This is a genomic window from Nocardia sp. NPDC055053 (assembly GCF_053608285.1).
In genome coordinates this window covers 130,470-186,726 of the sequence record NZ_JBSGVD010000003.1, presented here as the reverse complement: position 1 = coordinate 186,726, position 56,257 = coordinate 130,470, and the positions used below count along the sequence as shown (strand labels likewise).

Sequence of the window (56,257 nt, the reverse complement as noted above, 5' to 3'; positions counted from 1 at the left end):
AGGGCGATGTCGCGAGTGTTCGTCATGGCAATTCCATTCGCCGGTTGATAATTCGGTACCGAACTATATCGCGGCGAATAGAATCATGTCCATGGATGAACCGGATGTCGTCGACGCCATCGCCGCCCAGTGGCGGCGCGAACGCCCCGACCTCGACCTCGCCGCGATGGCGGTCTTCGGCAGGCTTGGCAGATTGATGACGGTAGCCATGGCCCGCATCGAAGCCGTGTTCACCGCACACGGCTTGCAGCGCGGCGAGTTCGATGTGCTTGCGGCACTACGCCGTTCGGGTGCACCCTTCGAACTCAACCCCTCGGTGCTCGCCGACACGCTGATGCTGTCCCGCGCGGGGATGACCGGCCGCATCGACCGCCTGGAAGCGGCGGGCCTGGTCCGCCGGATCGCCGATCAAGGTGACCGCAGAGCGGTCCTGGTCGCGCTGACCGGCGAGGGCCGCGAACTCGTCGATGTCGTCGTCGGCGCGCACACCGAGAACGAGACGGCGATGCTGTCCGTCCTCGACCCCGCCGATCGTGAGTCGCTCGATCGCATCGCCCGGATCCTGCTGCGGCGCCTCGGGGACTAGCCGATCCCGCCTTCTGCAACGTTCTGCGATGCCTATCCCGCCGACGGCAATCGGAGTGCAAGGGAATCGTCAAACCGGCGTGCGGAATCTTGCCCGGCGAACTCGCGACGTTGAGCCACCCCGCGACCCCGGTTCTCGACGGCGGCTACTACGTCGGTGCCGAACTCGCCGTCCCCGCCGGTCTGGTTCGCAATGCGCGCGCTCGCACGCGCCTGGCCGCGTGGTCCAACGGCCTGCTGGTGACCGCCTGAAAGAAGAAGGCCGACCACGGCACACAACACGCCGCATCGTTCCCGGAAGAACGGTGCGGCGGTTGCGGTTTCGGCGCTCAGTCGCGGCGGCGGACGGAGGCTTCGACGAGATCGAGGACAGCGGAGAGATTGTCGTCGGTGTGGCCCGAGGCGATGCGGGCGATGAGGCCGTCGAGGACCAGGTCCAGATAGCCGAGCAGGACGTCGGTGGGGACGTCGTCGCGCAGGGCGCCCGCGGCCTTGCGGCGCTCGAGGCGGGCCAGGGTGGCCGCGGTCAGTTCGGCGGAGCGCTGGGTCCAGCCGGCGCGGAACTCGGGGTCGGTGCGCACCCGGCGCGCGATCTCGAGACGGGTGCCCAGCCAGTTGAATTCCTCCGGGCGGGCGAGCATATCGCGCATGACCTGCACGATGCCCTGGTTGGCCGCGACCTCGGCCATGCGCTCGGCGTCGTCCTTGGCCAGGGCGAAGAACAGCGCGTCCTTGTCCCGGAAGTGGTGGAAGATCGCACCGCGGGACAGGCCGATGGCCTCTTCCAGACGGCGCACCGTGGCGCCGTCGTAGCCGTATTCGGCGAAGCAGCGCCGTGCGCCGTCGAGGATCTGGCTGCGGCGGGCGGCGAGGTGGTCGTCGCTGACCTTGGGCATGAGTCCTCCAACGGGAAATACACGGACCCCCGCCCCGGAACTCCGAGACGGGGGCTGTCGCAAGAAGGGCATCCGCTAGCGGATGCCCGTGTGGTGCAGCATCATTCGATACTGCACCACCGGACACCGAGGTGCTTAACCGCGGATCATGTTGCGCAGGACGTACTGCAGGATGCCGCCGTTGCGGTAGTAGTCGGCCTCACCGGGGGTGTCGATGCGGACGACCGCGTCGAACGTGGTGACCTTGCCGTCTTCCGCGGTGGCGGTGACCTTGACGGTCTTCGGGGTGACACCCTCGTTGAGGGCGGTGATGCCCTCGATGTCGAAGGTCTCGGTGCCGGTCAGGCCCAGCGACGCGGCCGACTGGCCGGCCGGGAACTGCAGCGGCACAACGCCCATGCCGATGAGGTTGGAGCGGTGGATACGCTCGAACGACTCGGTGATGACGGCCTTCACACCCAGCAGGCTGGTGCCCTTGGCAGCCCAGTCACGCGAGGAGCCCGAACCGTATTCCTTACCACCGAGCACGACCAGCGGGATGCCGGCGGCCTGGTAATTCTGCGAGGCGTCGTAGATGAACGCCTGCGGGCCACCGTCCTGGGTGAAGTCGCGGGTGTAACCACCCGAGACGTCGTCGAGGAGCTGGTTGCGCAGCCGGATGTTGGCGAAGGTGCCGCGGATCATCACCTCGTGGTTACCACGACGCGAGCCCAGCGAGTTGTAGTCCTTGCGGGCCACACCGTTGGCGTCGAGGTACTGCGCGGCGGGGGTGCCGGGCTTGATCGGGCCCGCCGGGGAGATGTGGTCGGTGGTGACCGAGTCGCCCAGCAGCGCAAGGACGCGGGCGCCCTTGATGTCGGTGACGGGGCTCGGGTCCATCGACATGCCGTCGAAGTACGGCGCCTTGCGGACGTAGGTCGACTTCTCGTCCCACGCGAAGGTGTCGCCCTCCGGGGTGGCCAGGCCCTGCCAGCGCGCGTCGCCGTCGAAGACGGTGGCGTAGGAGTTGCGGAACATGTCCTGGTTGATCGAGGACTTGATGGTGTCGTCGATCTCCTGCGCCGAAGGCCAGATGTCCTTCAGGAAGACGTCGTTGCCGTCGGTGTCCTGGCCGAGGGCGTCGGTCTCGAAGTCGAAGTCCATGGTGCCCGCGAGCGCGTAGGCGATGACCAGCGGCGGGGAGGCCAGGTAGTTCATCTTCACGTCGGGGGAGATACGACCCTCGAAGTTGCGGTTACCCGACAGCACGGCGGTGACCGAGAGGTCGTTGTCGTTGATCGCGGCCGAGATCTCCTCGGGCAGCGGGCCGGTGTTACCGATGCAGGTGGTGCAGCCGTAGCCGCCGACGAAGAAGCCCAGCTTCTCCAGGTACGGCCACAGGCCGGCCTTCTCGTAGTAGTCGGAGACGACCTGCGAACCCGGCGCCATGTTGGTCTTCACCCACGGCTTGGTCGACAGGCCCTTCTCCACCGCGTTGCGGGCGAGCAGGGCGGCGCCGAGCATGACCGACGGGTTGGAGGTGTTGGTGCAGGAGGTGATACCCGCGACCACGACGGCGCCGTGATCGAGGACGAAGTCACCACGCTCGGCCGAGCGAACCTCGACCGGCTTGGACGGACGGCCGTTGGCACCCTTGGCGGCCGAGTGGGCCGGGGTGTAGGTGTCGTCGGCGGCGTTCGCGGACACGGCGACCGAATCGGAAGCCGGGAAGGACTCGTCGTTCGCCTCGTCCAGCGCGGTCAGCTCACCCTCGCCGACGTAGTTGACGATGTCGGAGCGGAAGGCGCTCTTGGACTCGCTGAGCAGGATGCGATCCTGCGGGCGCTTCGGGCCTGCGATGGACGGCACGACGGTGCCGAGGTCCAGCTCCAGGTACTCCGAGTACGCGGGCTCGTTGTCGGCGTTGTGCCACATGCCCTGTTCCTTGGCGTACGCCTCGACGAGCGCGAGCTGCTCGTCGGTGCGGCCGGTCAGGCGCAGGTAGTTGATGGTCTCCTCGTCGATCGGGAAGATCGCCGCGGTGGAGCCGAACTCGGGGCTCATGTTGCCCAGGGTGGCGCGGTTGGCCAGCGGCACCTCGGACACACCGGCGCCGTAGAACTCGACGAACTTGCCGACGACGCCGTGCTTGCGCAGCATGTCGGTGACGGTCAGCACCACGTCGGTGGCGGTGACGCCCGGCTTGATCTCACCGGTCAGCTTGAAGCCGACGACGCGCGGGATCAGCATGGAGACCGGCTGGCCCAGCATCGCGGCCTCGGCCTCGATGCCACCGACGCCCCAGCCGAGCACACCAAGGCCGTTGACCATGGTGGTGTGCGAGTCGGTGCCGACACAGGTGTCGGGGTAGGCCTGGCCGTTGCGGACCATGACGGTCGGGGCCAGGTACTCGATGTTGACCTGGTGGACGATGCCCATGCCAGGGGGGACGACCTTGAAGTCGTCGAAGGCGCCCTGGCCCCAGCGCAGGAACTGGTAACGCTCGCCGTTGCGCTCGTACTCGAGCTCGACATTGCGCTCCAGCGCGTCGGCGCGGCCGAAGACGTCAAGGATCACCGAGTGGTCGATGACCATGTCGGCGGGGGAGAGCGGGTTGACCTTGCTCGGGTCGCCGCCGAGGGTGGTGACGGCCTCGCGCATGGTGGCGAGGTCGACGATGCAGGGCACGCCGGTGAAGTCCTGCATGATCACGCGCGCGGGGGTGAACTGGATCTCGACGCTCGGCTGCGCCGAGGGATCCCAGTTCGCGATCTCGCGGATGTGATCGGCGGTGATGTTGGCGCCGTCTTCGGTGCGCAGCAGGTTCTCCGCCAGCACCTTCAGGGCGTAGGGCAGCTTCTCGGTGCCGGGAACAGCCGAGAGACGGAAGATCTCGTAGGAGTTGCTTCCGACCTCGAGCGTGCCCTTGGCGCCGAAGGTATCAATCTTCGTCACGTCAGCTCCACTCATCTGTGAGGGTGTGCCGCCGGCGGGGCTGTGCCGGCGACTCGCGTCTTCGGAGGGGGTTCCGGCGCCGTGAGATGCCGGTTTCCTCGCCGTACGAGCCTAACAGTACGCTTGTCCTATGAAATACGCGGGGGCGGTTCGGCGTGCCGTGTGAGCGTGTCCGCGCGCGCCGTCGCGTACTGTGCCAGTCGAGCGAGTCGGGGAATGACGCAGTGACGCTCACCCTGCAGTGTTGGATGCCCGTCGCAACGTAGGCGACCGAGGCTCGACAGACCGGATGGAAGATGACCGTCTTGCACACCTTCGCGCCGATGGCCGCCGAACTCCCGCCGAATACCGTGCTGAGCAGTGTCCGGTCCGATCTCGCCGACAATCATGTCGCCGCCCCCAAGGGTGTGAACCAGGAGAAACTGGCGGCGATCGTCGCCGAGGCGCGATCCGAGGGGATCCCGCTGAGCGTCGTCGTTGTTCCAGGTAACCCCGGCCACGACTCGAGCCTACGTGACCTGGCCGCCGAGGTAGGCAAAAGCACCGACGGCACCGTCGCGGTCTTCAGCGACGACTGGGTCGGCACCCACAGCGACGGCATCAGCCGGGTCCGGCTGGAGTGGGCCGAGGACGTCGCCAAGTACAAGGGGAACCACCCCGAGGAGGCCGTGCAGGCCTTCGTCGACCGGCTGGAGCAGCCGGAGGGCGTGTCCTGGAGCGTGATCACCGCGGTGTTGCTGACGCTGACCGCCCTGGTGATCGCCGGGCTGTACTTCGTGAAGGCGCGCCGCGGTCCCGATGCCGACACGCAGGTTGCGCCGTCGGCCAGCCGCGCTGACGCGGGTTCTGCCAAGTAACTGGTTTCCCTTCAGCAACATTTCCAGACCGTCGGTCTGTTTTCTGTCGTGAAAGCCGTCCTCCGTAAGGCTATTTTCCGGCAATCCGCTAATTGCACCCCGTGTCGCTGTGGCAGATGGTTCCTTTGTGAACTATGTGTCGTACGGTTGCGGTGATCGCGATCGTGAATGCAGTGGTACAGGAGGCGTTGGTCGACTCTTGTGGTCGGTGAGTGGGCTGATGCGCCTGTGGCGTATGTCGAGTCGAGTCACTCGGAGGTGCCGTGCGCGGTGCGGGCAGGCAGGACGAACCAGGTCTATTGCGGGTAGCGGCAGGATTGCTGATGACGCTGGCCGTGCTCGCGGGCGCGGGGCAGGTCGCGGCGGTGCCACCGCCGCCGCCCAATCCCTCCGACGGTGCGATCGCCGGCGCGGGCGTGCAGGTCGAGGCGCAGGTGAGCGAGATCGGCGTCCTGATCAGCCGGGTCGCCGCGGCCGATCAGCAGTTACAGGCTCTCGACGATGCGCTCGCCGCCAAACGTGAGGCGGCCAACAAGGCGCTGGTCGACCTGCAGACCGCCAGGGACGCCGCCGCCGCCGCCGCGGCCGCGGTTTCCGACTCGCAAGCACTGCTCGCCGACGCGAGCGCGAATGTGGGCGTGGCCCGCCAGGACTTCGACCAGCTCGCCACCCACGCCTACAGCGCCGCCGACGCCGCCGAGCAGAAGAAGAACGCCGCCCAGACCGCGATCACCGTCGCCAAGACCGAATTCGACACCCAGGCCGCGGCCCGTGACACGCTCCGGCGCGACCGCGCGGCAGCCCAGTCCGCCATCGATGTCGCCCGCGCGACGGTGTCCGGGCCGCAGAGCCGGCGCGAGGTGTTCCTGGCCTTGGACGACCAGCGCAAGGCCGAACTGGCCGCACTGCTCGCCGCCGCCAACGCCGCGGCCGCCCGTGCCGCCGCCGACCGGGCCGCCCGTGACCGCGCCGCCAAGCTCGGCGACGGGCAGCGCCCGCACACCGAGCTCGAATCCACCCCGGCCGCACCACGCAAGAGCAAACCCAGACCGAAGAAACCACAGGTCACCGGGTCGGCCGCGATCGAGACGGTGATCGACCGGGCGATGTCGCAACTCGGCGTCACCTACGCCTGGGGTGGCGGCGACGAAGCCGGACCCACCCTCGGCATCCGCGACGGCGGCACCGGCGACGCGCACGGCGACTTCGACAAGATCGGCTTCGACTGCTCGGGCCTGATGCTCTACGCCTTCGCCGGCATCGGCGTCTCCCTGCCGCACTACAGCGGCTATCAATACAACGCGGGCACCCGCGTCGACGTCGAGGACCGCGAACGCGGCGACATGCTGTTCTGGGGACCGGGCGGCAGCCAGCACGTCGCGCTCTACCTGGGCAACGGGCAGATGATCGAGGCGCCCGAATCCGGTGATGTGGTGAAGATTTCGCCGGTCCGCGAGGACGGGATCATGCCGTACGCGGTCCGCATCGTCACCGGCTGAGATCGCCGCCGAATCGGTCGTGCCGACCCGAAGCCGACGCGTTTGGGCTACTTTGGGGCGTATAGGCGCAGGTCGGCATTGCTGCTGTGCGGCGGTGGACGCGGCGGGTACGCGGTGTCTGTCCAGCCGCCGAGACTACGAATTCGCGTCTGGACCCGGTCGGTTGCGGCACACCGGGGGATTCAATGGAATAGTTGGTGCCGCACGCACGAGACCAAAGCGAAAGCGGGGATGTTGGTGACTTCGACGGAAGGTGTGAGCGGGCCGAAGCTGGCGAAGGACGCCGGATCGGCAACGCCGAGCACCCTGGAGCGTGACGTCCAGACTCTCGAGAAGGCGATCTACGAGGTCAAACGGGTCATCGTCGGTCAGGACCGGCTCGTCGAGCGGTTGCTCGTCGGCGTGCTGTCGCGTGGTCACGTGCTGCTCGAGGGTGTGCCCGGCGTCGCGAAGACCCTCGCCGTGGAAACCTTCGCCAAGGTCGTCGGCGGCTCGTTCTCCCGGGTGCAGTTCACCCCGGACCTGGTGCCGACCGACCTCATCGGTACCCGGATCTATCGCCAGGGCCGCGAGGAGTTCGACACCGAGCTCGGTCCGGTCGTCGCCAACTTCGTGCTCGCCGACGAGATCAACCGCGCGCCCGCCAAGGTGCAGTCGGCACTGCTCGAGGTGATGGCCGAGCGCAAGCTGTCGATCGGCGGCAAGACCTACCCCATGCCCGATCCGTTCCTGGTCATGGCGACCCAGAACCCGATCGAGAGCGAGGGCGTCTACCCGCTGCCCGAGGCCCAGCGCGACCGCTTCCTGTTCAAGGTCGTCGTCGACTACCCCTCGGTCGAGGAAGAGCGCGAGATCATCTACCGGATGGGCGTGACCCCGCCGGAGCCCAAGCAGATCCTGGCGCCCGAGGACATCATCCGGCTGCAGAAGCTGGCCGCGAACGTCTTCGTGCACCACGCCCTGGTCGACTACGTCGTCCGCGTGATCACCGCGACCCGCACCCCCGCCGACTTCGGCATGGCCGATGTCGCCAGCTGGATCGCCTACGGCGCTTCCCCGCGTGCCAGCCTCGGCATCATCGCCGCCGCGCGCTCGGTGGCCCTGATCCGCGGCCGCGACTACGTGGTGCCGCAGGACGTCGTCGAGGTGATCCCGGACGTGCTGCGTCACCGCCTCGTGCTGTCCTACGACGCGCTCGCCGACGAGGTCACCCCCGAAGACGTCATCAAGCGGGTCCTGCAGACCGTCGGTCTGCCGCAGGTCGCGCCGCAGGCCGTCGGCGGCCAGGCCGCCCCGCAGCAGCCCGCGGTGCCGCAGCCGCCCGCCCAGCAACAGCCCGTCCCGCAGCCGGTGAACGGGCAGCAGTCCCAGCCCGCCGGCCACGTCGCGCCCCAGTGAGTGCGCCGGAACCCGTTGTCCGCGTGCCCCTGTCGTCGCACGCGCCGCCGTCGTTCCGTGCCGGTGAACTGACCGACCCGAAGCTGTCGGCCGCGCTCAAGACGCTCGAACTGACGGTGCGGCGCCGCCTCGACGGCGTCCTGCACGGCGACCATCAGGGACTCATCCCCGGACCGGGCTCGGAACCGGGCGAGGCGCGGCTGTACCAGCCGGGTGACGATGTGCGGCAGATGGATTGGTCGGTCACCGCCCGCACCACCCATCCGCACGTGCGGCAGATGATCGCCGACCGCGAGCTCGAGACCTGGCTCGTCGTCGACCTGTCGTCGAGCCTGGACTTCGGCACCGGCCGGGTACAGAAGCGCGATCTCGCCATCGCGGCGGCCGCGGCGATCACCCACCTCACCTCCGGTGGCGGCAACCGCATCGGCGCCGTGGTCGCGACGGGTCAGGATCTCGTGCGCATCCCGGCCCGCAGCGGCCGTCTGCACGCGCAGACCATGCTGCGCGGCATCGCGACCACCCCGCACGCCCGCGACGGCGTCCGTGGTGACCTGAAGGCCGGCATCGAATCGCTGCGCCGTCCACAGCGCAAACGCGGTCTGGCCGTGGTGATCAGCGACTTCCTCGGCGACGTCGACTGGCAGCGTTCCCTGCGCGCGATCTCGGCGCGCCACGACCTGCTCGCGGTGGAGGTGCTCGACCCGCTCGACGTCGCCCTGCCCGACGGCGGTGACGTGGTGCTGCACGATCCGGAATCCGGGCGCACCCGCGAGTTCAGCGTCACCCCGACGCTGCGGGCCGATTTCGCGGCCGCGGCCAAGGCCCAGCGTGAGCAGGTGCAGCTGGCGCTGCGCAACTGCGGCGCGCCGGTGCTGTCCCTGCAGACCGATCGGGACTGGATCGCCGACGTGGTCCGGTTCGTGTCCACCCGGCGCCACAGCTTCGGCGCCCCGAGCGGGCGGGTGCCTCGCCAGTGAGTATTTCGCATTTCACGGCCGTCGTCTGGCTCGGTTTCCTCGTCGTCGTCGCCCTGCTGGTGCTCGGCTATGTGCTGGTGCAGCGCGCCAGGCACAAGCGGATGCTGCAGTTCGGCAACATGTCCGTGCTCGAGCGGGTCGCCCCGTCGCGGCCGAGCCCGATGCGGCACGTGCCGATCGCGCTGATCCTGGTCGGGCTCGTGCTGCTGACCATCGCCGCCGCCGGTCCGACCGCCGTGCAGAAGGTGCCGCGCAACCGGGCCACCGTCGTGCTGGTGATGGACGTGTCGCTGTCGATGGAGGCCACCGACGTCGAACCGAACCGGCTGCAGGTCGCGCAGCGGGCCGGTAAGGAATTCGTCGACGGCCTGACCCCCGGCATCAACCTCGGTTTCGTCACCTTCGCGGGCACCGCGTCGGTGATGGTGTCGCCGACGACCAACCGCGAGGCCGTCAAGCACGCGATCGACAACATCAAGCTGGCCGAGCGCACCGCGACCGGCGAGGGCATCCTGACCGCCCTGCAGTCGATCGACACCCTGGCCGCCGTGCTCGGTGGCGCGGAGACCCCGCCGCCCGCGCGTGTGGTGCTGATGTCGGACGGCAAGCAGACCGTGCCCGACGACAAGGACGTGGACAACCCCCGGCACGGCTTCACCGCGGCCCGGCTGGCCAAGAACAAGAACATCCCGGTCTCGACCATCTCCTTCGGCACCGAATGGGGCACGGTCGAGATCCCGGATTCCGACGGCAAGGGTTCGCAGCGGGTGAAGGTGCCCGTCGACAACGCCTCGCTGCAGGAGATCGCCAAACTGTCCGGCGGTGAGTTCTATACGGCCTCCTCGCTCGCCGAACTGCGCGCCGTCTACGACACGCTCGAGGAACAGATCGGCTACGAGACCACCCGTGGCGACGCGAGCAGGCCGTGGCTGCTGCTCGGCATGCTGTTCATCGCGGCGGGCGTCGTGGTCAGTTTGCTCTATCGTCAACGCCTGCCCTAGCAGCCCCTGCCCCGCATTGTGAGTCGTCGCAGTGGCGCGACCCTGACGCGGGGCACACGAACCGGAACAGATAGGTTGGACCCTATGTCGAACGTCACATCCCGCTCGGTCCTGGTGACCGGCGGTAACCGCGGTATCGGTCTCGCGGTCGCCCAGCGCCTGCTCGCCGACGGCCACAAGGTCGCCGTCACGCACCGCGGATCGGGGGTGCCCGATGGCCTGTTCGGCGTGAAGTGCGATGTCACCGACAGTGAGTCGGTGGACCGTGCGTTCACCGAGGTCGAGGAGCACCAGGGACCGGTCGAGGTGCTGGTCGCGAACGCTGGCATCACCGACGACACGCTGCTGATGCGGATGACCGAGGAGCAGTTCGAGAAGGTCGTCGACGCCAACCTCACCGGCGCCTTCCGGGTCGCCAAGCGCGCCAACCGTGCCATGCTGCGCGCGAAGTGGGGCCGGATGGTCTTCCTCGGCTCGGTGGTCGGCATGATGGGCCAGGCCGGCCAGATCAACTACGCCTCGTCCAAGGCCGGTGTCATCGGTCTGGCCCGGTCGGTCACTCGCGAACTCGGCTCGCGCAACATCACCGCCAATGTCGTTGCGCCCGGCTTCATCGAAACCGATATGACCGCTGACCTGCCCGAAGACATGAAGGACATGGTCGAGAAGTACATTCCGCTGCGCCGGGTCGGCAAGCCCGAGGAGGTCGCGGCTGTGGTCAGCTTCCTCGCCTCCGAGGATTCCCGCTACGTCTCCGGTGCCGTCATCCCGGTCGACGGCGGCATGGGCATGGGTCACTGACCCGCTAACGGATCGCACCGCGCCGCCGACAAGGTAGCGGCAACCATACTGATCTCAGGGAGAACCGAAAACTCATGGGCGGACTGCTCGAAGGCAAGACCATCCTGGTCACCGGCATCATCACCGACTCGTCGATCGCGTTCAGCGCGGCGGCGGTCGCGCAGGAGCAGGGCGCGAAGGTGATCATCACCGGCATCCCGGAGCGGCTGCGGCTGATCGACCGCATCGCCAAGCGCCTGCCGCAGGAGGTGCCGCCTGCGATCCCGCTGGACGTCACCAACGAGGAGAACCTGGGCGCGCTGGCGGACGCCCTGCGCGAGCTGGCGCCCGAGGGCATCGACGGTGTGCTGCACTCGATCGCCTTCGCGCCCAAGACCCTGATGGGCCCGGAGGCGGTGCCGTTCCTGGAGGGCCCCGGCCCCGATGTGGCGAAGTCCTTCGAGATCTCCGCGTGGAGCTACGCCTCGCTGGCTCGCGCCGTGCTGCCCGTGATGAACGAGAACGGCTCCATCGTCGGCATGGACTTCGATCCGCGCGTGGCGATGCCGTACTACAACTGGATGGGTGTCTCCAAGGCCGCGCTGGAGTCGGTGAACCGGTACGTGGCCCGGGAAGTGGGCTACGCCAAGAAGATCCGCTCCAACCTGATCGCCGCTGGTCCGGTGAAGACCCTCGCGGCCAAGGCCATCGCCGGTACCGCCACCGACGACGCCAAGCAGCTGCGTCAGCTGGACGAGTACTGGGACGGTGCGTCGCCGATCGGCTGGGACGGCGCCGACGCGCGCGCCGTCGGCAAGTCGATCGTCGCGCTGCTCTCGGACTGGCTGCCCGCCACCACCGGCTCGATCATCTACGTCGACGGCGGCGCCAGCCACAACATGTGGTTCCCCGAGGGCTTCACCGCCAACTGATGACCGACGGCCTCCTGCTGCTGTCCTTCGGTGGCCCCGAGGGCCCCGAGGACGTGATCCCGTTTCTGGAGAACGTCACTCGGGGCCGCGGGGTACCGCGCGCGCGGCTCGACGAAGTCGCCCAGCACTACCTGCATTTCGGCGGCGTCTCGCCGATCAACGCGCTCAACCGCGACATCATCACCGCGATCGAGGCCGATCTCGCCGACGCCGGGCTCGACCTGCCGGTGTATTTCGGCAACCGCAACTGGCATCCCCAGGTGGAGGACACCGTCGCCAAGATGGCCGCCGACGGTGTCCGCTCGGCCTTGGTCTTCCCGACCTCGGCCTGGGGCGGCTACTCCGGCTGTCGCCAGTACGACGAGGACATCGCCCGCGCCCGCGCCGCGGTCGGGGCGGGCGCGCCCGAACTGGTGAAGCTGCGCCAGTACTTCGACCACCCGCTGCTGATCGGGTCCTTCGCCGACGCGATCACCGCTGCGGTACAACAGATTCCGGCCGACCGGCGTGACGCCGTGCGCCTGGTGTTCACCGCGCACTCCATCCCGGTCTCGGCCGACATCGCCGCGGGACCACCCGCCGACGGCGGTCGCCTCTACAGCAGGCAGGTCGCCGAGGCCGCCCGATTGTGCGCCGCCGCAACCGGTTTCACCGACTACGACGTGGTGTGGCAGTCCCGGTCCGGTCCGCCGCAGGTGCCGTGGCTGGAGCCCGACATCGTCGACCATCTGGATGTGCTGCACGGCAAGGGAATCGGCGCCGTCGTGGTCTGTCCGGTCGGCTTCGTCTCCGATCATCTCGAGGTGATCTGGGACCTGGACAACGAGGCATCGGCCAGGGCCGCCGAACTCGGCATGGCCTTCGCCCGCGCCGCGACGCCCGGCACCGACCCGCGCTTCGCCCGCATGGTCGTCGAGCTGATCCAGGAACGGGTCGCCGGGGGAGCGGTGCGTGAACTGGGCGAGGTTCCCGGTTACGGATGCACCGTCGACGGCGCCCTGTGCGCGCCCGGCTGCTGCGCGCCCCCGTCGCGCCCGGCCCGGCCATGAACACAACCGGATAAACATTCGCCGAGCTACCGGGGTGCCGGGAGTAGGCTTTTCCGGGACTGTGATCGACAGATCGGAGGCCTTCCGATGCGTTCGACAATGTCCCGTCGCGGACGGACGGCGGGTGTTCTCCTCGTCCTGGCCGCCACGACGCTGGGACTGAGCGGCTGCGGCGACGATTCCGGATACGACGCCGTCGGCCCGACTCCCACCGAACCCACCATCTCGCAGGCGTCGGTGGACGAACTCTGCGGGATCCTCGACGGCCAGAAGGGCACCTGGAAGGCCCTCGGCCCACTGGTCGCCCGGGTGGCGTTCACCGGCGCGATGAAACTGTGGACGGTGCGTGACCCGGTCGCCAACGCCGCGATCTCCTGGAACCGCGGCATCGTCGACACCGTCACCACCCGGACCTGCCCCGAGGTCCGCACCGCAACGCTGAAAGTCATCGACCAGCCCGATCTGAGGACCGCGATCGGCGGATTCTGAACCGGCGCTTGTCACTTCGCCCGCCCGCTGCGCTAGCATCGCCCGCAGACCTTCGACGGAAGGTGGACATTCGCGACGGGGGAGGCCCGATGAATCATGCCGAAATGCCGGTGAGCACACTGGTGTTCGCGTCCGCGACGGACGCTGTCGAAGCTCGCCGCGGGGGCGGTGGTGACGGGGTAAGTATCGGCATCGGCCTGCCCGACTGGGTCTGGATCACCATCCTCGCGGTGATCGCGGTGATCATCCTGATCGTGGTCATCCGCAAGCTCAGCGGCGGCTCGAATGACGCTGCGCCCCAGCAGATGCCGCATCAGCAGTACCAGCAGCCGCGCCCGCAGCAGCCCTACCCGCCGCAGTACCAGCAGCCCCACGGATACCCGCAGCAGCCGCACGGCCAGTATCCGCCGCAGTACCAGCAGGCACCGTACCCCCAGCCGTACCCCCCGCAGCAGCCGATGCCGTATCCGCAGCAGGCGCCGTACCAGGGTCAGCCGCAGTATCAGCAGCCCTACCGGCGCTGACCGGCCGGCGAGGCTAGCGAGCAGGCCCGGCGGCGGCATGCACTGCCACCAGCCGGGCTTCGCGGATCGTGTTCCACAGCGGCCGCAGCAGCGACTCGTGCGCGCCGATCGCGGTGGCCGAGGTCGGCGAGGACGCCGGTTCGTGCTGGGCGACGGTGAGAATCGCCGCCACATGGTCGGCGGTGTCGAGAATGCGCTTGGCGCGCAACGGAATCGAGTCGGGATAGGCGTGCTTGGAATACGCCGCCAGCTGGGCTTCGATCTGCTCGCGCGGGTCGGTGTCGGTGTTGCCGACGGAAGTGGTGTGCAGCTGCATGAGGGCGTCGGCGGCGTCGCGGACGGCCTCGCGCATCGTGTACTCGGCCTCACCGAGGGACATGTCGGGACCGGTGACGCGCGGAATATCGACGCTGTAGACGGTCCATTGCAGGGTCTCGTCGTCGTCCCACCGCGGGATCAGGCCGGTGCCCTCCTCGCCGGGAACACCGAGCAACAGGCCTTCCTCGGCCTCGATCGCGTCGGCCGCGAACGCGGTGCCGACCGGCAGACCACGGACATCACCGGGCGCGGGCAGCACCAGGCGCAGCTGCGCACCCGCGGGCGCCATCGCCTCCCTGATCACCTTCAGCAGCGGCATGACCCCGGTGCCCGCCCCCTCGTCGCGCGAGGTCCACGGCAGGTCGCTGCGCCCGCCGGTGACCGGATCGCCCGCGGCCAGCGTGTGCCGCGCCGCCCAGGCGTGCAGTGCCTCCAGGAGGTCGTCGGGCGCGCTGGTACCGGCCAGCCAGGAGCCGGCCCACAGCGTCAGCGTGGCACTGGGAGAGCACATAATCATCGAGCATAAAGGTTTGCCCGGCTTCGCGTGCGGGCACTGAGGACCTGTCTGACCTGCGGGTCGACTACTCGGGCTCGGTGACGAAGTCGATGAGCCGTTCGACGGCGCCGATCAGCGGCGCCTCGAGATCCCGGAACGAGCCGACCGCGTCGTAGACCCGGCGCCAGCCTTCCTGCGGCGTTCCCCAGCCGAGGCGCGCGCAGATGCCGGTCTTCCAGTCCTCACCACGCGGCACCGTCGGCCAGGCGTCGATGCCGACCGCGGCGGGCCGCACCGCCTGCCACACATCGATGAACGGATGCCCGGTCACCAGCACGTGCGGGCCGAGGCCGGTGGTCAGCTGGGTCTCCTTGGAGCCGGTCACCAGGTGGTCGACCAGCACGCCGACCCTGGCGCCGGGACCAGGCCCGAATTCGGTGAGCCGGGCGCCGAGGTTGTCCAGACCCTCGAGATGCTCGACGACGACGCCCTCCACCCGCAGATCGTGCCCCCACACCCGCTCGACGAGCGCCGCGTCGTGCACGCCTTCCACCCAGATCCGGCTGGTCCGGGCGACCCGGGCGCGCAGGCCCTCGACCCGCGTCGACCCCGACGCCGACCGGGCGGGCTGCTTGGCCGCCGACACCGTCGGGCGCACCAGCGTCACCGGTTTCCCGTCGATGAGGAACGCCGCTTCGCGCAGCGCGAACAGCCGCACCGCGCCGCGCCCGTCCTCGAGTTTCACGAAGTCGCCGTCGTAGCTGCGGTCGAAACCGACTACCGCGCCGCAGAATCCGCTCGCCGCGTCCTCGACCACCAGGTCCCGCTCGGCACTCACCTTGGGCACCGGTGTCTTCTTGGTCCGCTGGTGTCCGGAATAGATGTCGCCGTATCCGCCACGTGCACTCACGCCATGCAAACTACCGCGCGTTGATGGTCATCGCTGTGACCGCCGCACAGCCAGCCGGCTGATTTCGTTCGAACATGGGTAACTCCGCCCCACCTCCAACGTTCAACTCTCCCAACGCAGGACCTGGCTGGGGGGCGTTCCACCTTCCTACTAGTACGGCCTAAATACGCGGGGAGGCGGTACGGTGGGGTCGTGGCCGCAATAATCTGGCTGATCGCGGGCATCGTCCTGGCGGCGGCGGAAATGCTCACCGGGGATCTCACGCTGCTCATGCTCGGTGTCGCCGCACTCGGCACCGCCGCCGTGAGCGCTGCCGCGGGCCTGCCACTGTGGGGCGACGCGCTGGTGTTCGGCGCGGTCGCGGGGGTGCTGTTCCTCGGTGTGCGGCCGGTGCTGCGCCGCAAGTTCGGTTCCCCGCCCCCGATTCCGACGAATGTCGATGCGCTGCCGGGGAAGTCGGCGCTCGTGCTCGAACAGGTCGCGGAACATTCGGGTCAGGTCAAGCTCGGCGGTGAAGTGTGGACCGCGCGACCGCTGGACCCGAACGATGTCTATGACGCCGGCGTGACCGTCTACGTGATGAAGATCGACGGCGCGACCGCCGTCGTCTGGAAGGGTCCTTAGCAATGGTTGCCTTGATCGTGGCCGCCGTCCTCGTCCTGCTGGTCGTGGTGGTGGTCTTCAAATCGATCGCCCTGGTCCCGCAAGCCGAGGCGGCGGTGATCGAACGGCTCGGGCGTTACTCGCGCACCGTGTCCGGTCAGCTGACGTTCCTCGTCCCGTTCGCCGACCGTGTCCGCGCGAAGGTGGACCTGCGCGAGCGGGTCGTGTCCTTCCCGCCGCAGCCGGTGATCACCCAGGACAATCTCACCCTGCAGATCGACTCGGTGGTGTATTTCCAGGTCACCAGCCCGCAGGCCGCCGTCTACGAGATCAGCAACTACATCGCCGCCGTCGAGCAGCTCACCGTCACCACCCTGCGCAACGTGGTCGGCGGCATGACCCTCGAGGAGACGCTGACCTCCCGCGATCAGATCAACAACCAGCTGCGCGGCGTCCTCGACGAGGCGACCGGCCGCTGGGGCCTGCGGGTGGCCCGGGTCGAGCTCAAGTCCATCGATCCGCCGCCGTCGATCCAGGAATCGATGGAGAAGCAGATGAAGGCCGACCGCGAGAAGCGGGCGATGATCCTCACCGCGGAAGGCACCCGCGAATCGCAGATCAAGACGGCCGAGGGCGCCAAGCAGGCACAGATCCTGGCCGCCGAGGGTGGCAAGCAGTCCGCGATCCTTTCGGCCGAAGGTGAACGGCAGAGCCGCATCCTGCGCGCCCAGGGTGAACGGGCCGCCTCGTACCTGCAGGCGCAGGGCCAGGCCAAGGCCATCGAGAAGGTGTTCGCCGCCATCAAGAACGGCAAGCCGACGCCGGAACTGCTTGCCTACCAATACATGCAGACGCTGCCGATGGTGGCCCGCGGCGACGCCAACAAGGTGTGGCTGGTGCCCAGCGATTTCGGCAAGGCGCTCGAGGGCTTCGCGCAGAACTTCGCCACCAAGGGCGAGGACGGCGTCTTCCGCTACGAGCCGTCCACCGAGGACCACCCGCCGGTGAAGATCGAGGACGACTCCGACGTCGCCGAGTGGTTCGAGACCGCCTCTGACCCGAAGATCGAGCAGGCGGTGCGCGCCGCGGAGGCGACCGCCCGCACTCCCGTCGAGGGTTTCGAGCCGTCCCGGCCGAAATCCGTTGCGCCGGTGGAGCACCCGCCGCTGCCGACGCCACCGCCGATCGCACCCGAGCAGCAGCCGCCCGCGCCACGCCCGGACGACCCGTACGGTCGCCCCTGGCAGCCGCCGCAGCACAGCTGAGCCGAGCGGGGCGGTCGGGCAGACCGCCCCGCGAGTGTGCCGAAAGCCGCCGCCCAGGTCGGCGAGCGTGCGACAGTAGCGGGCGTGGGCAGGCGTGTGTCAGGGAACCTCCCGGCGGAAGTGACCAGCTTCGTCGGCCGCGACGACGATGTCGCGGCGGCCAGGAAACTGCTCGGCGGTACCCGGTTGCTCACGCTGACCGGGGTGGGCGGCGTCGGCAAGACCCGGTTGAGCAGGCGGGTCGGCGAGGCCGTGCAGCGGGTGTTTCCCGACGGTGTGTGGCTGGTCGAATTGGCGCACGTCAGCGATCCGAACCTGGTCACGGCGACGGTGGCACGCGAGCTGGGCCTGCGCGACGACACCAGCGCGCCGCTGGCCGTCCTCACCGATTTCCTGGCAGAGCGAGACCTGCTGCTGATCCTCGACAACTGTGAGCACGTGATCGACGCGTGCGCGGCGCTCGCGGACCGGATCATCCCGGCGACGACCGGTCTGCGGATTCTCGCGACCAGCCGCGAACCGCTCGGCGTGCCGGGCGAACAGATCCTGCCGGTCGCGCCGCTGTCGGTGCCGGATCCGGACTCCGGCGACTTCGACAGCCCCGCGGCCCGGTTGCTCGTCGACCGCGCGACCGCCGCGGACCCGGCCTTCCGCAAGACCCCGGCCAACGCGGCGACCTTAGCCGCGATCTGCCGTCGGCTCGACGGCATTCCACTCGCGCTGGAATTGGCGGCCCTGCGGATGCGGATGTTCACCCCCGACCAGGTCCTCACCCGCCTCGACGACGCGATGGGCCTGCTCACCACCGGTCTGCGGACCGCACCGCACCGTCAGCAGACCTTGGCCTCGGCGATCCGCTGGAGTTATGACCTGTGCACGCCCGACGAGCAGCGGCTCTGGGAGCAACTGTCGGTCTTCGCAGGCGGCTTCGACCTCGACGCCGCGGAAGCGGTCTGCCTGGTCGGTTCGCCGCCCGCGCTGCTGGCCGCGCTGACGGGGTTGGTGGAGAAGTCGGTGCTGGCCTACGGACCCGGCGCCGACGGTGCCGGGCGGTATTCGATGCTCGAGCCGCTGCGTCAGTTCGCCCGCGACCTGTTGCGGGCGCGCGGAGCCGAACACGCCGTCCGCGTCGGCCATCGCGAGTACTACTACCGGCTCGCGCGGCGCTCGCGCACCGACTACTGGAGTGCCACCGACGTCGACTGGTTCCGCGATGTCGCCCGCGAGCACGCCAATCTCCGTGCGGCACTGCAGTTCTCGCTCGGTGATCCGGCCGGCGCCCGGCGCGCGCTGGAGATCGCGACCGAGCTGTGGCCGTTCTGGGAGCACTGCCACCTTCTGCTGGAGGGCAACCGCTGGTTGTCCGAAGCCCTGGCGAAAGACACCGAGCGCAGCGTCGACCGGGCCAGGGCGCTGGCGGCGAGCTCGGTGATCGCGGCCATGCTGTCCGATACCGCAACGGCGGCGGATTTCGTCCGTGCCAGTGCGGAGATCGCCGCCGAATCCGGGTCGGCGCAGGTGCTGGTCGAAGCCGAGATGGCGCGGGCGGTCCTGGCCTTCGGGGCGGGCGATCTGCGCGCCGCACTCGACATCGCCGTGGCGTCGTCGGTGAGCGCGCGCGACTGTGCCCACCCCCGGGTGGAGATGGAGAGCCTGGCGTTCGCCGCCGTCTGCGCGCTGGCCCTCGACGACCCGGTCGCAGGCGCCATCTCCGAACGCCTGCTGGCACTGACCACCGAGCACGGCTCCCACCTGCTCGGTGGCCTCGCGTATTGGGCGGTCGGCACCCAGCGGTGGCGCGACGGGGATCAGGAGGGCGCGGTCGCGGCGCTGCGGCGCTCGATCGAACTGTTCCGGCTCTTCGATCGGTGCGCCTGGCTCGCCACCAGTGTGGACGGCCTGGCCTGGGCGGCGGCCGCCGACGGCGACCTGGTGCGCGCCGCCCGCCTGATGGGGGCGGCTTCGACTGTGCGCCAGGGCAGTTCGCAACGGCTGGCGCACGCGATGACCCAGCTCATCGGCCGGCGGGTCCGCGATCGCGTCCAGGCCGCGCTGGGAGAGCAGGAGTTCGGCGCCTGTTTCGACGCGGGCGCCTCGCTCACCCTCGACGACGCCGTCGACTACGCGATGGACAGCTCGCCGCCCCCGATCGCCGCCGTCGAACCGGTCGGGCCGGATGTGCTGACCCGCCGGGAACGCGATGTCGCCCGCCTGATCGCCCTCGGCTACGGCAACCGCCGGATCGGGCAGGAACTGGTGATCTCGATCCGCACCGCCGAGAGCCACGTCGACCACATCCTCACCAAACTCGGCTTCACCTCCCGCACCCAGATCGCCGCCTGGGTCAACCGGAACACCTTCTGACGCTGCCACTTCCGTCCTGGCGCCGGGTGAGCAAATCCCAGTGGGCGGAGCTGGCTAGCCGCTGAGTGGGACCGCATTCGTGCGTGGCGCGGCCGCGTGGCGAAGGTGGGTGCACGGCGGCGCCGGAGTCCGGCATCGCGGCCGCCGGACGTCCCGCGGGCCCGATCGGCTGCCCGCGTCCGGTGTTCAACCGGCCCGGCCCGGCCCGGTAAGCCGGGAGCGGAAGATCCGTAGTCGCCGGGCGATCTCCGTAGTTTCCGGGATTCCCGCACGCGCGCGGGACGGCACTGTGATGAGGGACAGCAGTGCGAAGTAGATGAGGTGAGCCATGACGGTCGACGTGCTCGTCCAGGCCGGGTCCGCGCAGCGCAACGATCCACCGCCGGTATCGATGATCGAGCGGATGACGCTGATCCTGGACGCGTTCGACGGGGCGAGTCCGGTCCGGACCCTGATCGATGTCGCCGAACGCACCGGGCTGCCGCGCTCGAGCGTGCACCGCATCATCGATCAGATGGTCCGGCTGCGCTGGCTCGCGCACGTACCCGGTGGCTACCGCCTCGGCACGCGCGCACTCGAACTCGGGGGGCTCGCCGTCGAGCACAACGAGATCAGGGACGCGGTGAGCCCGCTGCTGCACGAGGTGTGTCAGCGGACCGGCATGGTCGGGCACCTCGGCGTGCTCGACGGCCCCGAAGTGCTGTATCTGGACAAGGCGGTCGGCCGCTCCTGCGACAGTATCCCGACCCGCCTCGGTGGCCGGATGCCCGCGCACTGCACCGCCGTCGGTAAAGCGCTGCTCGCCACCCTGGAACCGAGCATCGTCGAGCTGGCTTTCCGGGAGCGGCTGCCGCAGCTGACGCCGCGCACGATCAGCCACCGCGCCGAACTGCATCGCGAACTGGACCGCGTCCGCGGTCACCAGGGGATCGCCGTCGATCGCGAGGAGTCGGTCGCCGGCGTCGCGTGCGTCGCGGTGCCGATCCGGGGCCGCCGCGCGCCCGGTGCGGTCGCCGCGCTGTCGCTGTCGGGCAGGCTCGGCGGTGTGCGCGCCCCCGGCACGAGCAGTCTGGCCCGGATCCTCGTGGAAGTCGCCGACGAAGCAGCGCGGGCGGTCTTTCCCCGGTACGCGCGATGGCAGTAGCGCGGCTTCAGCGGGGGAGCGGGAGCAGCTCCACCAGGGTGCCGCGGCCGGTACCGGGCGGGAGCACGGCCAGTGCGTGGCAGCCGATGAGGCCGGCCAGGTGTGGCGTGTGCGCCGGCCCGGTGCTGCGCCAGACGCCGCCGGTCTGCTGCTGCACCGGGACGATCCGCGTCGCCTCACCGGCCGCCACACCGGCGTCGGACAGCCTGCCCCACATGGTCGGGCCGGGAGTGCGCAGGGTGAGCGCGTCGATGACGGCGGGGCCGATGGCCAGCAGGGCCGCGACCGCGGCGAACGGATTGCCGGGCAGACCGAGCAGGACACGGCCGTCGGGCAGCTGCGCCACCAGCGTGGAACCGCCCGGACGGATCGCCACCCGTTCGATCACGATGCGTGCGCCCAGATCGGCCAGCAGCGTGCGCAGGTGGTCGGCGGCGCCGCGGCCGGTCGCCCCGACCATCACCACCAGGTCGGCATGCGATTTCAGGGCCAGCCAGGAGCGCAGCAGGTCATGGCCGTCGGCGAGATGCCACAGTCCGGTGCTCTCGATATCGCAGCAGCGCAGGAACTCCGGCAGCACCGGTCCCAGCGAGTCCCTGGTCTCGCCGGGCCCGAGCGGGCCGACCGCGCGGATCTCGTCACCGGTCATCACCACATCGGCCCGCAACGGCCCGCGCACGGTGACCGTCTCGGCTTCGGCGCTCAACGCCGCCGAGGCCAGCGCGGCCGACACCCGGGTGCCGGCGCCCGCCAGCTCGACACCGGTGTCCCAGTGCTCGCCCTGCCGCCGCGTGTCATCGCGCACCGGCGCGCCCGGCGCCCGCATCACCACCGGCTTGCCCGACACCGTCGTCGTCACCACGTGCTCGTCGCGCAGGGTGGCGGTGGTTCCCAGCGGCGTGGCCGCGCCCGTGGCGATCCGCACGGCCTCGCCGGGCGCAAGGACCACCGAACAGCTGCGTCCGGCGTACCTGACCTGCTGATGCAGACGCCACCACGGACCAGGACCCGACACGGCGTAACCGTCCATCGCCGCACTGTCCGCACGGGGCAGCGGAGAGCCGGTGGTCAGGGCGACGGCCAGCGTGGCGCCGACCGCATCGGCCACCGGTAGTTCCCGCACGCCGATCGGTAGCAGGCGTTCGGCAATCTGCGCGCGCACCCTGGCCAGCCCGCATTCCACTGCCGGAACAACCACGCCCGCTCGTGCGCTCACCACCACGTCCAGCCTCCGACCACAATTCACCGACAATCTGCACATCGTCCGCATGGGCCATTGCCTGTGATTTTCTGGACAGTTGCCCCACGGTGACGTTGTGCTCACCCGGCCGGACCGGGTGTGGTGCGCGTTCGGACACATCGCCACCCGACGGCGGCCGCCCCCGGAACCCCGTTCATGACCGCAGCGTCGTCGCGGGTGCGTTCAGGGGCGGACGCCTCTGGCGTCGAGGAGCATGCCGAGGTAGCCGAGTTCCTGGCTCTGGGACTGGGCCATTGCCCGGGCAGCCTGTTTCACCGGTCCCGAGGTGAGCAGGGCGTCGGCGGCACGGGCCATGGTGACGCCGCCCGAGTGGTGGCGGTACATCAGTTGCAGGAACAGGTTTTCGGCCTCGGCGCCCCGCGCGGCGGACAGGGCGTCGAGGTCGGCGGTGCTCGCCATGCCCGGCATCGCGGTCGCCGGATCATGGTGGTGCCCAGCCGATGCCGCCATCCACGTCATCGGCTGGGCGGCGGTCGGCGCCGCACCGGCCAGCTGAGTCCAGCCGAGGAGCGTCCCGATCTCCACCCGCTGGGTGTCGGCGATCTGGTCGGCCAGCCTGCGCACGGTCGGATCGGCCGCGGGGTCGAGGCGTTCGGTGAGGATCAGCGCCTGCTGGTGGTGGGCGGTCATGTCCTGGACGAAGCCGAGTTCGGTCGCGGTGAGTACCGGTGTGGGCGTGGCAGTTTCGGGAATCAGCAGCGGACGCAGTGCCGCGCCGAGCACCAGCAGGAACGCGGTGAGGGCGCCCAGCGTGGCCACCCGGATCACCCGGCTCATGCTCACGACCCGACGGTGGATTGCTGATCCGCGGGCGGCGAATACACCTCGTTGTCGAGCTGCAACACCATGAACCCGTTGTCGGAACAGGTGACATAGAGCTGATCACCACGCCACTCCGGCGGCGAGAGACACCAGTCGCTCGACAGGTCACCGAACGCGATATCGCCTGCGCGAGAAGTCAATACCTGCGCCGGATCGAACAGCCCCTCGGCCATCGCCCGCAGTGCGGCGGGCGCGCTCATGACCGGAACACCGATGATCGAGGCCAGTGCGTGTGGTGAGTTCCAGACCTCCAGATTGCGCCCGGTCCGCGCCGGCGGATTGAAGTACGCGATCTCGCGGATCGCGTCCGGATCGCGCACATCGAATACCCGGATCCCGGAAGAGATCCAGCCGCACGCCAGCGCCGTCGGATTGTCGGGGCGATCGGCCGCGCAGTAGTGCGATTCGTAGGAGAACGCCGAACCACCCATCGACGACCCGACACCGGCGTCGATATTGACCGGCAGATTGATCTCCAGTTTGATCTTCGCCGCGATCCGCGGCGCGCTGTCGTCGGAGACATCGATGAGTTTCACACCGCCGGAACCACCTTCGTCGACGGTGAAGATGTGCGGCACGCCGTCGTAGGTGACCGGCACACTGTGCTGGGTCGCCCACCCGTCGGTCCAGAACGTCCGGCCCAGGTGCGGCACCTGCGGATTCGGATCGCGCCGCTGCACCGAACTCACATCGAGCACGGTGAAACCGCCGAGCGCGGAGATGTAGAGCCGGTTCCCGTCCTGGCTCACGCCGAGCCCGTGCGCCTCGATCCCGGTCAGTCCCTGCCAGATGACCCGGGGCTGCGCCGGATCGGTCAGATCGATGGCGCTGAGGAAGCCGGGCACCAGACCCGAAGCCCAGTACGTGCGCCCGTCGGGGGAGAAGCCGCCCTCGTGGGTCGTGATCGGCAGCGGCATCAGCAGATTCGACCCGGTGCCCGGATTGAGCAGCCGCGGACGCGCGCAGTCGGAGATGTCGTACACCGACAGGTATCCCGCGCCGAGACCGACCGGGACACCCGTGCCGACCAGTAGCTTGCGAGTGGTGTTGACCTTCAACGTCTCCCAGGTCCCCGCCAGCATCGCCGGCTCGACGAGCGTCGCCGTCAGCCGGGGGTTCGCGGGATCGGACACGTCGAGTACCTGCACGCCCCGGTGCTCGCTAAGCATGTTGCCGGGGAAGAAGGTGCCGACATAGGCGCAGTGCTCGAAACTCGTGGACGTGATGCCGGCGCCGCGGCCCTGATAGGTACCCACCATCGACATATTGCAGCGGTAACCCTGCGTGCTGCGGCCACTGTCTCGGTCACCGGCGGGCACGTCGCCCTGCAGCCCGGTTTCCGGCAGCGACCCCGGTCCGCAATCGGCCCGCGGCACCGCGGTTCGCCCCACATCGAGGAATTCCTGCACCGCACCGCTGAGCTCGCCGAACGGGTCCGCCGCCGACCCGGCGGGCACCCCGATACCGACCAGTGCGGTGACCACCGCCAGCGCCGCGCACCGCACGACCCTCCGACCTGCCCGTGCGCGCATCCGTTGTCTCCCGACCATCGCAAACCCCCAACTGACCCAGACAGCCGTCCGTTCTTTGGATGGTAAATCGGGCGCGGTGGCCGCGCGGGTGGTTTCGCCAAACCGGCCGCTCGTCCGGCGGGGCGAATCCCCCACCCCGATGACGGAACGCTGTACGGTTGCCTGAGTTACGGCAGGTGCAGCTGGCGGGACGGTTCCGCGACCGGAGAGGACTCGGATTCCATGTCGAACGATGTCGCAGGCAGGTCCGACGGTCCGGACGCGACCGGCAAGATGGTAGCGGAACAGTCGCCAGGAAAATACCGGCTGGACCGATTCGTCTTCAGCGCCACCGCGATCGGCGCCCTGGCCTTCGTCGCCTGGGGTGTTCTCGACGACGAGAGCCTCGCCTCGGCCGCCGGATCCGCGCAGAAGTGGGTCATCACCAACACCGGCTGGTTGTTCGTCCTGGTGGCGACGGCCTTCGTCGTCTATGTGATCTGGCTGGCGGTCAGCAGATACGGGCGGATCCCGCTCGGCGCCGACGACGAGAAACCTGAATTCCGCACCGTGTCCTGGATCGCGATGATGTTCAGCGCGGGCATGGGCATCGGGCTGATGTTCTGGGGTGTGGCGGAACCGTTGTCGCACTTCGTGAGTCCGCCACCGCACACCGCCGAGCCTGGCACCCCTGCCGCCGCCGAGGTCGCGATGGCGACCACGCTGTTCCACTGGACCCTGCACCCGTGGGCGATCTACGCCGTCGCCGGTCTGGCCATCGCGTACGGCACCTTCCGGAAAGGCCGCTCGCAGTTGATCTCCGCGGTGTTCCAGCCGCTGCTCGGCCGGCACGCCGAGGGCATCGGCGGCCGCGCCATCGACATGATGGCGATCTTCGCGACGCTGTTCGGTTCGGCCGCCTCCCTCGGCCTCGGCGCCCTGCAGATCGGCGCGGGCATGGAGTTCAACGGCTGGATCGACGGCATCGGCAAAATCGGCCTGGTGGCGATCATCTCGGGTTTGACGGTCGCCTTCGTGGTGTCGGCGGTGTCCGGCGTGGAGCGCGGTATCCAGTGGTTGTCGAACATCAATATGGTGCTGGCACTGGCGATCGCGGCGTTCGTCTTCGTCGCCGGGCCGACCCTGTTCGTGCTCAACATGATCCCGACCTCGATCGGCGACTACGTGGAGTTGCTGCCGACGATGGCTTCCCGCACCGGCGCCGGTGACGAGGCGATGCAGGGGTGGCTGTCGAGCTGGACGATCTTCTACTGGGCCTGGTGGATCTCGTGGACGCCGTTCGTCGGCATGTTCATCGCCCGGATCAGCCGCGGCCGCACCATCCGCCAGTTCGTCACCGGCGTGCTGCTCGTGCCGAGCGCGGTGAGTCTGCTGTGGTTCGCGGTCTTCGGCGGGGCAGGCATCGCCGAGCAGGCCGAAGACGGCGCCCTCACCGAGGCCGACGGCTCCGTCGACTCGGACTTCGCCCTGTTCCACCTGCTCGACCAGTACCCGATCACCTCGGTCACCACGGTGGTGGTGATGATCCTGGTCGGCATCTTCTTCGTCTCCGGCGCCGACGCGGCCTCCATCGTGATGGGCACCCTGTCCGAACGGGGCAGCATCGAACCATCCCGCCTGATCGTCATCTTCTGGGGCGCGGCCACCGGCGCGGTCGCCGCGATCATGCTGGTGATCGCCGACTCCGACAATCTCGGCGGCGCGCTGACCGGCCTGCAAGCGCTGACGACGGTGGTATCACTGCCGTTCCTGGTGGTGATGGCGGCCATGTGCGTCTCGCTGTACAAGGATCTGCGCGAGGACCCGCTCATCCTGCGCGCCGACCGCGGCATCGAGCTGGTCGAGATCGCCGTCGACAAGGGCACCGAACTCCACGAAGGCGACTTCGCGCTGGTCACCGAACCCACCGACGACGAGGCCGAACAACACCCCGACCGCGGCTAGCCCGCTGCCCCGACCCGCTCCAGCGCCGCCGAGAGGTCGGCACACGCCTGCCGCAGACGACTCCGCAACGCGTCGGCCGACTCGGCGATCGCGGCCTGCGCACGCACGTAATCGGCCCGCCCACTGGGCGTTTCGATGCGAACCGGCTCATAGCCGAACTCGCGCAAATCGTACGGACTAGCCCGCATATCGAGTTCGCGTGCGGTGCAGGCGAGCTCGAAGCAGTCGAGCAGCAGATCCGACGAGATCAGCGGCGCCAACTTGAACCCCCACTTGTACAAATCCATATTGGCGTGCAGGCAGCCAGGCTGCTCCCGCAGCACCTGATCGGCCCGAGTCAACGGTTCGGCATTCCGGCCGACCGCCTCGGGAGTGAAGAACCGAAACGCGTCGAAGTGCGTGCAACGCAACGACATCGACTCCACCACCGCATCGGTCCCCGCATGCCCGAGCCGCAACGGCACCTGCTGATGCCGGACATCATCGGTCCGATAGACCATCGCCCACTCATGAAGCCCGAAACACGACAACTGCGCCGGCCGCCGCGCCGTCGCACCCAGCAGCCTGCCCACGAACTCGACGGTGTCCCGCCGCTTCACCAGATAAGCCGGATCGGCGGTGAATACCGCACCCTCCACCCGGTGATACCCCCGCGCCCCGTCGTAGTCCCGCGCCTCGTCCAACCCGACCCCGAACCCGGGATGCCAGCGCCGCAACTGCGACGGCTTGTTGCCGTAGTAGGTGAACAGGAAATCGATCACCGGATGCGTGGTCCCCGCCGCCCGCCGCTCCAGATACGGCCCAACCAGCCGATCGAGCCGCTCCCGGTGCTCCTGCGCGCACGCCTGCCACTCGACCGCAGGCAATACCCGCAGGTCGAGAGCATGGTCCAGGTCGTAGTGTGCGCTCACCAGGCCATTCTCCCGCACCGGTCCGGGATGGCTGATTCGCCCCGGACCCGAGCTCAGAGCGGCGACTCCAGGAGGTATATGAGGCTCCAGAAACCCGACTTGTGCCTCGGGTTCGACACGAGTTCAGTGGGAAGGGCGTTCGCGTCACACCGTGGTTGTCCCACGGGCCGGCATGCGGGGGATCGGCGGCATCGAAACGGCCGGGTGAGCGGGTCGCGTGAGTCGACATGCGCTCGCACCTCCGCCGCCGGTGGTTTTCGCCTGCGCGCGGTCCAGTGCGCGAAAGATCCCGATGAATGGGATGCCCCGTATTTGATTCGGGGAAATAGCTGCTTCTGTGAGACGCGACACCCCAAGTTCCGATTCTTCGGCAACCTGAAGTGGCCTTCGCCACGATGAAAGGCATTCTCACCCATGCGAATCCGATCTCTTCGTTTGTCCATTGCGGTGATGGCGGCCGCGGTAGCGGCCACCACCGCTACCACCGGCGTCGCGTCCGCCGATATCGACTTGGGAAGCTCCGGCAGCAGCTCCGGCAGCAGTGGCGAAATGGTCATCACCCTGGTGCGCCATGCCGAGTCCCTCGGTAACACCTCCGGCCTGATCGACACCAAGGTGCCCGGACCCGACCTGACCTCACGCGGCCGGACACAGGCGGACAATCTGGCCATCCAGCTGGCCGACAAGAATTACGACTGCGCCTTCGCGTCCAACATGGTGCGTACCGAGCAGACCGCGGCACCGACCGTCGCCAAGCAGGACCTGAGCCTCGACATCCAGCCCGGTTTCCGGGAGATCGAGGCAGGCCAGTACGAGGGCACCCCGGAGGCCGAGGCGCTGTCCGGGTACCTACAGGCGCCGATCAAGTGGCTCTCCGGCGACCTGAACGCACGGATTCCAGGCTCCATCGACGGCAACGAGTTCGACGGCCGCGTCGATCAGGCACTGCTCGATGTGCAGCGCCGCGGCTGCGCCAACCCGGTGATCTTCTCGCACGGCGGCACCATCATGTTCTGGTCGATGATGAACGCCGACAACGCCGACAAGGGCAAACTCGGCACCGATCCGATGCGCAACGGCGGCCGCGTCGTCCTCAAGGGCAGCCCGCAGAAGGGCTGGACGATTGTCGAGTGGGTCGGCCACCCGGACCTGGGCTGATTCACCCTTCCGCGCCCCGGATGCCACCGACACAATCGATGGCACCGGGCGCGGTTGTCTCTCAGCCCAGGGTCCCCCAGTCCACCGCACCCGATGGGATCACCGTCGTCGAACTGGTCGCCCGCGGGAGGTTCCCGCACCAGCGACTGCTGCGCCAATGGTCACGCGCCGACGAAGGCGCTGTCGCCCGAGCACTCTCGGCCACCGTCACCGCGGACCTGTCGACCAGCCTGGTCGACGAACCTACGACCTACCTCGATATCGCCCACCAGATCGAGGTGCTCAACCTGCTGCACGAATTGCACCAGCAGGCCAGCGCCGTCGTCGCGGTCCTGCACGACCTCAATCGCGCCGCCCGCTAGTCCACCGACATCATTGCGATGAACGGCGGAGGATCAACGATGCGAGTGCCGTACGACCGCCAGCAGTGTGCGCGCGCCGATTATGTGGCGACTTCGCGCACCGGCCGGTGCGATGAAACCTGGCTCCGGAGTAGCCATCAGCCGAACAGATCGGGTCAGGTCTCCCGGCGGGCATCGACTCGCTGTCCAATCGCGATGATTGAATAGATCAGGCTCCCCACCAGCGCGATGAAGCCGACGACCAGCGATATCAAACCTTCGTTCTGATTGGCCGACCGCTGCTCGGCGTAGCTGCGCTCACGCACCGAGGAGCCGTCGATTTCCTGGCAGCGATCACCGCGGCTCATCTGCTGGTAGCCGCACGACACCCGGGTCTCGGTCAGTTTGTCGTAGCTGTTCGTGAAGCTGCCGATCGCGATCACCACACCGAACAGCACCCAGACCACAGCCCGCATCGGCCATCCCCCACAACACTCGCTCCCGCCGATCGCGGGCTGACAGGAGATTAGCAGCGGCTGTGGGCATGATGGACCAAAGGTCGTGCTGCGGCGCCGCGGACCAGAAGATCTGCGGCTCAGAACGTCCGCATCTGCCGATGAGCGGATGTCAACCGGCGAACTTCGCGACGGCCTGCGTGGTGACCGGGGTGAAGAGGTTGATCAGGTTGCCGTCGGGATCGCGAAACAGCAACGACCGGTTCCCCCACGGCATCGTCGTGGGCTCCTTGACGAAATCCTCGACCGTATCCCGCAACCGCCGGTAGTCGGCATCGACGTCGGGGACCAGGAATTCGATGATCGCGGTGTGGTTGTCGGCTGGGTGCGCGCTGCCCGCAGCGAACAGCGCCACGGTGCGGGTGCTTCCGATCGCGAGGGTGCCGGCCGGTGTGACGATTTCGGCGAAATCCGGTGTAGCCCAGTTGGCTTCGACGCCGGTCACGTGCTGATAGAAGCTGACCAGCCGCTGGATGTCGTCAGTGATCAGACGGATCGAGACGAGCTTCATTGTGTGCTCCTGCTGTCGGATGAGGCGGAGGTTCCACCGCCGCACGCCACGGTAGAGCCGATACCGGACAGTTTCCGCCCGGTATGGATGCGAGAATTTCCCGATGACGCGCCCCACCGCCCGAGTGCTGGCCCTGCTCGAGCTGTTGCAGACCGGCGGTACTCATACCGTCGGCGAACTCGCCGGACGGCTCGGCGTCGATGAACGCACCGTCAGGCGATACGTCACCCATCTCATCGACCTGGATATCCCGGTCCGATCTGAGCGGGGCCGCTACGGGGGATACCGGCTCGCTCCCGGATACCGAATGCCACCGCTGATGCTGACCGACGACGAGGCGGTGGCCGTGTTACTCGGGCTCCTCACCAGCCGCGGCGCCGACCGGCCGACAGCGGCCGCCCGCGCAGCCGACAGCGCGACGGCCAAACTCCGCCGCGTCCTACCCCCACGCCTGACGGCCCGGCTGGACGCACTGATCAACACCGTCGAATTCACCGCCGACGCGCGCCCTGGAGTGGCTGTCGACACCGCCGTCCTGCTCCGGCTCGCCGAGGCCACCCGCGAGCACCGACCGGTCGCAATCGGGTACACCGACCGAAACGGGCGGTCCAGCCAGCGGACCGTGCACCCCTACGGGCTCGTCGACCACTCCGGCCGGTGGTATCTGACAGGGATGGACAGCAACAGCGACGAACTACGCCAGTTCCGGCTGGACCGCATCACCGCGGTGAGCACACAGCCCGGAACGTTCGCTCCGCCCACCGGATTCGAGCCGGCCGCTCATCTGCTGTCCGCATTGGCCGACGCGCCCTATCGGCACGAGGTATCGATCCGAGTCCAGGGCACACTCACCCAGGTCCGCCCGCTGCTCCCCGCGACGATCGCGACCGTGCACGAGATCGACTCGCAGCCCGCTGACACCAACCCGTGGGTCCGGATCCGAATCCGCGCCGAACAACTCGACTGGATTCCCGCCCTCCTCGCCGGCCTGAACCGCCCCTTCATCATCGAGCACCCCGACACACTCAACGACGCCGTACGCGCCCTGGCCCGCCGACTCACCGCTGCCGCCGACGGCCGGTACCAAACCCATAGCTAGCAGCCCGGACGCTCGGTAATGCCGCCTATCGCGCGGTCGTGCACGTCCGCTTCTGCCGAGCTTCGTGCACCTCGGCGTGTATGCGGCGAGGCCGGATCGATTCGGCAAGGTGCCGTCGGGCAACAGTCCTCATCGGGAACTGGTTGCAGACAGGCGAATTTCGGCGCGATCGCATCGAAGAAGGGGGAATGGTCGCCAGCCTGGGCATCCTGGACTCCACACCTGATTTCCGCAAGATTCCTTGCAGGACGCATAGTAGTGATCAGACATGGGAAGGGGCAGAGTTGCGCATCGGGGTTTCCGGACCGCATGGAACCGGCAAGACGACCTTGGTCGAAGAGCTCTGTGCGCGACTGGAGGGCGGGCACACGGCAATCCGGGAACCGTACGTACTACTCGAAGACGAAGGATACGAATTCGCGTATCCGCCCGTGGCCGCGGACTATTGGGCGCAGTTGCGCTGCGCGATGCGCCTGCTCGGTGATCCCGCACCCGCTGTGGTGTACGACAGGACACCGCTCGATTTCCTCGCATATCTGGCAGCCATCGGCGTCGATGCGGAAGCGGGGATCGACGAAACCGCCCTACGCACCGCACTGGCCTCCCTCGATCTGCTGGTGATCGTTCCCATCACTGCTGAGACCGAACGTGTACTACCCACACCGGAACTGACCGGGCTCCGGCACAGCGTGAATGATGCTCTGCTGGAACTGGTTTACGTCGACGACATGCAGTTACTCGAAGGAGTGCCCATCCTCGAGCTGGCCTGCCCGCTTGACCAGCGCGGCCATGCGGTTCTGAAGGCACTGACGTACTGATCTGCCGGTAGGCGCCGAACGAGCGTCGATACCGTGCAAGCGTTCGACGATCGGTGATGACGAAGGGGGCGTATACGCCCGTGGTGCGGCGATTCTGGATCGAATTCGATCGAGGCCACGAGTCAGCCCTCTGGTGGATCGCGCCGTATGCCGGTGTCACCGGCTACGACGAGCAGGACTGTCTGGCAGTGGTGGCGGATGCGACCGCCACTCGACCGCAGGCAATGCCCGCAGGTCGAGAGCATGGTCCAGGCCGTAGGACGCGCTCACCAGGCCATTCTCCCGCACCGGTCTGCGCGGACCGATTCCGGCCCGGACAGTTGCTTTCGTGCATCGGCCACTCCACACACTATTTCGCACCGGTCGGGCCGGGGGTAGATTCAATGGGCGGCGGAGGCCGAGTTGCTTGTGTGGCCGTGGCCGCTACGGCGCGAAATAGCCGTTGTGGGAGGCACCGGGAGAAACATTCCGTGTGTCCAAGAAATCACGTCCATACTCTTGCGAGGTGCAATTTCCGATGACACCGGATGAACTCATGGAAGAGGCCTGCAGACTGGCAATAGAGTCGGTCGACAATGATTGGGGTGGACCGTTCGGCGCCGTCATCGCGAAGGACGGCGTGATCGTCGCGCGGGGGCAGAATCGGGTGCTACTCACCGGCGATGCCACCGCGCACGCCGAAATCGAATCCATCCGCAAGGCGACCCAGGTGGTCAATAGCGAAGCGCCGAGTATTGCCAAAGAACACCAGAACGAGTCGACGCTCGAATTGGTCCCGCGGCCTGCGGGATCCGCCGACAAGCTGCCGGAGCGCGCGAAGATGTTGATGGGGATGGAGATCTTCATCAGTGGCGCCCCCTGTCCCATGTGCATGAGCGCGATCTATTGGGCGCGTCTGGACGCCGTGCATTTCGCGAGCGATTTGGCGGACACCAGCGAAATCGGCTTCGACGACGCGTTTCAATATGAGGACTTCACGAGACCGTTGTCCGAGCGCCGGGTGAAAATCGAACAGTTCCGCAGGGATCTGGGCGCCGAAGCGTACAAGACCTGGGCCGAAAAACCCGATAAGCATCCGTACTGACATGTCGGCCGCGAAGGCTGGAGCGCCGCGGCCCGCCCCGGCGACGGTGGTCATCACCCAGCAGCTTCGAGCCGGTTGCGAGGCCGAGTTCCGGCGGTGGCAGACGGCGGTGAACGACGCCGCGGCGGAATTCCCGGGGTTCCTCGGTGCCGACGTCACACCGCCGGGCGACGCGCAGTGCGAGTGGTCGGTCGTGTACCGGTTCGATGACATCGTCAACCTGAAGCGCTGGCTCGGCAGCGAGACGCGGGCCGAGCTGCTCGCGAGCGGAACCGGGTTCTTCGAACGGCCGTCGACGCAGCATGTGCTGGTCGACGAGCCGGACGACGCGGGAGTGACCGTCGTCGTTTCGCATCCGGTGGCGGCGGGCCGGGAGTCGGAGTTCGTCGCCTGGCAGGACCGCGTGACCGAGGTCGAGCGGACATTTCGAGGCTTCCGCGGATCCGAGCTGCACCGGCCGATTCCCGGTGTTCAGAATGAGTGGACGATCATCTATTCGTTCGCGTCGGCCGGGGATCTCAACCGGTGGCTCGAATCGCCCCAGCGCAAGGAGCTGCTCGCGGAAGCCCCGGACTTCAGGGACTTCGAGGTGCACCGCATCGCCAACCCGTACGGGTCGTGGTTTCCGCCGAGCAAGACAGGCGAGGAAGAGGGTCCAGCGTCGTGGAAGACGGCGCTGTCGGTCCTGGTGGGGCTGTATCCGACGGTGGTGATCCTCACCCTGATCATCACCGAGATCTGGCCGGGCGGGCAGTTGTGGATCAGCTTGCTGATCGGGAACATCCTGTCGGTCAGCCTGCTGACCTGGGTGGTGATGCCGGTCGTCACCCGCGCGCTGGGATTCTGGATGCAACCGGGCCGCGATCCCCGCACCGACGTGATCGGCCTCGCCTGTTCGGTGGGTTTTCTGACGCTGGCCGCGGTGTTCTTCTACCTGGTGACGCGGGTGTTCTGGACGCTTCCGTGACGATGGACTCCGTCAGCCGCGATCAGGGCGTATCCAGCACACCTGCCGGGACCCCGTAGGGCAGAAAACGCACCCGACGCCGATCGTCGGTGTTGTCGCGATGCGCGCGCAGGGCCTCGAGCTCGTCCGGAAAGACCTGATCGACCCTGGCCTGGCCGTCGTCATCGAGGGTGTAGATCGCCCACACGCCGCTACCGGTCTCCCCGGCCGTCGCCGGCTCGGACTCCGCTGGACGTTGCCCTTGGACAAGCTGCCCGAGCAGCGACGTCAGCGAACCGACACCGACCTGATCGACGCGATCCAGATATCCACCGGCCTTCCCGACGAGATCGCGGAGCTCGTTTCCCGCCTCCCGTAGTGCACGTTCGAAATCTTCCGGGTCGATGCCGAAAGGCCCGTTGGTTGCCATCGCATGTCCTCCTGAGGACGAGGTGGGCGCTACGCCCTCAGTGTCCTCGCGAAACGACAGCTTCGCCACGATGCCCTCGTCGGGTCTCGACGCTCGCACGCCATCGTGTGGCCCCGCAGCTATCCGCCGGAGCGCGATCACCCGTCTGCCCGGCTTCCGCTCCCGTCGAGCGGCTGCGGGCGGCGGTCGTGCTCTTCGGCAGCGGTCAGCCACGCGTCTACATTCTTCAGCTCACCGCTCCGCGCCGCTCAGGCTCCCAGCGTTCGAGCGCTTCCAGAAGTCGCCGAATCACGGTCGGTGGTGCGACCTCCGTCGGGTGCGGTCGTTTCGTCTTGCGTGTTCGCTGCGGGAGCATCGCGGCCTCCTGGGTGGCTCCTCGGTTTCACTCCCGGCGGGGACAACTCAGTTCACCCGCCGGGAGCCCGGACACGCTCGCCCAGACCGACTCCGCCGTGGTCGATCACTTCATCGCGACCCGTGACCGGCTGTGGAAGGTGGCCGTTCCGTTCGGAGAGTTCACCAAGTGACCAACCCGGCAGATGCGCGGGAAGCTCTCGGGGCCAGGCTCCGGGAGCTTCGCCGCACCGCAGGCATCACCGGCCGCGCGCTTGCCGATCTCGCGGGGTGGGGTGAGTCGAAGGTCTCGAAGATCGAGAACGGCCGCCAGACACCGTCATCCGACGATGTGCGCGCCTACTGCGCCTCAACCGGCACCGCCGATCAGCTTGCCGACCTGCTGGCGACTCTGCACAACCTCGAATCTGCCTACACCGAGTGGCGCAAGGTGCTCGGCACCGGCACGCGCCGGCAGCAGAAGGCGAATATCCGCCTGGCTGAATCGGCCGAGATGATCCGGATCTATCAACCGCAGATCATCCCCGGCATCGTGCAAACAGCCGACTACGCGACCGCTGTCCTTCGCCGCTACGTCGAGTTCCATCGGACCCCCGACGACGTAGACCAGGGCGTCGCTGCCCGCATCGAGCGCCAGCAGCTCCTGTACCGCGGTCGGCGCAAGTTCCATATCCTCATAGCCGAGCAGGCGCTACACACCACAGTCGGTGACGACGCGGTCATGGTCGGACAACTGGACCGCCTCCTTGCCGTGGCGGGGCTGTCTCGGGTGTTACTTGGCGTCATCCCCGCAACTGCCGAGATACCGATCCAGGCAACAAATTTCGTCCTGTTCGATCAGCGGCTCGCGACGGTCGAAGCGATCACGGCGGAACTGCGGGTGACCCAGCCGCGCGAGATCCTGATCTACCTCCGCGCATTCGACGCACTCGCCCGCCAGGCCGCCACCGGAGACCGTGCTCGGCTGCTCATCCGTCGCGCGATCGAAACCCGCCGGAGCGGGGACACTGGCAGTTGGTGAGGTATGCGGGAGGGATGTTCGATGCGACCAGGTTGGGCGATGTCGATTGTTGCCGCGGGCCAAGCGTGCGTTGGTGTGGTCGTCGGTCTTGCGCTGGGTGTTCGGGCGTTGCCGTTCGGAGATTGGACGTGGAAGATGCTGGGCGGCGGCCGGGTTGTGGGTGACGGATCGGTCGGCTACTGGTCGATGTGGTTGATCATCGTCGTCGTGCCGCTCGGTGTCGGTGGTCTACTCGCGCTGTGGCGCAGGACGCGGTGGTTCGGGCTCGGTGTACTGGGATCATTCGCTGTCACGGGTGTTCCGGCGGTGCTGCTGTCGATGGTTTTTCATGTCGTAGGGCTACCGGTACCGACGCCCACGTGAACCGCTCATGCGCCTGCAGTCGCACCTGATTGCTGGTCGGCGCTGAAGACGCTGAGCTAGGGATTCCGGACGGGTCATTCTGTGAAGGGCGGCTGTCCGGCGGTGCACGTGGTGTCCGGTTCGGGGATCCGCAGGTCGATGAGGTAGCGCTCGCGGAGTGTGGTGGCGCATTCGCCGGTGGGTTCGTGGCCGTAGCCGTCGGTGATTTCCACCAGTCGCGCCGTACCCATTGCCTGCGCTGCGCGGCGGGCGGAGGTCAGAGGCGTCGCCGGGTCGAAGCGGTTGTTGATCAGCAGGGCGGGCACCGGCGACTGCTGGGTCCAGGGGCCGGTGAACCGCTGGGGGTAGCCGGTTTCGGGTGCGGGCCATGCGGCGCAGGGCTGTCGCAGGTAGAGCCAGAACGGTCCGTATACGGGGGCTCGTTCGGCGCTGTCCCGCGCGAGTTCCGGCCATCGGTGTGGTTGTCGGATGAAGGTGTTGTCGGCACAGGAGATCGCCACGAAGGAATCCAGGAAGTCGCCGGTCAGTCCGACGGCGGTCAGAATTTCGCGCACCACGCCGGGGTGGCCTGCCGTACCGAGCTCGAGTTCGGTCAGCACAGTGGCCAATGCCGGCCACCCTCGGGCAGGGCTGTACAGCAGCATGGCGTGCGCTTGGACGATCTCGCTGTGGGTCACCGACACCGACTCGCTGCCTTGCCCGACTTGGATCGGCGCCACCTTCGACCGGTCGAGGACAGCGGTGTCGCGCGCCCGAAGATCGGCGGCGCTCGACTCCGGCGAGCCCGCGAACGCGCAGTGTCGCGGTCCCGCCGCTGCGCACAGCCGGAGGAATTCGGCGAGCACCTCTTCGGTGCCCAGTGCCGTGTCGGCGATGTGCGAACGGGTGTCACCGGTGTAGGCGGCGGGATCGACGATCGAGGAAAGCTGCAGGGCGCGAACACGATCGGGGAACAACGAGCCGTAGACGATGCCCAGGTAGCTGGCGTAGGAGCTGCCTTCGTAGGTCAGCTTCGCGTCACCGACCGCGCGCCGGAGCAGATCGAGATCGCGGGCGGCGTCGACGGTTGTCAGGTGGGGGATCAGCTCGCCGCTGTTGGCCGCGCAACCGGCCGCGAATTGTCGACTGGCGTTCTCGGCGCTGTCTTGTTGCCGGTCGTCGATCGGTGGGATGGCGATGTTGCTCCAGAATTCGCTCTGGGCAGCCGAACTCGGGAAGCAGCGGACGGGGGCGCTTCGCCCGACTCCCCGCTGGTCGAAGGTGATCACGTCGAACTGCCGACTCAGCTCACCGGCGAACAGTTCGCCGTCGGCGGCCCAGTCGATTCCGGATCCACCCGGTCCACCCGCCGCGGTGAACAAGGTGCCGATCCGGCGCGTCGGGTCCGATGCAGGTTGCCGGACAACCGCGAGTTCGATGGTCGGTCCGTCGGGGCGGGTGTAGTCCAATGGCACAGGCACGCTCGCGCATTCGTATCGCCGCAGGGATTGCTCGGCACACGGCGTCCACGACACTCGGGGAGTGGGTACGGCATCGGCCTGCGAGACCAGTTCCACGACGCTATGGCCCGCGCCGGTCGGAGACTGGTCGATCGACATGCAGCCGCCGGTGACGAGGGTCAGCGCGGCGACGGCACCGCAGACGATCGATTTCGGAGTTGGCATACGAACAATGGTCGTGCCGGGCGTTCACGATGTCGTCCCCCATTCGGGGGATAGGAACCCTGAGATCGGTGGCCGCCCCAGTGGGCACTGGACACGCCGGTGTCCAGTCACCAGAACGCGGGTATCGGCGTCTCGTCCAGTGCGCTCCGTGCCATAGGTCACAGCGCCGTCCTGTCACACGACCTCCCCGGCGGGCGTCTTGTGTGCATCCATTACCCAGACAGGAGGCGGACATGAAGATTGTCGTAGTGGGGAGCGGTTACTCGGGGACGCTCGTCGCCAACCGTATCGATCGGAAGCTGAAGGATGCCGACATCACGGTGGTCAATCCGCGACCGGACTTCGTGGAGCGGGTGCGGCTGCACCAGCAGATCGCGGGCACCAGGGCCGTGAATACGCCGCTGACGGACATGTTGCGCGAGGGAATCACCGCGCGGATCGGCACCGTCGACAAGATCGGGGACGGCAGTGTGTCGCTCACCGACGGTGGGCGGATCGATTTCGACTACGCGTTCCTCGCCGTGGGCAGCACCGCCGCCCCGATGCCGGGGTCCATCCCGGTGGGCACCTGGGAAGGCGCGCAACAGGCACGGGTCGCGCTCGCGGCGCTCGCCCCGGGCAGCCGGGTCACCGTCGTCGGGGGCGGCCCTACCGGTATCGAAACCGCCGCCGAGATCGCCGAGGCCAGGCCGGATCTGAGCGTGCGACTGGTCGGCTCCGCGGTAGCCGGTGACCTCTCCGCCGGCGGGTACCGGCGCGTGCGCACCGGACTGGAACGGCTGACGGTCGCGATCGTCGACGACGAGGTTTCCGAAATCCATTCGGGTACAGGGCAGTTCGACGGCGTCGTCCAGCTGCGTTCGGGGCGGGAGCTGGCTTCCGACCTGACCCTGTGGGCGATCGTGTCGGAAGTACCGGATCTCGCCGCACGCAGCGGGCTCGAGATCGACCGGCGCGGCAGGGTGGTCGTCGACGAATTCCTGCGCAGCGTCGGTGACGAGCGCATCTTCGCCGTCGGCGACTGCGCCGCGGTCCCCGGGGCACGTTTCGCCTGCTACACCGCGCTGCCGCAGGCCATTCACGGCGCGGACAACCTGGCTCGCGTCATCAAGGGCCGCACACCGAAGGCGCACGCCTTCCCGTACTGGGCGCGTGGTGTGTGGCTCGGCAGCGGTAACGCGGTCGCCCAGTTGACGCACGCCGACGACTCCCTGCGGGACGCGTCCTTCGGCGGACGGTCCGCGGTGGTGCTCAAGGAATTGGCGACGGCCAGCGCGTTCGCCAGTGCTCGTGCCGGAAAGTCCGCGATCTGAGCGGCCGCTGTCAGGATTCGCGGGCGGCGATCGCGGCTTGGATTCGGCGTAGGGTGCGCAGGCCCTTCTTCGCGGCCACGCTCACCATGCCGTCGAAGACTGTCGAGCCGCGGTCGTGCGCCATCAGCCGTTCCAGCGTCGGCACGGCACGATCGTCGCCGGTCGAACCGAGAGCGACTGCCGCCCAGTACCGTTGGTCCGGGTCGGCGCTGTCGGCCGCCGCGCACAGCCTCGGGATGATGTCCGGGGTGAAGGTGGCCAGCGCGCTGGCGATATAGCCGATACGGAAATAGCGGCGGTTCTCGAATTCGTCCCAGAGTGCGGCCAGGGCGGCGTCGCCGCCGATGCGGCCGAGGGCCTCGGCGGCACGTTCGCGCATTCCGGGGATCGGGTCGCGCAGTATGGGCGTGAGCGCCGGGACGGCCGATTCGTCGCCGAGGGTGCCCAGCGCGATCACCGCTTGCTCGCGGGCGATCTGTTGTGGGTGGTCGAGCAGGGCGAGCAAGCCGGGAACCGCGTCGCGGACGCCGAGCGCCGCGCAGCCCATCGCGGCCCAGGCCTGGCAGTTGTACCGGGTGTCGGCCAGTGACGCGAGCAGCGGCGCCTTCAGGGTGTCGTCGCCGAAGACCGCGGCCCGGTTCAGCGCCCGGCTGTACAGCGACCGGTGGTAGGCGGGATAGTCGCGGACGAGCGCGCGCAGTGCTTCCTTGGCTGACGCGTCGCCTTCTTCAGCCCGCGCGAGCAGCAGCCGCAGATTTTCCTCGCGGGTCTCGAGGTCACCGTCTTTGAGGCATCGCGCGTCAGCTGGGTTCACCGGGCAACGGTACCTGGGGCCATACGCTCGTCTCCGGCAGCCACGTTCGGAGCAGCGTCAGCGGCCCCCGACTCGTGCCACCGCTCTGATCGGAGCTCCGTCCGCTCCACTGAGCCGGAGCGGGAACAAGGAAACCTCGATCGACTCGCCCGCGGACCGGGCGGCCAGCAGCCGGTCGAGGTTGGTGAGGTTCTCGGCGATCACCGCGTGCGCGCCGCACAGGATCCGGTGCGCGGGCAGGTCGAGATCCTCGGCTTCGGACAGGTCGATGCTGGGCGCATCGATGCCGACGGTCCGGATCCCCGCGTCCACCAGCAGCTGTGCGGCATCCGGGCTCAGGCACGGGTGGGCGAGATAGTCGTCGGTACCCCAGCGGGCGGACCATCCGGTGGCGATCAGCACGACCGAACCCGGGACGAGATCGATGTCGAACACCTCGATTCCGATCACACCTCGCGCCGGAACGGACCGCGCGTCCACGATCAGTGCGGGCCCGGTGAAGCGTTCGAGGGGCAGCTCGTCGAGCGTCGGCAGACTGTCGTCGAGATGGGCGGGCGCGTCGACATGGGTCCCTGTCTGCGATCCGAGATGAACGCCGAGCACGTTCACCCCGTCGGTCGCGACGCGAAGCGCCGGTTCCAGCAGGACTTCCGGATCGCCCGGGAACACCGGCATCCCCGTGTGGATCGGCAGGGTCAGGTCGATCAGGGTCATGTGGCGGGCTCGGGCGACGGAGGGGGCACCACGACCTCGCCATTGTCCGGCTCGTCGGCCTCCGGTCGTGGTGGTCCGGTGGCCGCGTCGATCTGCTCGCCGATGTAGCGGATGACGACCGCGATCATCGCGACGACCGGCACCGCGAGGAACGCGCCGGTGATGCCGTAGAGCGAGCCGCCCGCGGTGACGGAGAGCAACACGATGACGGCGTGCAGTTCCATGCTGCGGCTCTGCAAAACCGGTTGCAGCACATTGCCTTCCAGCTGCTGCACCGCGATGACGACGCCGAGCACGATCAGCGCGGTGGTGAATCCGTTGCCGACCAGCGCGACGAGGACGGCGAGCGCACCGGCGACGAAAGCGCCGACCATCGGGATGAATCCGCCGATGAAGGTGATCACCGTCAGCACCAGTGCCAGCGGAACATCGAGGATGAACAGCGCCGCGCCGATGCAGACCGCGTCGACCAGGCTGACGATCGCCTGGGTGCGGATGAATCCCCCCAGGGTCGCCCAGACCCGTTCCAGGACGGCTTCGACGTGGCGGCCGCTGCGGCTGCCGAACACCGTGTGCATCCAGGGCAGCAGGCGAACGCCGTCCTTGAGGAAGAAGAACACCAGCACCACCACCAGGAAAATGGTGATCAGGACCGATGTCGCGGTACTCACGCCGGTGAACACGCCGCTGGCGATCTGCGCGCCGCTGGACTGCAGGCGCGCGACGATCGCCTCGACCGCGGAATCGAGTTGCTCGTCGCGCACGCGCAGCGGCGGTCCCTGGATCCAGTCACGGACCTGGTTGACGCCCGCGGTGGCCTTGTCGGCGAGTTCGGGTGCCTGATCGGCCACCGAGGGCACGATCAGCGCGATGACCCCGGACAGAATCGCGAGGAATCCCACCAGGGTGATCGTCGCGGCCAGCGCGGGCGCCAGCTTGTGCTGGGTCAGCCAGCGGGTCGGCGGCCACAGGATCGTGGCCACCACGATCGCCAGCGCGACGGGCAGGATCACCACCCACAGCCGGGCGGTGATCGAACCGAGTACCCACGCTCCCGCCGCGATCGCGACGATGCACAGTGACCATTTGGCCACCCACAGGATCCCGCTTCCGATCACGTCCCCGCGATCACGCCACGACTTTCCGTTCCCGCTCACGCAGCCAGTCTGGCACGCTTGCCCGGAATGTCGCGCGACGTCGGCTAGTCGGGCTCGATACCCGCGGCGGCGATGCGCTCGACGCGGCGCGCGGTGGCGAGCAGTTCGTCGATGTAGCGCCGGCGCGCCTCGGCGGTGACTTCGGCACGGAGCGGGCCGATCTGGACTTCGAAGAGGGCGCGGCCGTCGGCGGCGAGGACGGGGGCGCTCAGGTATCCCAGCGACAGCGACACCGGGGAGTTCAGGTCGGCTTCGGTGTGGGCGCTGCCGGTGATGTCGCCGAGCAGACTCAGGACACGTCCGCGAAGTTCGTCGGCGGCGGGTCGGCCGGCGAGTAGATCGACGACATCGGCGAGGACACGCAGCGCGGTGAGCGCGCCGGGGCGCAGGCTCCAGGCGCAGCAGCCGGTGGTGCGAATCGTCGCCAGGACCGCACGGAACTCGGCGCGGCGCGCGGGATCACCGCGATCGAGCCAGCTGTTCTGGGTGGCGGTGGGAGCGTGGGCGATGAGGGTCGCGCCCGCGGGCGGGAGCAGCGGGATGCGGGTTCCGTTCTCGATGCCCGCGGGGATGAGGCCGTGGCCACCGACGACCGTCACGAAGACGAGGTCGTCCCCACTCAGTGCGGTGAGGGCGGCGCCGCAGCCGACCCGGGTGGCCAGGTGTTCGAGTTCCGCACCGATCGCCGCACCGTCGGCGACCACCGCGGGCGCGAGGAGCCCGACCCGGGCGAGGCCGGGGCCGAGCTGGTAGGTCAGGTCGGTGTGCCGCCGGACCCATCCGTGCCGGTCGAGGGTGGCCAGGATGGCGCCCACCGTCGACCGGCTCAGTTCGAGCGATTGGGCGATCTCGGCCGCCGAGAGCGCGGTGCCGCGGGCAGCGAGCAGCTCCACCACGGCGACGACCCGGCTGGTCGGCGGTGAATCATCCTGGGGGCGAGACGAATCGGATCGCATGCGGCGTTCAGCGCGGCGCGATGCGGAACAGTCCGCTCATCGTGCCCTGATAGAGGGTGCGGTCGGGGGAGATGGTGCCGACCATCTGGAGCGTGTTGTGCAGCGCGGTGGCCCCGATCAGTTTCTCCGTCTCGATCCGCCCGGAGACGGCGTCGATCACGGTGTAGCGGAAGTTGTCGGTCAATCCGACGCTGCCGGTGGGGATGACGGTGTGCCTGGTCACGGTGTAGATCTTGCCGTCGGCCACCGAGAGGCGGGGAACCGCCGCCGACAGCGCCTCGTTCGTCCACACCACCCGGCACCCGGCGCCGGTGACGTCGACCCGCACCATGCCGCCGGTGAACTGCGCGCTCGCCGGTTCACTCGGTCCGGCGCCCTCCGGAACGGCGGGATACGGGTATCCGTAGGTGCCGGCCACGAACAGGCTGTTGCCCGCACCGATCGGGGAGTTCTCGGTGCCGTCGACCGTCGGCACCGAACAGATCTGGTTGCCGCTCGCGGTGTCGAAGACCAGCAGATTCTCCTTCGGCACCGCGTTGTCGGTGATCGCCAGATATTCGGTGCCGCTGCCGGGTCCGAGGAAGGTGGGGGTGGCGCCGGTACCCCAGGACAGCTGACCGGGTTTGCGTGCCGGACCGCGATCGTAGGCCTGTCGCCACACCACCCGCGGGTTGCCGGAGCCGTCGACGTCGACCAGGTACAGCGCGTGCGTGGTCGCGACGGCAACACCTTCCGGCGCGGTGGAGATGCTGTTGGCGACCTTCTCACCGGGACCGAGCACGATCGAGCGGGCCACCCCGGTCGCCGGGTCGGAGAAACCGGCCACGGCATTGTCGGTCGCGAACCACACCCGGCCGTCGAAATCGGGCATGACCGAACTGACGGCGTCGCAGTCGCCGCCGCCGCAGTGGCCGGTGACCGCCTGGGCGATATCGGTGGCCGAGTCGATGAAGACGGTCCAGTCGCCGCCGTTGCGGCGGTGACCGATGCGCAGCAGTTTGCCGCTGCCGTCGACGGTGACCATGCGGTCGTTGCTGTCGAGGTAGGCGTACACACCACCGAGAAGGCTGCCCTTGCTCAGATCGAGGGAGGCGAGCGGCTGACCGTTGGCGGGATCGAGCAGGAACACCTTCGGCGCGCGGTCGATGATCTTCGTGCACAGTGCCTGCGGCATACCGTCGGCACCCTGGAGAATGGTCGGGCAGGCTGCCGCGAGCTCGCGGAAGTCGCTGTCGACACGCCCCGTGCCTGGACCGGCGAACGGTGTGGCGTCGGAGGATTCGGCGTCACCGTGCATGGTCGCGGTGCCGGGTGGGCCGAGATGGGGATTCACGGGTGGTAGCGGACCGAAGCCTGCCGTCGCGGTGCCGGTGCTGACGATCAGCAACGCTGTCACGCTGAGTGCGGCGGTCGCGGCGGCGCGACCCATTCTCTCGAACACGGGTGACTCCCTGAGGTGTAGTGCAGGCGTGCCACCGAACCTGGGAACCCACCTGCCATACGAATATTCGAAAGCTGGTAACCGAATATTCGTATGGCAGTACAGGCTAGGAGGTCGCCACTACCTTGGCAAGACCCTGTGGTCTGGATGTAGGTCTCGCTACTCGGACGCATCCCGCAACAGTTGGCGCGAGATGGCGTACTTGTGCACTTCGGTCGGCCCGTCGTAGAGCCTGAACGCTCGCATGTCGGTGAAGATCGCCGCGACCGGTGTCTCGTCACTGATCCCGATGCCGCCGAGGACCTGCACGCATCGGTCGGCCACCTTGAACAGCTCCTCGGAGACCATCGCCTTGACCATCGATGACTCGTGTCGCGCCTTGCCGCCCTTGTCCAGGTGCCAGCACGCCCACCAGATCATCAGCCGGCATTGCTGCAGCGCGATCTCGTTCTCGGCCAGCAGGAAGCCGACGCCCTGATGCCTGCCGATCGGTTTGCCGAACGACGTCCGGGTTTTCGCGTGCTCGATGGCGATCGACTGGGCACGGGATGCGGCGCCGAGCCAGCGCATACAGTGCGTGAGGCGAGCCGGCGCCAGTCGCAGCTGCGCATAGCGGAATGCCTGTCCGACCGAGCCGAGGACGGACGATTCCGGCAGGGTCAGGTCTTCGAACCGGACGACGCAGTGTCCTTCGACGTAGTTGCGGTCCATCGTGTTCATGACCCGTTCGATGACGATGCCGGGTGTGTTCCCGTGACAAAGGAACAGCGTCGCGCCTTCGCCGGGAACGTCGGCCATGATGATCCACGTGTCGGCGCCGACGGCGCCGGTGATCAGCCACTTGCGTCCGTTGATCACGAAGGTGCCGCCGTCGCGGACCGCGGTCGTCGACAACTGGCTGGGATCGGAACCCGCACCGTCGGGCTCGGTCATGGCGAACACCGAACGCGCGGTGCCCGCTACGACAGGGTCCAGGTACTCGGCGGCTTGATCGGCGTCGGCGACCTTCGACAGCAGGAACATGTTGCCCTCGTCCGGCGCGGCGCAATTCATGGCGACCGGACCCAGCGTCGACCAACCGGCGGCTTCGAAGATCACTGCCTGCTCGAGGTGTGACATGCCCTCGGGACGCTGCTGGACAGACAGCAGGCCTGCCGCTTTCGCCTTCGCTATCAGCTCGCGGCGAAGCTCGTCGGTCGGGCCGTGCGCGGTGACGCGGGGGTCCTTCTCGTACGGCACGATTTCCGTGTCGACGAACTTTCGTACCCGGTCACGCAGTTCGGCGACGTCGGCGGGGATCTCGAAGTCGATCATCACTCTCCACTCATCAGGGTTTGCGCGCGTTCGAACAGGCGCAGCGTCGTGTGGTGTAGTCGCTCACCGATACTCATCGGCGCGTTGCCCGCGAGCGCCCGCGCGTAGCTCCCCTCGAGCACGATGCCGAGTTTGAAGCAGGCCAGCACGGTGTACCAATCGATCGCCGAGACATCGCGATTCGACTGCTCGGCATAGCGGGCGACCAGCTCTCGGGAGGTGAGCAGCCCGCCTGCTCGGGTCAATCGGCCCGCGAACTCCTGCGGCGATCCCGGCAACTGCCAGGTCGCCAGCAGCCAGCCGAGGTCGAGCAGTGGGTCGCCGATCGTGCACATCTCCCAGTCGACGACGGCCACCACATCGGGCGTCGAGTAGGAGAACATCACGTTGGCCGCGTGGTAATCGCCGTGCATCACGCCGGGGGAGAACGAGGTGGGGCGGTGTTCGTCGAGCCATCGCGCGACCTCGGCGACCGGGCCGATCGCGGGGCCCGGATACTCGGGGAAGGCCGCGTAGGAGTCGAGTTCGCTCAGCCAGCGGGGCACCTGACGTTCGAGGAACCCGTCCGGCCTGCCGAGATTCCCGAGTCCTACCGCGGTGTGGTCGACGGCGCCGAGCCGGGCCAGCGCGTCGATCAGGCTGCGGCACATGTCTTGTCGGACGGCGACGTCGCGCTCGTGGAGTTCGGGAAGTTCGACGCCTGCGTTGAAACCGGCTACCGGTTCCATGAGATAGAAGACCGCGCCGCCGAGCACCGACTCGTCGCCGCACGCGGCGATGAGGTCGGCGTGCGGCACATCCGAGGTCGCGAGGGCGTTCAGGATCTTGAATTCGCGCCGGATGACGTCGTTGCTTCGCGGACGGAGATGGCGCGGACCGCGACGCAGAATGTAGCCGCGCCCCGCGCGTTCGAAGCGGACCATGACGTTCTGGGTTCCGCCGGTGACCGGTTCGACCGACAGCAACGGCCCCGATCCGAGACCGTGGGCATCCATCCAGGTCGCCAGCGCTGTCAGATCTGCTTGTGAGAGAACAGCATCGGCGTCGATCTCGTCTGTCTCGGACATGCTCTCCTCGAACTGGGGTCAGGCCACCGGGCGCGGAGCGGTCAGGGTGGCGCGCGGTGCGGCGCCCCCCAGGGAAGCGGCTCCGAACGGGGCCGCGCTGTTCCCATCCGCCAAACGGTGGTCGAGAATGAGCGTTAACATAGCGTCACTGTTGACGGTGTGTCAACACCTCGCCGGGGCGATTATGCTCGGTGTCTGTTCCGTTTTCGGGAGCAGCCGTGACTGTGTGTAGGCAGATCGAACTTTTACTTCTGTGGGGAATGGGGCGTGGGTGGTTCACCGCACGTGGGTGGCGCCGGATCGCCTCGGTGGCAGACCTGGGTCAGGCGGATCTGTTCACCACGGCGAGGGCCAGTTCGGTGCAGAGGGTGGCGACTTCGGTGGTCGACTGACGGGGATCGCGCAGCCAGGTATCGACGAGCTGGTTGACCCCGCCGACGACGAAAAGCGCTTCCCTGCGCCGGATCTCCGGATTCGCGGGAGCGTCGAGGAACTCCGCGCTGTACCGCACCACGAGATCGGTGACGATGCCGACGGCGCGGGCGCGGAGTTCCTCGAGCCCGGCGACACCGTGCGCGTCGCTGGTGAGGATGCGGTGCACGCTCGGGTCGTCGGCGATCGCGTCGAGGTAGGTCGTCAGTGCCCGGAGCAGCTTGCGCCGGAGCCCACCCGGCTCGGCCTGGCTGGCCTCGACCATGGTCGTGAACAGTTCCTCGTGCGCCCGCTCGGCGACAGCGAGGATCAGCGCGTCCCTGGTGGCGAAGTGCTCGTAGAAGTACCGCGGCGTCAACCCCGACGCGGCGCACACGCGGCGCACGGTGACTTCGGTCAGGCCTGCCTCGCCCCAGGTCTGCCGACCCGCGGCGAGGAGCTTGTCGCGGCGTTCGTCGCGTCGATTCGCCGCGCTGATTCCCCGGTAGGACCGGACCACCTCTGCGCGCGCCATTGACAGGACTTTAGCAGCCGACCTACTTTGGATATCAGTCGTTATCCAGTTTGCGTCGCTCAACGAGGAGTGTCGATGGCCACCGTTCCCACCCGTCATCCCGATCGGCCCCACCGCACCCCGGCAGTCGTCGGCGGCTTCGCGGCGATGCTGGGAATCGGGGGTCCCGACCCGATGCAATGGCAGCGGCTCGGCGAGGGCCTGCTCGTCGGCGACGACCCGATGGACCGGCTGGTCGACTGGATGGTCACCTCCGGCACGAAGCAGATGCGCCCGCTGTTCGATCGAGCGCTCACCCACGGCATCGCCGCGGTCCCGGAGGCGCCCGCACCGCTGCGCGAGTTCTTCACCGCGGTCGAGACCGTTCCGGCCTGGGTCGATCACGACAAACTCGTGCGCGGGGCCAAGGTCATGCTCACCGGCGGATCCGACGGCATGTACATCGCGCGCGATGTCGCCATGCTCGGCGGCTACCAGTTCTCCGGTTTCAACAAGACGCTGTTGCGGACGGGAGCGCTGGAGAAGGGCTCCAATCAGCGATGGGCCGAGACGATGCAGTGGGCGATGGACGTCCTGTCCGAGGACGGATTGTCCCCGCTGGGCCTGGGATACCAGTCCACGATCCGGGTGCGGCTCATCCACGCGTTCGTCCGCAGGCACGTGGCCGCCATGCCGGACTGGCAGGCCGACGACTGGGGCCTGCCCATCAACCAGACCGACATGGCGGCCACCCTGGTCGGCGCCTTCATCGCACCGGCGATCGGTGGGATGGGGCTGGGCCTGCTGCTCACCCCCGCCGAAACGGATGCGATCGCGCACCTGGTCCGCTATGTCGGTTGGCTGCTCGGCGTCGAGGAACAGTGGCTGCCGCACTCCTTCCGTGACGGCGTGCGCGTGCTGGTGCACACGCTGTCCGCCCTGGCCGACCCCGACGAGTCGACCCGTCAACTCGCGGTGCCGATGTCACGAGATCCGTTGTCGTGGAACTACGACCGGCTGCCCACGATCCGCCGCCGCCTCGCCTATGCCCAGCATCTGTCGGTGACGGGGACCTTCCTCGGCCGTCACACGATGCGTTCGCTCGGGCTGCCGACGGTGATCGTGCCGTGGTATCCGGCGCTGCGCATCCCCACCAACGTGGTGCGCTCGGCCACCCGTCTTCTTCCCGGCGGGCTCGACCGCGCGGCGACTCGCGGTGCGCGAGAACAGGATCGGTTCATGCGCACACTGGTCAGCGCCGGGCCGACCGTCGGCGCGGCGGCCGCGCGACTCACCAACGCGGCCTAGACCCGGGCCGGGTCTAGGCGGTCAGCGGGTGATGACCGGGACGAGGTAGGCGCGGGCGAAAGCGTCCAGTTCTTCGTCGGTGTGGAGCGGGAGCAGCCCGGACGGCGCCAGGATTATCGAGTGCACGATGCGGCACAGGACTTCGGCGCGGGCGAGCAGGTCCGGTGGCTCGGCCAGCATCCCGGCGGCGATCGCTTCGCGGAGCATGGACTCGGTGGTCAGGATCGACGTGGCGACGGTCGGTGCGCTGTCGGTGGTGAGGTGCGGCATCACGCGGTCGGGTTCGAGTACCAGCAGACGCTGGACCAGCGGGTGCGCACGCCACCGGCCGACGACAGTCACGAGGATGTCCGCGACGAGGTCGTCGAGGTTGTCGTGTTTGCCCGGCAAGCTCTGCAGGTCGGCCAGGACCCGGCCGACTTCGCGGGCGAATACGGCGGTGACCACGTCGTCGCGGGACCCGACCCGGCGATACACGGTGGCCCGGTCGACGCCGGCCTGGCGGGCGATGTCTTCGACCGTCGTCTTCTTGACGCCCACCTGCTCGAACTGGATCAGTGCCGCATCGAGGATGCGCGCCGCCGCGGAATCGTCGGTTTCCGGTGTGTTCGTCGAGGTGAAAGGTGCCGCGGTCATGCCGACCACGGTATCAACCACCGGGCGGATGCAACAGATCCACACAATTTGTCGCTGCAACATTGCAATCTTTTGTGTTGCATCGTACGGTTGAGGCATGGCTCACTCCGCTGACGCAACGAGGCGTCATCACCGCGAGGAAGCGCACGCGATCAACGCGCGGGACGTGCACTTCGATTTCGGTGATGTGCCGATGCACTACATCCCGGGCGAGGTCTTCGCGACCCACGTCATCAATGTCATGCACCTGGTACTGCCGGAAGGCGAACGGGCGATGGCCCAAGCGCTCGCCGAGGCGCTGCCCTACATCGACGACCAGCGACTGCGCGAGGAGGTGCAGGGGTTCGTCGGTCAGGAGACGATGCACGCCAGCAGCCACGCCGGCGCGCGCGACCACCTGCAATCCATCGGCCTCGACGTCGATTCGATGGTCAAGACCTTCGCCTGGTTCGTCGATCGCATCCTCGGTGACCACGGCCTGACCGGCCGGGCGAAGGAGGAATGGCTCAAGGAGCGCCTGGCGCTGTTCGCCGGGATGGAGCACTACACCGCGGTCATCGGCGAATGGCTGCTGGAGAACGACAAGTTCGAGGACCTCGGCATGGATCCGACCATGCTGGATCTGATCCGCTGGCACGGCGCCGAGGAAGTCGAGCACCGCAGCGTGGTCTACGACGCCTACATGTATGTCGACGGCAGCTACGCGCGCAAAGCGCGCACGGCCGTGGCCGCCAGTGCGACGCTGCTGGCGACCTTCCTCGTGTCGTCGGCCTACCTGTATGCCAAAGACCCTGCCCCACGGAAGGGTCCGTTCTGGCCGGTGCAGCTGGCTCGGGCTACTGCCCGTGGCATCGTGCCGAACTTCGGCTTGTTCATCAGCGAGATCCCCCGGTACCTGCGGCCGGGCTTCCATCCCTCGCAGCTCGGGCCGATGGATCGCGCGTTGCGCTACCTCGCGCATTCGCCCGCGGCACGTGCGGCCGAGCAGTGACGGCGGCGATGGTGGAGCAGTACACCCCACCGGCCGCCCTGCGTGCGCTGGGCGCCGTGGCCGACGGCTACCGGCATCTGTTCGTGCAGGGCCGGGCGGCGACTTTGATTTCGCGGCCGAACCCGGTGCGGCACAGCGGTTTCGAGATTCCGCTGACGATCACCCGGATCGATCCGGTCGCTGCGGATGTTGTTTCCCTGACGCTGACATCGCCGACCCGTGCGCCCCTGCCGCCGTGGCGGCCAGGCTCGCACCTCGACATCGTGCTGCCCTCCGGCAAACAGCGCCAGTATTCGCTGTGCGGTGACCCCGAGGACCGCCACCGCTACCGGATCGCGGTCCGCCGCATCGCCGGCGGCGAGGGCGGGTCGATCGAAGTCCACGATCAGTTGGCAGTGGGCGACGCGATCCGAATTCGCGGACCGCGCAACGCGTTCGACTTCATCGCCGCGCCGTCGTACCTGTTCGTCGCGGCCGGGATCGGGATCACGCCGATCCTGCCCATGGTCCGGGCGGCAGTCCGTGCGCAGGCACGCTGGAAATTGATCTACCTGGGCCGCTCGCGGGAGACCATGCCGTTCCTCGACGAACTGGTCACCCTCGGCGGCAGCCGGGTGGACATCCGCCCGGACGACGAATTCGGCACCCCTGACGTGGGCGCGCTGATCGGCAGAGCCGAGCCGGGTGCTGCGATCTATGTCTGCGGTCCGCCGCCGGTGCTCGACGCGGCGCAACGCCATGCCTTCGCCGTCAACCCGACGGGCTCGCTGCACACCGAGCGTTTCTCCGCGCTGCCGGTGGTCGACGGCAGGGAATTCGATGTGACACTGGCCCGTTCGGGCACCACCGTCCGGGTCGGCGCGGACGAAACCGCGCTGGCCGCCATTACCCGGGTGAAACCCGACGCCGTGTACTCGTGCCGGCAGGGCTTCTGCGGCACCTGCAAGGTCGGGGTGCTCTCCGGTGCGGTGGATCACCGCGACCGCAAGCTCATCGGCGCCGACCGCGGCAGCCACATGCTGACCTGCGTGTCGCGCGCAGCGGGCGAATCCCTCGTACTCGATCTCTGAGCAGGGCACGAACCAGAAAGGTCGTCCAATGGGACGAACAACACTGTCGTCGACGTTCGACGTCATCTCCCCGGCGACCGGCGCCGTGGTCGGGAGCTATCCGATCTTCTCCCCGGCCGAGGTCGAGGCAACCGTCACCGACGCGCGCCGGGCGGCGGACTGGTGGGCGGGGCTGGGATTCGCCGAGCGGGCCCGTCGGCTGGATGCCTGGCGGGGTGAAATCGTCAGTGGGCGAGCCGAACTCGCCCGGATCATCCATCAAGAGATGGGCAAGCCGCTCTCGGACGCCCGGCTCGAGATCGCCATGGCGCTCGAACATCTGGCCTGGGCGGCGAGCAACGCCCGGCAGGTACTCGGCCCACGGTCGGTCCGGCCCGGTCTGCTCGCCGTGAACCAGGAATGCACGCTGGAATACCGCCCGTTCGGGGTGGTCGGCGTGATCGGACCGTGGAACTACCCGGTATTCACGCCGCTGGGTTCGGTGTCGTTCGCCCTCGCCGCGGGCAACGCCGTGGTGTTCAAACCGAGCGAATTCACGCCGGGCGTCGGACGGTGGCTGGCGGAGCGGTTCGCCGAGGTCGTCCCGGAACAGCCGGTGTTCCAGGTGATCACGGGCATGGGGGAGACCGGTGCCGCGCTGTGCCGGTCCGGTGTCGGCAAGATCGGCTTCACCGGGTCCACCGCCACCGGTAAGCGGGTCATGGCCGCGTGCGCGGAGACCCTGACACCGGTGCTGATGGAGCTCGGCGGCAAGGACGCGTTGATCGTCGATGCCGACGCGGACCTGGACGCCGCCGCCGATGCCGCGGTGTGGGGCGGGATGTCGAACGCGGGCCAGACCTGCCTCGGCGTGGAGCGCGTGTACGTGCACACCGATGTCTACGACGAGTTCCTGACGAAACTCGTCGCCTGCGCGCGGAATCTGCGTGCTGGTACCGGCGCGGCCAAGATCGGGCCGATCACCATGCCCAAGCAGATCGCGATCATCCGCCACCACATCGAGGACGCGCTCGCGCGCGGCGCGCGGGCACTGCTGGGCGGTGCCGACGCGATCGACGGACAGTTCGTGCAGCCCACCATCCTGGTCGATGTCCCCGAGGACGCCGCCGCGGTCACCGAGGAGACCTTCGGGCCGACCCTCACCGTCGCCCGGGTCAGGGACATGGACGAGGCGATCGAACGGGTGAACGCCGGGTCCTACGGCCTGGGCAGCACCGTCTTCTCCCGCCACAACGGCAGGCGGATCGCCGACCGGATCCGCGCGGGCGGCACGTCCATCAATGCCTATGTCGCCCATGCCACCATCACGAGCCTGCCGCTGGGCGGGGTCGGTGACTCCGGCTTCGGTCGCGTGCACGGGGCGGACGGCCTCAAGGAATTCACCTACGCCAAGGCGACCACACGGCAGCGCTTTTCGTTGCCGCTGGCGCTGACCACGTTCACTCGCAGCAAGACCACCGACGCCGTCGTGGATCGGCTGGTCACCCAGCTGCACGGAAGGAACAGGTAACCATGACCGAACACCGTCACATCGTCGTGATCGGTGCCGGATTCGGCGGCATCGGACTCGCGATCAAATTGCGCGAGGCCGGATTCGACGATCTCGTCATCCTCGAACGTGCCGCGGATCTGGGCGGGACCTGGCAGGCCAACACGTACCCGGGGTGCGCGTGCGACGTGCCGTCGCAGCTCTACAGCTACTCGTTCGCGCCCAATCCCGACTGGTCACGGACCTACGGCAAGCAGTCGGAGATCCTGGCCTACATCCGCTCGGTGGCGACGACATTCGATGTGGTCCAGCACATCCGGTTGAACACCGAACTGCTCGAGGCCCGCTGGGACGAGCGACGCTCGCTGTGGCACATCGAGACCTCGCAGGGTCCGCTCACCGCGGACTACCTGATCTCGGCCGCCGGCGTCTTCGCCGAGGCGAAATACCCGACGCTGCCCGGCCTGGACACTTTCGCGGGCAAGACATTCCACTCCCTGCACTGGGACCACGAGCACGATCTCACCGGTGAACGGGTGGCGGTGATCGGCACCGGTGCCTCGGCGGTGCAGTTCGTGCCGGAGATCCAGCCGAAGGTGGCTGCGCTCACCGTCTTCCAGCGTTCCGCGCCGTGGATCATCCCGCGCATGGACCGGCCGACGCTGGGTGCGGAGCGCTTCGTGCTGCGCAAACTTCCCTTGGCAGGCAAGGCTGTTCGCGGCGCGTGGTACGCGGCGATCGAGGGTTTCGGGCTGGTCGGGTTCGTCGACAACCGCTTCCGGCACCCCTACGAGCTGCTCGGCCGCTGGCAGTTGCGCCGTCAGGTGCGGGATCCGGAGCTGCGCAAGACACTGACGCCGGACTACATGATCGGCTGCAAGCGGGCGATCTTCTCCGACGCCTACCTGCCCGCCCTCGACCAGGACAACGTCGACGTGGTCACCGACGGCATCGCCGAGGTGCGCCCGCATTCCGTCGTCACCTGGGCCGGAGCCGAGATCCCGGTCGACACGATCATCTACGGCACCGGGTTCGACCCGGCGCCGTCGGTCTACGACCGGATCGTCGGCAGCGCTGCGTCGGTTGGCGACCTCATGCGCAAGCACCGCCGGACCTACCTGGGGACCGCGATGGCCGGGTTCCCCAACTTCTTCCTCACCCTGGGACCGTTCGGCGCGGCGGGCAACCAGTCGGCGGTCTTCATGATCGAATCCCAGGTCGCCTACATCGTCGACGCACTGAAGACCTTGCGCGACAAGGGCGCTCACCGGGTGGAAGTCCGGCAGCGGACCCAGGACGAGTTCATCGAGGAGATGCATCGGCGCAGCGCGTCCACGGTGTGGCTCACCGGTGGTTGCGACAGCTACTACACCACGCCGGACGGGCGCAACGCCGGTCTGTATCCGAACTGGAGTTTCGAGTACCGGAAACGCACCAGTGCGTTCGATGCCGAGTCCTATGAGGTGAGTGCCTGATGGACCTCACCGCGCTCAATCCTGTCGGCCTGTTCGCCCGCCGATCCTACGACGTTCGCGACAAGACGGTACTGATCACCGGCGCGGGACAGGGGATCGGCCGCGAGCTGGCCGAGATTCTCTACTCCCGTGGTGCATTCGTGGTCGTCGTCGACGTCGACGAGATCGCCGCTGAGGCTGCCGCCGCAGGCCTCGGGTCACGAGCACTGGCGATCGCGGCCGACGTGCGGGACCGCGCGGCGATGGTGGCAGCCACCGGGCTCGCGGTGGACACCTTCGGTCACCTCGACGTCGTGGTCGCCAATGCCGGGGTCACACCGAAACCAGCCACGGTACGCACGATGGACCCGCGCGAATTCGACCGGGTGATGGCGATCAACCTCGAAGGTTGTTTCAACACCGTGCATCCGGCCCTCGACCACATCGTCGCGGCGCGTGGTCACGTGGTGGTCGTGTCGTCGTGCGCGTCGTTCGCACCGGGTATGGCCGGGTCGCCGTACATGATGAGCAAGGCCGCCGTCGAGCAGTTCGGGCGCGCGCTGCGGGTGGAACTCGCCGCGGCGGGGGCGAGCGCGGGGGTGGCCTACTTCGGTGTCGTCGAGACCGAGATGACGCACGCCATGCTCGACCGGGACGACCTCGGCCGGGAACTGGACCAGATGCTGCCCTGGCCGCTGAACGTCCGGATCACCGCCGCGCACGCCGCGACCGTGATCGCCGACGGCATCGGGCGGCGCGCGGCCCGGACCATCGCACCCAGCGGATGGGAGCCGTACGCGCTGCTGCGGGGCGCGGTCAATGTGGTCCTTGACGCGCAGCTCGCGGGCAGTGCGAAGGTCAAGGACCTGCTCGAGCGCGTCGAGCAACGGACCATCGGGTGACGCCGGGCGCGCGGGGTTCGCTGCGGACCAGGGCCGCTCGGCTGGTGGCGGAGCGGACGGTGCGGCCGTTGGCGGCCGCGATTCCGGTCACCACCGCGACGCTGCCGATGGCTCGCTTGGCGATCGACATCGCGATGGTGGCCGTGGGGCCGAGCCTGGCCGGGACCACGGTGGATCGGGTCGACGACGGTGCGGTCCACGGTGAATTCGTCACGGGGCCGAAAGCCACCCGCGCCGACGCGGTGATCCTGTACGTGCACGGCGGCGGGTTCGTCGCCGGGTCGGCCGCGGCGTATCGCGGTGTGGCATCGCGGCTTTCGACGGCGGCCCGCACCCGGGTGTTCGTCGTCGACTATCGCCTGGCGCCGGAGTATCCGAGCCCGTGCGCCCAGCTGGATGTGGCGCGCGCGTATCGGTGGCTGCTGCGGCGCGGCTACTCGCCGGACCGGATCGTGGTCGCCGGCGATTCGGCCGGTGGATTCCTCGCCGCCGACCTCGCTTTGGCCAACGCCCGCAAGCGGATTCCCGGACCGGGCGGGCTGGTGCTGTTCTCGCCGATGGCCGACCTCGGGCTGCGGATCGCGCACACCGGGGAGCGGAACCGCGACGGGGTGATCTCCTACACGCTGTCGGCCAAAGCGATCGCCCACTTCACGAGCGAACACCTCGAACTGCGGCCGGAGCACGGCGCGGAGTTGCCGCCCACCCTGATCCAGACCGGTAGCACGGAGTATTTCGCGGCCGACGCGATCGAACTGGCGGACCGCCTGCGCCGAGCCGGCGCGGTGTGCGAACTGCAGGTGTGGCCGGATCAGATGCACGTATTCCAGGTCATGCCCGCCCTCGCGCCCGAGGCCAGATTCGCCTTCGGCGCCGCGGGCCGATTCATCACTTCTCTCCTCGACCCC

Annotated in this window: 54 protein-coding genes and 1 pseudogene (2 of these 55 only partly in view); 33 read left to right on the top strand and 22 right to left on the bottom strand. The window is 68.3% G+C overall.

What is annotated here, in order from left to right:
* A protein-coding gene (locus ACWF82_RS04675; RefSeq protein ID WP_452497984.1) for a cupin domain-containing protein crosses the window boundary here: on the bottom strand, positions 1-26 show its 5' portion. The gene continues 469 nt to the left of window position 1, outside the view; the window shows 26 of its 495 coding nt (coding positions 1-26); it begins with the start codon at positions 24-26; its stop codon lies beyond the left edge, outside the window.
* A 65-nt stretch (positions 27-91) separates the two neighbouring features.
* On the opposite strand from ACWF82_RS04675, the gene ACWF82_RS04670 reads away from it, so the two are divergent.
* Positions 92-586, top strand: coding sequence for a MarR family winged helix-turn-helix transcriptional regulator (locus ACWF82_RS04670; RefSeq protein ID WP_452497982.1), 495 nt, complete (start codon positions 92-94; stop codon positions 584-586).
* Between the two features lie 89 nt (positions 587-675).
* Positions 676-837: a hypothetical protein gene (locus ACWF82_RS04665; RefSeq protein WP_452497981.1), complete on the top strand. Its 162-nt coding sequence runs from the start codon at positions 676-678 to the stop codon at positions 835-837.
* Positions 838-914: 77 nt separating this feature from the next.
* Here the strand turns inward: ACWF82_RS04665 and ACWF82_RS04660 are convergent, their stop codons facing one another.
* Both ACWF82_RS04660 and acnA read right to left on the bottom strand, forming a co-directional pair.
* A complete protein-coding gene (locus tag ACWF82_RS04660) occupies positions 915-1,481 on the bottom strand; it encodes a TetR/AcrR family transcriptional regulator (protein WP_019047713.1) in 567 nt (188 codons plus the stop codon).
* Between the two features lie 135 nt (positions 1,482-1,616).
* Positions 1,617-4,430, bottom strand: coding sequence for an aconitate hydratase AcnA (gene acnA, locus ACWF82_RS04655; protein WP_452497978.1), 2,814 nt, complete (start codon positions 4,428-4,430; stop codon positions 1,617-1,619).
* Between the two features lie 281 nt (positions 4,431-4,711).
* Between acnA and ACWF82_RS04650 the strand changes: the two genes are divergently transcribed.
* The 10 genes from ACWF82_RS04650 (at position 4,712) to ACWF82_RS04605 (ending at position 13,924) form a co-directional block, all read left to right on the top strand.
* The gene (locus ACWF82_RS04650) at positions 4,712-5,272 is read left to right on the top strand and encodes an Rv1476 family membrane protein (protein ID WP_452497976.1); all 561 of its coding nucleotides are present in this window, start codon (positions 4,712-4,714) and stop codon (positions 5,270-5,272) included.
* 323 nt (positions 5,273-5,595) lie between these two features.
* Entirely contained in the window at positions 5,596-6,771 is a 1,176-nt protein-coding gene (locus ACWF82_RS04645) for an NlpC/P60 family protein (RefSeq protein WP_452497974.1), read from the top strand.
* Positions 6,772-7,002: 231 nt separating this feature from the next.
* A complete protein-coding gene (gene moxR1 / locus ACWF82_RS04640) occupies positions 7,003-8,169 on the top strand; it encodes a chaperone MoxR1 (RefSeq protein ID WP_379306630.1) in 1,167 nt (388 codons plus the stop codon).
* Between the two features lie 23 nt (positions 8,170-8,192).
* Positions 8,193-9,149, top strand: a complete 957-nt coding sequence (locus tag ACWF82_RS04635) for a DUF58 domain-containing protein (RefSeq protein ID WP_452497971.1) — start codon at positions 8,193-8,195, stop codon at positions 9,147-9,149.
* Entirely contained in the window at positions 9,146-10,150 is a 1,005-nt protein-coding gene (locus ACWF82_RS04630) for a VWA domain-containing protein (RefSeq protein ID WP_452497969.1), read from the top strand. Before ACWF82_RS04635 ends, ACWF82_RS04630 begins: the two co-directional genes overlap by 4 nt.
* Positions 10,151-10,234: 84 nt before the next feature.
* Complete coding sequence (fabG1, locus tag ACWF82_RS04625; RefSeq protein WP_452497968.1) at positions 10,235-10,951, top strand: 3-oxoacyl-ACP reductase FabG1; 717 nt, start codon at positions 10,235-10,237, stop codon at positions 10,949-10,951.
* Between the two features lie 74 nt (positions 10,952-11,025).
* Positions 11,026-11,862 carry an NADH-dependent enoyl-ACP reductase InhA gene (inhA, locus tag ACWF82_RS04620; protein ID WP_452497966.1) on the top strand — a complete coding sequence of 279 codons (837 nt, stop codon included), beginning with the start codon at positions 11,026-11,028 and terminating at the stop codon, positions 11,860-11,862.
* On the top strand, positions 11,862-12,911 hold the full coding sequence (locus tag ACWF82_RS04615) for a ferrochelatase (RefSeq protein WP_452497965.1): 1,050 nt from the start codon (positions 11,862-11,864) through the stop codon (positions 12,909-12,911). Before inhA ends, ACWF82_RS04615 begins: the two co-directional genes overlap by 1 nt.
* An 87-nt stretch (positions 12,912-12,998) precedes the next feature.
* Positions 12,999-13,400, top strand: a complete 402-nt coding sequence (locus tag ACWF82_RS04610; protein WP_452497963.1) for a hypothetical protein — start codon at positions 12,999-13,001, stop codon at positions 13,398-13,400.
* A gap of 89 nt (positions 13,401-13,489) precedes the next feature.
* Complete coding sequence (locus ACWF82_RS04605) at positions 13,490-13,924, top strand: hypothetical protein (protein ID WP_452497961.1); 435 nt, start codon at positions 13,490-13,492, stop codon at positions 13,922-13,924.
* Between the two features lie 13 nt (positions 13,925-13,937).
* On the opposite strand, the gene ACWF82_RS04600 is transcribed toward ACWF82_RS04605, so the two are convergent.
* Both ACWF82_RS04600 and ACWF82_RS04595 read right to left on the bottom strand, forming a co-directional pair.
* Positions 13,938-14,753: a hypothetical protein gene (locus ACWF82_RS04600; RefSeq protein WP_452497959.1), complete on the bottom strand. Its 816-nt coding sequence runs from the start codon at positions 14,751-14,753 to the stop codon at positions 13,938-13,940.
* A 70-nt stretch (positions 14,754-14,823) separates the two neighbouring features.
* Positions 14,824-15,648, bottom strand: coding sequence for a DUF3097 domain-containing protein (locus ACWF82_RS04595; protein WP_452497957.1), 825 nt, complete (start codon positions 15,646-15,648; stop codon positions 14,824-14,826).
* Between the two features lie 192 nt (positions 15,649-15,840).
* Here ACWF82_RS04595 and ACWF82_RS04590 point away from each other — a divergent pair, with 192 nt between their 5' ends.
* The 4 genes from ACWF82_RS04590 (at position 15,841) to ACWF82_RS04575 (ending at position 21,024) form a co-directional block, all read left to right on the top strand.
* On the top strand, positions 15,841-16,272 hold the full coding sequence (locus ACWF82_RS04590; protein ID WP_189023411.1) for an NfeD family protein: 432 nt from the start codon (positions 15,841-15,843) through the stop codon (positions 16,270-16,272).
* Positions 16,273-16,274: 2 nt separating this feature from the next.
* Positions 16,275-17,516: an SPFH domain-containing protein gene (locus ACWF82_RS04585; protein WP_452497955.1), complete on the top strand. Its 1,242-nt coding sequence runs from the start codon at positions 16,275-16,277 to the stop codon at positions 17,514-17,516.
* An 84-nt stretch (positions 17,517-17,600) separates the two neighbouring features.
* Entirely contained in the window at positions 17,601-19,880 is a 2,280-nt protein-coding gene (locus tag ACWF82_RS04580) for an ATP-binding protein (protein ID WP_452497953.1), read from the top strand.
* 328 nt (positions 19,881-20,208) lie between these two features.
* On the top strand, positions 20,209-21,024 hold the full coding sequence (locus tag ACWF82_RS04575; RefSeq protein WP_452497951.1) for an IclR family transcriptional regulator: 816 nt from the start codon (positions 20,209-20,211) through the stop codon (positions 21,022-21,024).
* A 7-nt stretch (positions 21,025-21,031) separates the two neighbouring features.
* On the opposite strand, the gene ACWF82_RS04570 is transcribed toward ACWF82_RS04575, so the two are convergent.
* From ACWF82_RS04570 to ACWF82_RS04560, 3 genes are all read right to left on the bottom strand, one after another.
* Positions 21,032-22,240, bottom strand: a complete 1,209-nt coding sequence (locus tag ACWF82_RS04570; protein ID WP_452497949.1) for a molybdopterin-binding protein — start codon at positions 22,238-22,240, stop codon at positions 21,032-21,034.
* A gap of 207 nt (positions 22,241-22,447) precedes the next feature.
* On the bottom strand, positions 22,448-23,062 hold the full coding sequence (locus ACWF82_RS04565; RefSeq protein WP_452498184.1) for a DUF305 domain-containing protein: 615 nt from the start codon (positions 23,060-23,062) through the stop codon (positions 22,448-22,450).
* Positions 23,063-23,064: 2 nt separating this feature from the next.
* On the bottom strand, positions 23,065-24,639 hold the full coding sequence (locus tag ACWF82_RS04560) for an LVIVD repeat-containing protein (RefSeq protein ID WP_452497948.1): 1,575 nt from the start codon (positions 24,637-24,639) through the stop codon (positions 23,065-23,067).
* A 222-nt stretch (positions 24,640-24,861) separates the two neighbouring features.
* On the opposite strand from ACWF82_RS04560, the gene ACWF82_RS04555 reads away from it, so the two are divergent.
* On the top strand, positions 24,862-26,583 hold the full coding sequence (locus ACWF82_RS04555) for a BCCT family transporter (protein ID WP_452497946.1): 1,722 nt from the start codon (positions 24,862-24,864) through the stop codon (positions 26,581-26,583).
* Here ACWF82_RS04555 and ACWF82_RS04550 read toward each other — a convergent pair.
* Positions 26,580-27,458, bottom strand: coding sequence for a 3-methyladenine DNA glycosylase (locus ACWF82_RS04550; RefSeq protein ID WP_452498182.1), 879 nt, complete (start codon positions 27,456-27,458; stop codon positions 26,580-26,582). The two genes, ACWF82_RS04555 and ACWF82_RS04550, sit on opposite strands and share 4 nt — an antisense overlap.
* Positions 27,459-27,944: 486 nt before the next feature.
* Between ACWF82_RS04550 and ACWF82_RS04545 the strand changes: the two genes are divergently transcribed.
* The gene (locus ACWF82_RS04545; protein ID WP_452497944.1) at positions 27,945-28,652 is read left to right on the top strand and encodes a histidine phosphatase family protein; all 708 of its coding nucleotides are present in this window, start codon (positions 27,945-27,947) and stop codon (positions 28,650-28,652) included.
* A gap of 71 nt (positions 28,653-28,723) precedes the next feature.
* Positions 28,724-29,011, top strand: a pseudogene (gene fecE / locus ACWF82_RS04540) (Fe(3+) dicitrate ABC transporter ATP-binding protein FecE); the annotation flags it as partial.
* A 158-nt stretch (positions 29,012-29,169) separates the two neighbouring features.
* Here fecE and ACWF82_RS04535 read toward each other — a convergent pair.
* Both ACWF82_RS04535 and ACWF82_RS04530 read right to left on the bottom strand, forming a co-directional pair.
* Positions 29,170-29,460 (bottom strand): hypothetical protein, encoded by a 291-nt coding sequence (locus ACWF82_RS04535; protein WP_452497942.1) that lies wholly within the window; start codon positions 29,458-29,460, stop codon positions 29,170-29,172.
* Positions 29,461-29,620: 160 nt separating this feature from the next.
* Entirely contained in the window at positions 29,621-30,019 is a 399-nt protein-coding gene (locus ACWF82_RS04530) for a VOC family protein (protein WP_452497940.1), read from the bottom strand.
* Positions 30,020-30,122: 103 nt separating this feature from the next.
* On the opposite strand from ACWF82_RS04530, the gene ACWF82_RS04525 reads away from it, so the two are divergent.
* The 4 genes from ACWF82_RS04525 to ACWF82_RS04510 all read left to right on the top strand — a co-directional run bounded on the left by ACWF82_RS04525 (position 30,123) and on the right by ACWF82_RS04510 (position 33,987).
* Positions 30,123-31,118: a helix-turn-helix transcriptional regulator gene (locus ACWF82_RS04525; RefSeq protein ID WP_452497938.1), complete on the top strand. Its 996-nt coding sequence runs from the start codon at positions 30,123-30,125 to the stop codon at positions 31,116-31,118.
* Positions 31,119-31,306: 188 nt separating this feature from the next.
* Complete coding sequence (locus ACWF82_RS04520; protein WP_452497936.1) at positions 31,307-31,936, top strand: AAA family ATPase; 630 nt, start codon at positions 31,307-31,309, stop codon at positions 31,934-31,936.
* 505 nt (positions 31,937-32,441) lie between these two features.
* Entirely contained in the window at positions 32,442-33,020 is a 579-nt protein-coding gene (locus tag ACWF82_RS04515) for a nucleoside deaminase (RefSeq protein ID WP_452497934.1), read from the top strand.
* 1 nt (position 33,021) lies between these two features.
* Positions 33,022-33,987: an antibiotic biosynthesis monooxygenase gene (locus ACWF82_RS04510; protein WP_452497932.1), complete on the top strand. Its 966-nt coding sequence runs from the start codon at positions 33,022-33,024 to the stop codon at positions 33,985-33,987.
* 22 nt (positions 33,988-34,009) lie between these two features.
* On the opposite strand, the gene ACWF82_RS04505 is transcribed toward ACWF82_RS04510, so the two are convergent.
* Complete coding sequence (locus tag ACWF82_RS04505; RefSeq protein ID WP_452498180.1) at positions 34,010-34,396, bottom strand: hypothetical protein; 387 nt, start codon at positions 34,394-34,396, stop codon at positions 34,010-34,012.
* 523 nt (positions 34,397-34,919) lie between these two features.
* On the opposite strand from ACWF82_RS04505, the gene ACWF82_RS04500 reads away from it, so the two are divergent.
* Together ACWF82_RS04500 and ACWF82_RS04495 are read left to right on the top strand one after the other, a co-directional pair.
* Positions 34,920-35,771 (top strand): helix-turn-helix domain-containing protein, encoded by an 852-nt coding sequence (locus ACWF82_RS04500; protein WP_452497930.1) that lies wholly within the window; start codon positions 34,920-34,922, stop codon positions 35,769-35,771.
* A gap of 39 nt (positions 35,772-35,810) precedes the next feature.
* Positions 35,811-36,134 (top strand): hypothetical protein, encoded by a 324-nt coding sequence (locus ACWF82_RS04495; RefSeq protein WP_452497928.1) that lies wholly within the window; start codon positions 35,811-35,813, stop codon positions 36,132-36,134.
* A gap of 74 nt (positions 36,135-36,208) precedes the next feature.
* Here ACWF82_RS04495 and ACWF82_RS04490 read toward each other — a convergent pair whose 3' ends face one another.
* Positions 36,209-37,798: an alpha/beta hydrolase gene (locus ACWF82_RS04490; RefSeq protein ID WP_452497926.1), complete on the bottom strand. Its 1,590-nt coding sequence runs from the start codon at positions 37,796-37,798 to the stop codon at positions 36,209-36,211.
* A 233-nt stretch (positions 37,799-38,031) separates the two neighbouring features.
* Here ACWF82_RS04490 and ACWF82_RS04485 point away from each other — a divergent pair, with 233 nt between their 5' ends.
* Positions 38,032-39,111 carry an NAD(P)/FAD-dependent oxidoreductase gene (locus tag ACWF82_RS04485; RefSeq protein ID WP_452497924.1) on the top strand — a complete coding sequence of 360 codons (1,080 nt, stop codon included), beginning with the start codon at positions 38,032-38,034 and terminating at the stop codon, positions 39,109-39,111.
* A 10-nt stretch (positions 39,112-39,121) separates the two neighbouring features.
* Here ACWF82_RS04485 and ACWF82_RS04480 read toward each other — a convergent pair whose 3' ends face one another.
* From ACWF82_RS04480 to ACWF82_RS04445, 8 genes are all read right to left on the bottom strand, one after another.
* Positions 39,122-39,925 carry a HEAT repeat domain-containing protein gene (locus ACWF82_RS04480; RefSeq protein WP_452497923.1) on the bottom strand — a complete coding sequence of 268 codons (804 nt, stop codon included), beginning with the start codon at positions 39,923-39,925 and terminating at the stop codon, positions 39,122-39,124.
* 57 nt (positions 39,926-39,982) lie between these two features.
* A complete protein-coding gene (locus tag ACWF82_RS04475; RefSeq protein WP_452497921.1) occupies positions 39,983-40,639 on the bottom strand; it encodes a cyclase family protein in 657 nt (218 codons plus the stop codon).
* Complete coding sequence (locus tag ACWF82_RS04470) at positions 40,636-41,796, bottom strand: AI-2E family transporter (protein WP_452497919.1); 1,161 nt, start codon at positions 41,794-41,796, stop codon at positions 40,636-40,638. The genes ACWF82_RS04475 and ACWF82_RS04470 overlap by 4 nt, the downstream gene beginning before the upstream one ends.
* Positions 41,797-41,840: 44 nt before the next feature.
* Positions 41,841-42,752 (bottom strand): helix-turn-helix domain-containing protein, encoded by a 912-nt coding sequence (locus ACWF82_RS04465; protein WP_452497917.1) that lies wholly within the window; start codon positions 42,750-42,752, stop codon positions 41,841-41,843.
* Between the two features lie 7 nt (positions 42,753-42,759).
* On the bottom strand, positions 42,760-44,181 hold the full coding sequence (locus ACWF82_RS04460; RefSeq protein ID WP_452498178.1) for a hypothetical protein: 1,422 nt from the start codon (positions 44,179-44,181) through the stop codon (positions 42,760-42,762).
* Positions 44,182-44,352: 171 nt separating this feature from the next.
* A complete protein-coding gene (locus tag ACWF82_RS04455; RefSeq protein WP_452497915.1) occupies positions 44,353-45,507 on the bottom strand; it encodes an acyl-CoA dehydrogenase family protein in 1,155 nt (384 codons plus the stop codon).
* The gene (locus ACWF82_RS04450) at positions 45,507-46,574 is read right to left on the bottom strand and encodes a phosphotransferase family protein (protein ID WP_452497914.1); all 1,068 of its coding nucleotides are present in this window, start codon (positions 46,572-46,574) and stop codon (positions 45,507-45,509) included. Before ACWF82_RS04450 ends, ACWF82_RS04455 begins: the two co-directional genes overlap by 1 nt.
* 322 nt (positions 46,575-46,896) lie before the next feature.
* Positions 46,897-47,520, bottom strand: coding sequence for a TetR/AcrR family transcriptional regulator (locus ACWF82_RS04445; RefSeq protein ID WP_452497912.1), 624 nt, complete (start codon positions 47,518-47,520; stop codon positions 46,897-46,899).
* 75 nt (positions 47,521-47,595) lie between these two features.
* Here ACWF82_RS04445 and ACWF82_RS04440 point away from each other — a divergent pair, with 75 nt between their 5' ends.
* The gene (locus ACWF82_RS04440) at positions 47,596-48,807 is read left to right on the top strand and encodes an oxygenase MpaB family protein (protein WP_452497910.1); all 1,212 of its coding nucleotides are present in this window, start codon (positions 47,596-47,598) and stop codon (positions 48,805-48,807) included.
* Positions 48,808-48,828: 21 nt separating this feature from the next.
* Here ACWF82_RS04440 and ACWF82_RS04435 read toward each other — a convergent pair whose 3' ends face one another.
* Entirely contained in the window at positions 48,829-49,443 is a 615-nt protein-coding gene (locus ACWF82_RS04435; protein WP_452497908.1) for a TetR/AcrR family transcriptional regulator, read from the bottom strand.
* 97 nt (positions 49,444-49,540) lie between these two features.
* Here ACWF82_RS04435 and ACWF82_RS04430 point away from each other — a divergent pair, with 97 nt between their 5' ends.
* The 6 genes in view from ACWF82_RS04430 to ACWF82_RS04405 are tightly spaced (at most 28 nt apart) and all read left to right on the top strand, a layout consistent with a single transcriptional unit that may run on beyond the window.
* Complete coding sequence (locus ACWF82_RS04430; RefSeq protein WP_452497906.1) at positions 49,541-50,434, top strand: metal-dependent hydrolase; 894 nt, start codon at positions 49,541-49,543, stop codon at positions 50,432-50,434.
* An 8-nt stretch (positions 50,435-50,442) separates the two neighbouring features.
* Entirely contained in the window at positions 50,443-51,504 is a 1,062-nt protein-coding gene (locus tag ACWF82_RS04425) for a PDR/VanB family oxidoreductase (protein WP_452497905.1), read from the top strand.
* Between the two features lie 28 nt (positions 51,505-51,532).
* Positions 51,533-53,014, top strand: coding sequence for an aldehyde dehydrogenase family protein (locus ACWF82_RS04420; protein ID WP_452497903.1), 1,482 nt, complete (start codon positions 51,533-51,535; stop codon positions 53,012-53,014).
* Positions 53,015-53,016: 2 nt separating this feature from the next.
* Positions 53,017-54,468 (top strand): flavin-containing monooxygenase, encoded by a 1,452-nt coding sequence (locus ACWF82_RS04415; RefSeq protein ID WP_452497902.1) that lies wholly within the window; start codon positions 53,017-53,019, stop codon positions 54,466-54,468.
* Positions 54,468-55,349, top strand: coding sequence for a short-chain dehydrogenase/reductase (locus ACWF82_RS04410; RefSeq protein WP_452497900.1), 882 nt, complete (start codon positions 54,468-54,470; stop codon positions 55,347-55,349). The genes ACWF82_RS04415 and ACWF82_RS04410 overlap by 1 nt, the downstream gene beginning before the upstream one ends.
* Positions 55,346-56,257: the 5' portion of an alpha/beta hydrolase gene (locus ACWF82_RS04405; RefSeq protein WP_452497898.1), read on the top strand. The gene runs 21 nt beyond the window's last position; 912 of the gene's 933 nt are visible here — the first part of the coding sequence; it begins with the start codon at positions 55,346-55,348; its stop codon lies off the right edge, out of view. The genes ACWF82_RS04410 and ACWF82_RS04405 overlap by 4 nt, the downstream gene beginning before the upstream one ends.

What these genes read in the sequence shown, in the direction of transcription:
- ACWF82_RS04645 (WP_452497974.1), top strand. Translation starts at nt 5,596, where the DNA reads ATGACGCTGGCCGTGCTCGCGGGCGCGGGGCAGGTCGCGGCGGTGCCA.
- ACWF82_RS04565 (WP_452498184.1), bottom strand. Translation starts at nt 23,062, where the DNA reads ATGAGCCGGGTGATCCGGGTGGCCACGCTGGGCGCCCTCACCGCGTTC.
- ACWF82_RS04510 (WP_452497932.1), top strand. Translation starts at nt 33,022, where the DNA reads ATGTCGGCCGCGAAGGCTGGAGCGCCGCGGCCCGCCCCGGCGACGGTG.
- ACWF82_RS04545 (WP_452497944.1), top strand. Translation starts at nt 27,945, where the DNA reads ATGGCGGCCGCGGTAGCGGCCACCACCGCTACCACCGGCGTCGCGTCC.
- ACWF82_RS04520 (WP_452497936.1), top strand. Translation starts at nt 31,307, where the DNA reads ATGGTCGCCAGCCTGGGCATCCTGGACTCCACACCTGATTTCCGCAAG.
- fabG1 (WP_452497968.1), top strand. Translation starts at nt 10,235, where the DNA reads ATGTCGAACGTCACATCCCGCTCGGTCCTGGTGACCGGCGGTAACCGC.
- ACWF82_RS04670 (WP_452497982.1), top strand. Translation starts at nt 92, where the DNA reads ATGGATGAACCGGATGTCGTCGACGCCATCGCCGCCCAGTGGCGGCGC.
- ACWF82_RS04440 (WP_452497910.1), top strand. Translation starts at nt 47,596, where the DNA reads ATGGCCACCGTTCCCACCCGTCATCCCGATCGGCCCCACCGCACCCCG.
- ACWF82_RS04575 (WP_452497951.1), top strand. Translation starts at nt 20,209, where the DNA reads ATGACGGTCGACGTGCTCGTCCAGGCCGGGTCCGCGCAGCGCAACGAT.
- ACWF82_RS04555 (WP_452497946.1), top strand. Translation starts at nt 24,862, where the DNA reads ATGTCGAACGATGTCGCAGGCAGGTCCGACGGTCCGGACGCGACCGGC.
- acnA (WP_452497978.1), bottom strand. Translation starts at nt 4,430, where the DNA reads ATGAGTGGAGCTGACGTGACGAAGATTGATACCTTCGGCGCCAAGGGC.
- ACWF82_RS04600 (WP_452497959.1), bottom strand. Translation starts at nt 14,753, where the DNA reads ATGTGCTCTCCCAGTGCCACGCTGACGCTGTGGGCCGGCTCCTGGCTG.
- ACWF82_RS04410 (WP_452497900.1), top strand. Translation starts at nt 54,468, where the DNA reads ATGGACCTCACCGCGCTCAATCCTGTCGGCCTGTTCGCCCGCCGATCC.
- ACWF82_RS04505 (WP_452498180.1), bottom strand. Translation starts at nt 34,396, where the DNA reads ATGGCAACCAACGGGCCTTTCGGCATCGACCCGGAAGATTTCGAACGT.
- ACWF82_RS04460 (WP_452498178.1), bottom strand. Translation starts at nt 44,181, where the DNA reads ATGGGTCGCGCCGCCGCGACCGCCGCACTCAGCGTGACAGCGTTGCTG.
- moxR1 (WP_379306630.1), top strand. Translation starts at nt 7,003, where the DNA reads ATGTTGGTGACTTCGACGGAAGGTGTGAGCGGGCCGAAGCTGGCGAAG.
- ACWF82_RS04450 (WP_452497914.1), bottom strand. Translation starts at nt 46,574, where the DNA reads ATGTCCGAGACAGACGAGATCGACGCCGATGCTGTTCTCTCACAAGCA.
- ACWF82_RS04445 (WP_452497912.1), bottom strand. Translation starts at nt 47,520, where the DNA reads ATGGCGCGCGCAGAGGTGGTCCGGTCCTACCGGGGAATCAGCGCGGCG.
- ACWF82_RS04455 (WP_452497915.1), bottom strand. Translation starts at nt 45,507, where the DNA reads ATGATCGACTTCGAGATCCCCGCCGACGTCGCCGAACTGCGTGACCGG.
- ACWF82_RS04525 (WP_452497938.1), top strand. Translation starts at nt 30,123, where the DNA reads ATGACGCGCCCCACCGCCCGAGTGCTGGCCCTGCTCGAGCTGTTGCAG.
- ACWF82_RS04475 (WP_452497921.1), bottom strand. Translation starts at nt 40,639, where the DNA reads ATGACCCTGATCGACCTGACCCTGCCGATCCACACGGGGATGCCGGTG.
- ACWF82_RS04530 (WP_452497940.1), bottom strand. Translation starts at nt 30,019, where the DNA reads ATGAAGCTCGTCTCGATCCGTCTGATCACTGACGACATCCAGCGGCTG.
- ACWF82_RS04465 (WP_452497917.1), bottom strand. Translation starts at nt 42,752, where the DNA reads ATGCGATCCGATTCGTCTCGCCCCCAGGATGATTCACCGCCGACCAGC.
- ACWF82_RS04660 (WP_019047713.1), bottom strand. Translation starts at nt 1,481, where the DNA reads ATGCCCAAGGTCAGCGACGACCACCTCGCCGCCCGCCGCAGCCAGATC.
- inhA (WP_452497966.1), top strand. Translation starts at nt 11,026, where the DNA reads ATGGGCGGACTGCTCGAAGGCAAGACCATCCTGGTCACCGGCATCATC.
- ACWF82_RS04610 (WP_452497963.1), top strand. Translation starts at nt 12,999, where the DNA reads ATGCGTTCGACAATGTCCCGTCGCGGACGGACGGCGGGTGTTCTCCTC.
- ACWF82_RS04435 (WP_452497908.1), bottom strand. Translation starts at nt 49,443, where the DNA reads ATGACCGCGGCACCTTTCACCTCGACGAACACACCGGAAACCGACGAT.
- ACWF82_RS04415 (WP_452497902.1), top strand. Translation starts at nt 53,017, where the DNA reads ATGACCGAACACCGTCACATCGTCGTGATCGGTGCCGGATTCGGCGGC.
- ACWF82_RS04425 (WP_452497905.1), top strand. Translation starts at nt 50,443, where the DNA reads ATGGTGGAGCAGTACACCCCACCGGCCGCCCTGCGTGCGCTGGGCGCC.
- ACWF82_RS04420 (WP_452497903.1), top strand. Translation starts at nt 51,533, where the DNA reads ATGGGACGAACAACACTGTCGTCGACGTTCGACGTCATCTCCCCGGCG.
- ACWF82_RS04615 (WP_452497965.1), top strand. Translation starts at nt 11,862, where the DNA reads ATGACCGACGGCCTCCTGCTGCTGTCCTTCGGTGGCCCCGAGGGCCCC.
- ACWF82_RS04560 (WP_452497948.1), bottom strand. Translation starts at nt 24,639, where the DNA reads ATGCGCGCACGGGCAGGTCGGAGGGTCGTGCGGTGCGCGGCGCTGGCG.
- ACWF82_RS04485 (WP_452497924.1), top strand. Translation starts at nt 38,032, where the DNA reads ATGAAGATTGTCGTAGTGGGGAGCGGTTACTCGGGGACGCTCGTCGCC.
- ACWF82_RS04605 (WP_452497961.1), top strand. Translation starts at nt 13,490, where the DNA reads ATGAATCATGCCGAAATGCCGGTGAGCACACTGGTGTTCGCGTCCGCG.
- ACWF82_RS04490 (WP_452497926.1), bottom strand. Translation starts at nt 37,798, where the DNA reads ATGCCAACTCCGAAATCGATCGTCTGCGGTGCCGTCGCCGCGCTGACC.
- ACWF82_RS04585 (WP_452497955.1), top strand. Translation starts at nt 16,275, where the DNA reads ATGGTTGCCTTGATCGTGGCCGCCGTCCTCGTCCTGCTGGTCGTGGTG.
- ACWF82_RS04650 (WP_452497976.1), top strand. Translation starts at nt 4,712, where the DNA reads ATGACCGTCTTGCACACCTTCGCGCCGATGGCCGCCGAACTCCCGCCG.
- ACWF82_RS04430 (WP_452497906.1), top strand. Translation starts at nt 49,541, where the DNA reads ATGGCTCACTCCGCTGACGCAACGAGGCGTCATCACCGCGAGGAAGCG.
- ACWF82_RS04495 (WP_452497928.1), top strand. Translation starts at nt 35,811, where the DNA reads ATGTCGATTGTTGCCGCGGGCCAAGCGTGCGTTGGTGTGGTCGTCGGT.